Below are 57286 nucleotides of genomic sequence, written 5' to 3' on the forward strand. Positions count from 1 at the left end.
AGGCACGCCGCGAAGCGTTGGCGGAGGTGATCCGCGCGCAGCACCTGCAGCTGATCGAAGACGACCCCTACTGGCTGCTGCTGGAGGACGCCCCTGCCCCGCTCGCGCTGCTGGCACCACGGCACGCCTGCTACATCTCCACGCTCTCCAAGTGCCTCAGTCCAGGCCTGCACACCGGTTTCGTGCGCCTTCCCGAAGGCATGGACCGGCAGCCGATGCTGGATGCGCTGCGCGCGGTGAACCTGATGGCACCACCACTGATGAACGCCCTGGTGACGCAGCTGATCCTGGACGGCTCCGCCCAGGCCATGCTGACACTGGTGCAGGACGAAGCGGCCGAACGACGCTATCTGGCGCGGTCGGCGTTGTCGCCGCGGTTCCTGCAGCATTGCGCGGGCGTGCACGCCTGGTGCCGTCTTCCCGCGCACTGGACCGATGCCAGCCTCACCCACGCCGCGCGCCTGCAGGGGCTGGGCATCGCACCGTCATCGGCGTTCACGCCCGAAGGGGTGGCGATCAACGATGCGGTGCGGATCTCATTGGGTGCCGCCGCCAACCGGCAGGAACTGCACCGGGCGCTGCGCCAGCTGGATCAGCTGATGCATGTGGCGGCGGAAAGCCCCGGCTGGACGGTGTGACGCCAGTCTTTCGGCACGCTCAGCCGGAAACGGCTTTGGCCTGCTTCCAGACGGCTTCAAACTGGCTGGCGGTGATGGCGTCATCCGAATCCAGGTCCAGCCAGGACAGCGGCTGATCGGACAGCGGGAAGCGCTCATCGGCCTGCCCGGTTTTGTCGGCCCAGACCAGCACACTGCGGTAGCTCTCCACCTGCCGCACGATCACATCGCCCTGCGCCTCGAGGTAGATCGTGCCGTTGCCGATCTCGGATTCTGCGGGGTGTTTGTAGTGCTTGCGGGGCGTGCTCATGGCGGGGCGCTATCTGGCAATGAAAATGGGGCCGGGGAATATACCCTGATCCGGCCGTTCCCAGTCGGCGTTCGCCGCGCGGGAGCGGGATAGTGCCGGCCGCTGGCCGGCTTCCCGTAGACCACGCAAGTAGGCACTAGACGACCGGTCTAATCAAGCGTACAGTGGCGTCCATGAACTCGCCCACCACCTCCGCTGCCCGTGACACGATCCTCGCCACCGGCCAGCGGATCATGGGCGCCAAAGGCTTTTCCGCCGTCGGCCTCAACGAGGTCCTTTCCGCGGCAGGGGTTCCCAAGGGCTCGTTCTACCACTACTTCGCCTCGAAGGAAGCCTTCGGCGAGGCATTGCTGGAGGACTACTTCAGCGCCTATCTCGCCGATATGGACCGCATCTTCCGCCAGCCGGGCCAGACCAAGGCCGAGCAACTGGCGGCCTACTTCCGCGCCTGGCAGGACAGCCAGTCCTTCGAGGACTGCCAGGGCAAGTGCCTGGCCGTCAAGCTCGGTGCCGAAGTGGCGGACCTTTCCGAACCCATGCGGGCCGCACTCCAGCGGGGCACCACGGGGATCACCGATCGGCTGGCGCGTGCGATTGCAGCGGGTCTGGCCGACGGATCGGTGGCGACCCGGGAGCCACCCGAGGCGGTCGCCCGAAGCCTGTATCAGCTGTGGCTGGGGACCAGCATCATGGTCAAGATCGCCCGCACCAGCAGCCCGTTCGACGACGCCGTGGCGTTGACCGCCCGCCTTCTGCATACCGCCCGCTGACAAAAGCCTGTCTCACGCATGCCGGCATCGGCGTGTTTCTCTCGGCCCCATCACTAGACGACCAGTCTAATCAAGCACCCACAGGAGCATCATCCATGAAAGTCCTCATCGTTCTGACCTCGCACGACGAACTCGGCGCCACCGGCAAGAAGACCGGCTTCTGGCTGGAAGAGCTGGCCGCGCCCTACTACACCTTCAAGGATGCGGGCGCCGAGATCGTGCTGGCCTCGCCCAAGGGTGGGCGGCCGCCGCTGGATCCCAAAAGCAACGAACCGGACTTCAAGACCGACGCCACCCGCCGTTTCGAAGCAGACGCGGATGCCAACGCGCAGCTGGCCAACACCGTGCGGCTGGACAGCGTTTCGCAGGCCGAGTTCGATACCGTGTTCTATCCCGGCGGCCACGGCCCGCTGTGGGACCTCGCCGAAGACACCCACTCCATCGCGCTGATCGAAGGCTTCATCGCCGCCGGCAAGCCGGTCGCGCTGGTCTGCCATGCGCCGGGCGTGCTGCGTCACGTCACGACTGCCGAGGGTGCCCCGCTGGTGCAGGGCAAGAAGGTCACCGGCTTCACCAACACCGAAGAAGATGCCGTCGGCCTGACCGAGGTGGTGCCGTTCCTGGTCGAGGACATGCTCAAGGCCGCAGGCGGTTCCTACTCCAAGGGGCCGGACTGGGGCTCGTATGTGGTCAGCGATGGCTTGCTGATCACCGGCCAGAACCCGGCCTCGTCGGCCGAAGCGGCTGAGGTGCTGGTGAAGCGACTCGCGTCCGCCACCAAGGCCTGAGCCGCCGCGACGGCATCGGATTTCACGGTGCCCCACGCCGCCAGGGACGGCAGCAGCGGCAGAAGATGTTTCATGCACATGCGTTGTCCTCCGGGATGGCGTGGGACCGCCAACTCATGGCGTGGCAGGGAATCCAGCATCGGCCAGCGCGGCCAGGAAGGCGGCCCGCTCGCGGTCGCTCTCCACGCGTACTTCGCGCGCGGGCGGATCGGTCTCGATGCGTGCGTGTGGATCAACGCCCTGCAGGGCCTTGGTGACGGAGCGGGCGCAGCCGCCGCAGGTCATGGTGGGAAGGGTGAAACGATGCATCGGGCGACCTCGCCGTGGTGGGTGTCAGCCCACTGTCGGGGATGACAACGTGGCAAGGTCAAGGCCTTAACGCGTCCGCGCCCTTTGTGCAGGGCATGAACGCCACCGGGTCGATCAGGACTGTGGCGTGCGGGCCGCGCGCCCGCGCGAGGACACCGGCGTATCCGCACCGAACAACGGCGTTTTGCGAGGCTTGCCGGCTGATGCGGTCTCCGCCGGCGCGGAAACGGGCTGGGCCAGGCCGGCGATGATCGGGCAATCCGGCCGGTCATTGCCGTGGCAGTGCGCGGCCAGATGCTCCAGCGTCTGCACCATCGCCTGCAGCTCAGCGATCTTCGCCTTCAGCCCACCCACGTGCGACAGCGCCACCGCCTTGACGTCGGCACTGGCACGCTCGCGGTCCTGCCACAGCACCAGCAGTTCGCCGATCCGTTCGACTGAAAAACCGAGATCGCGCGCGCGGCGGATGAAGCGCAGGCTGTGTGCGTCCTGCGGGCTGTAGTGCCGGTAGCCCGCCTCCGAGCGCGCCGGCGGCGGGATCAGGCCGATCTGCTCGTAATAGCGGATCATCTTTGCCGACACGCCCGAAAACGTCGCGGCTTCACCGATATTCATCGTCCGGTCCTCATCTCACTTTCCACCATGCCGGTGCCCAGCGTATCGGCCTGCATCGGTGCATGGAAGCGCTTGAGCCGCAGCGCATTGCCGAGCACGAATACACTGGACAATGCCATCGCCGCCGCAGCGAAGATCGGCGAGAGCAGCGTGCCGTTGAACGGGTACAGCAGGCCAGCGGCCACCGGGATCAGCACCGCGTTGTAGGCGAAGGCCCAGAACAGGTTCTGCTTGATGTTGCGTATCGTCGCCTGGCTCAGGGCGATCGCGTTGGGCACGCCGCGCAGGTCGCCGGACATCAGCACCACGTCGGCCGCCTCGATCGCCACATCGGTGCCGGTGCCGATGGCCAGGCCGACATCGGCCTCGGCCAGCGCCGGTGCGTCATTGATCCCGTCACCGACGAAGGCCACCTTGGCGCCACCCGCACGGAAACGCTTGAGCGCGGCGACCTTGCCATCGGGCAGCACCTCGGCGGCCACTTCATCGATGCCCAGCTGGCGCGCGATGGCCGCCGCCGTGGCCGCGTTGTCACCGGTGATCATCGCCACCTTCAGGCCCAGCGCGTGCAGGGCCTGGATCGCCGCGGGGGTGCTTTCCTTGATCGGATCGGCCACGGCGATCACCGCCGCCAGGCGCCCATCGATGGCGGCATACAGCGGGCTCCTGCCCTGCTCGCCGAGCCGCTGCGCGGTCGGCCGGAAGGCGGTCACATCCAGACCCAGCCGGGTCATGTAGCGGTCCGCGCCGACGGCCACGGTACGGCCAGCGACATGCGCGGACACACCGAAGCCGGGCACCGCCTCGAAGCGCTCGAGGGTGGCCAGTGCGAGACCACGCGTTTTGGCGGCAGCCACGATGGCCTCGGCAATGGGATGCTCCGAGCGGGCTTCCACCGCAGCGACCAGCGCCAGCACCTCATCGGCCTGGAAACCATCGGCCGGCTCCAGGTCGGTCAGTTCGGGACGGCCCTTGGTCAGCGTACCGGTCTTGTCCAGCGCGATCACACTCACATCGCGCAGTGCCTGCAGCGCCTCGCCCTTGCGGAACAGCACGCCCAGCTCCGCCGCGCGGCCGGTGCCGACCATGATCGAGGTCGGCGTGGCCAGGCCCATCGCACAAGGGCAGGCAATGATCAGCACCGCCACCGCATTGACCAGCGCAAAGGTCAGCGCCGGTGCCGGACCGAACACCAGCCACACCAGGAAGGTCAGCGCGGCTGCAGCCATCACCGCCGGCACGAACCACATGGTGACCCGGTCGACCAGCGCCTGGATCGGCAGCTTGGAGCCCTGTGCCTGCTCGACCAGACGGATGATCTGGGCCAGCACGGTATCCCCGCCCACCTTGGTGACACGGAAACTGAAGGCACCGGTGGTGTTGAGGGTGCCCCCGACCACCTCGGCGCCCACGGCCTTGGCCACCGGTACCGGCTCGCCGGTGATCATGCTCTCATCCACATAGGACGCCCCCTCCACCACCGCGCCGTCCACCGGCACCTTCTCGCCCGGGCGGACCAGTACGACATCGCCGAGCGTGACCTCGTCCAGCGGCACCTCGACGTTCTCACCGCCACGTTGCACGCGTGCAGTCCGCGCCTGCAGCCCGACCAGGCGCTTGATCGCCTGCGAGGTACGGCCCTTCGCCCGCGCCTCGAGCGTTCGCCCGAGCAGGATCAGGGTCACGATGACGACCGCCGCTTCAAAGTAGACGTTGGCGGTGCCCGGCGGCAGCACGCCCGGGGCGAAGGTGGCGACCACCGAGTAGCCATAGGCCGCCGCGGTGCCGAGCGAGACCAGCGAGTTCATGTCCGGGGCGCCGCGCAGCAGTGCCGGCACGCCTTTGCGGAAAAAGCGCAGGCCCGGCCCGAACAGCACCAGCGTGGCCAGCGCGAACTGCAGGTACCAGCTGGTCTGCAGGCCAACGGTATGCATCACCCAGTGGTGCATGGCCGGGACAAGGTGCGAGCCCATTTCCAGGATGAACACCGGCAGGGTCAGCAGCGCCGCCAGCAACAGGGAGCGGCGCAGCGCGCGGGCGTCACCTTCGCGGCGTTCCTCCTCCTGATCACCGGCCGCAGCCGTGCTCGCGCCTGCAACGCGCGCGGTGTAGCCGGCGTTTTCCACGGCAGCCAGCAGATCGGCGACGGAGACCGTACCGGCCAGATGGCGCACCTGCGCCCGTTCCGTCGCCAGGTTGACGCTGGCCGCGATCACGCCCGGCAGCTGCGCAAGGCCGCGCTCCACGCGACCAACGCAGGACGCGCAGGTCATCCCTTCGATGCTCAGTTCGGTGGTGGCTTCGCGCACGGTGTAGCCGGCGCGTTCGATGGCACGGACCGCCGCCTGAGGATCGGGCGCCCCGATGAAGCTGAGATCGGCCCGCTCGGTGGCCAGGTTGACCGAGGCGGTCTGCACGCCGGGGACGGCGGTCAGCGCGCGCTCCACCCGGCCCACGCAGGAGGCGCAGGTCATGCCCTCGATGGGCAGGCTCAGGCGGCTGAGCGGCGCGCCGGACCGGGAAGCAACAGAAGACATGGGGCAGTCCTTGGGGTGAGGTTACCTGCCACCCTAAAGATTCCCATCATGGGAAGGTCAAGCCCCCTCTTAACGGGGACGGAGGTAATTATTAATCCCCTCCGTCCCCGTTAAGGATTATGGCTGGGCGGGCGTCCCGTCGTGAGTGACCCGCCAGATCGTGTTGGAGAGGTCATCGGCAACGATCAGTGCACCACGCGGGTCGACCGTGACACCTACCGGGCGGCCGCGCGTCTTGCCGTCCTCGCCGAAGAAACCGCTCACGAAATCGATCGGCTCGCCGGCCGGACGGCCATTGCTGAAGGGCACGAAGACGACTTTGTAGCCGACCGGCGGATTGCGGTTCCAGCTGCCGTGCTCGCCAACGAAGACGCCATCGGCAAACCGGGTGCCCATCACCGGCGACGAGAACGCCACCCCGAGTGCGGCCACATGCGAGCCCAGCGCGTAATCCGGTGCGATGGCCGAGGCGACCTTTTCCGGATTCTGCGGCATCACCCGGCGATCCACATTCTTGCCCCAGTAACTGTAGGGCCAGCCATAGAAGCCGCCCTCCTTCACCGAGGTGAGGTAATCGGGCACGAGGTTCGGGCCGATCTCATCGCGCTCGTTGACCACCGCCCACAGCGTGCCGGTGCCCGGCTGGATCGCCAGCGCAGTGGGATTGCGGATACCGGTGGCGTAATCCTTGTGCGCGCCGGTGGCCACATCGATCTGCCAGATCCGCGCGCGATCGATCTCCACCGCCATGCCGCGTTCGGTGATGTTGCTGTTGGAGCCGATACCCACGTACAGATAGCGGCCATCGGCACTGGCGGTCATCGCCTTGGTCCAGTGATGGTTGATCGCCGCGGGCAGATCGGTCAGCTTGACCGGTGCGCCGCTCGCCTTGGTCTGGCCTTCCTGGTAGTCAAAGCGCACCACCGCATCCTGGTTGGCCACGTAGATCGCATTGCCGATCATCGCCAGGCCATACGGCGCGTTGAGCTTGTCGGCAAAGACTGTTTTCAGTTCGTAGGTGCCGTCGCCATCAGCGTCGCGCAGCAGGGTCAGGCGGTTGCCGCTCTTGACTGACGTGTTGCCCTTGGCCTTGATCTTGCCGGCAATGACATCCTTCGGCTTCAGGGCAGGCGCACTGCCGCCACGACCTTCAGCGACCAGAATATCGCCGTTGGGCAGCACCAGGGTCTGCCGCGGAATGCCCAGATCGGTGGCGATCGCCGAGATGCGGTAGCCCTTCGGCACCGTCGGCAACATGTCGCCCCACTGCGCCGGCTTGGCGATGGTCATGTCCGGCATCATCCCGCGATGCGGCTTGGGCATCTCCGGGTTGCCGCCATACTGCTCCAGCTCGGGCGCCTTGCCGCTGCAGGCAGCGAGTGCGACCGCAAGCGCGGACACCGAAAGAAGGCGGAACGTCGTCTGGCGGCTCATCGCACACCGCCCACGCGCAGGCTGGACAGGCCCACCCAGGTGGCGACCAGCGCCAGCACCGTCAGGATCACCGAGAGCACCAGCCCCGCCGGCATCACTGCCCAAGCGTCGCGCGCATGGTGCAGGCAGTTGATGAAGCCCACGCCCCATATCACCGCCAGAATCACCACGTAAGCGAGGTTGCGACTGCCACGGACCAGACCAACGATCCCGCACAGCAGGGCCAGCGTGGTCATCACCATCGCACCGATCAGCAGCCAGGACGCAAAGTTGGCCCACTGGATCTCGTATGAACTCCAGTATGCGTAGTCCGCCAGCAGTGCGCCGAGGAACAGCGGCAGCACGCCGCCCAGTACAGCGGCGTGGAACGGATGGATGACCCATGATCGGGTCAGGACAACGGTCGAAGCCATGGTGGTCTCCTGGTGAGGGGGCGAATCTCTTCCGATCCTGCCACCCCCGGTGTGATGGGGGTGCCCATGGCTCACGGATCAGCACGATCCCAGTACGGCGGCGATCCGATCGCCTCGGTGAGGAAGGCCGACACTTCGCGGACCTTGCGTGAGCGCAGTCTGTTTTCCGGCGAGAGCAGCTGCAGATACACCCGTTCGGATTGCGGGGAAAACTCCCAGTCGCCGAGCAGCGTGACCATGCTGCCGCCACGCAGCATTTCCGCGTTGAACAGCCAGGTGGGGAACAGCACCACGCCACGCCCTGCAATGGCTGCCGCCAGCAGCGCTTCGGCATTGTTGCTGCGCAGGGGGCCGGTCACGTTCACCGCTTTGAACGGTACCTCCGGCGAGGAACGGAAATACCACTTCTGGATGCCGAGCTGCCCTTTGTAGACCAGGCATTGATGCTGCAGCAGATCCTCCGGCACCACCGGCGTGCCATGCGCGGCAAGGTAGGCCGGGCTGGCGGCGAGGATGTTGCGGTGGGGAGCGATGACCTTGCCGATCAGGCCCGAATCCATCAGCAGCCCGACCCGGATGATGATATCCACGCCTTCCTGGACGGGATCGATCAGCGTGTCGGTCAGGGTCAGCTCGACGATCAGCTCGGGATACCGCGCCTGCAACGTGTTGACGATGTGCGCGATGTGCAGCCGCCCCAGCGACTCGGGGGCGTTGATGCGGATCAGGCCGCGCAGCTCGGCGTCGCGGCCTTCCAGCTGCCCGACCGCGTCATCGAGCAGATCCACGGCGTCGCGCACCTGCTGGTGGAACTGCTCGCCCGCCTCGGTCAACCGCACCGCCCGGGTGCTCCGGTAGAACAGCTGGTGCCCCACGTCCTGTTCAAGCGCCGCGATGAAGCGCGACACCGATGAGGCTGGCACCCGGTACTGGCGCGCCGTGGCCAGGAAGCTGCCGGTGGCGGCGACGGTGAGGAAATAGCGGAGGGCTTTGAGCTGCATGGTGGGCGCCTTGGGAACCTGATTGCTGTTTCAGCAATAGTCATTTGCCGAATCATCGCATTGTGGCCGATATCGCACGCCCATACGATGGGGGGAACGCATGGCGGACCCGCCACGCCCCTCCCGCTCGCACCCTCAGGAACCCCCATGAGCTCCCTTTTCAATACGTTCGACCTCGCGGGCATCCCGCTGCGCAACCGCGTGGTCATGGCCCCGCTGACCCGTGCACGCGCCCCGCAGGATGCCGCCGATGAACGAACGGCGCTGTACTACGCCCAGCGTGCCACCGCCGGCCTGATCGTCAGCGAGGGCACCCCCATTTCCCGCGAGGGCCAAGGCTATCTGTTCAATCCCGGCATCTTCACGGCCGCGCAGATCGCCGGCTGGCGCCTGACCACCGATTCGGTCCATGCGCTGGGCAGCCGGATGTTCGCCCAGCTCTGGCATGTCGGTCGCGTCTCGCACCCCACCATCCAGGCCAACGATGCGCGCCCGGTCAGTGCCAGCTCGAAACTGCCGGTCGGCGCGCAGGCATTCGGCTACAACGAGCAGGGCCAACCGGCGCTGGTCGCCGCCCCGGCGCCGCGCCAGCTGGAGACCGACGAGATTCCGCGCATCGTGGCGGAGTTCGCGCAGGCGGCCGCCAATGCCATCGAAGCGGGCTTTGACGGCGTGGAAATCCACGGCGCCAACGGCTATCTGCATGAGCAGTTCATCAATCCACAGGTGAATGACCGCACCGACCAATACGGCCCGCAGTCGCTGGACAACCGCCTGCGCTTCACGCTGGAAGTGATCGACGCCGTGGTCGCGCGGATCGGCGCATCGCGTACGGCCATCCGGCTCTCGCCGTATGGCCAGTTGTTCGACATGCCGCACTACCCGGAAATCGATGCGACCTACACCGCGCTGATCCAGGCCATCGGGCAGCGCGGCCTGGCGTATGTGCACCTGATGGACCAGTCCGGCTTCAAGGTCGGCCAGAAGTCGGTCGATGGTGCCGGTGACTCGGGCTTCAGTGGCCTGTTGCGCACGCTGAAGCCGCATCTGCCCGGCACCGCGCTCATCCTCGCCGGTGGCATGACCCGCGAGCGCGCCGAGCAGCTGATCGATGCGGGCCTGATCGACCTGGCGGCCTTCGGCACTGCCTTCATCAGCAACCCGGACCTGGTGGCACGCCTGCAGCATGGCTGGCCGTTGGCCCCTGCCGATCGCGAAACGTTCTATGGCGGCGGCGCGGCCGGCTACGTCGATTACCCGGCGTACGCCCCGGCCCACGAACAGGCAGCCTCCGAGGCCGCCTGACGGAACGGGCACGCGAACGGGGGGACATTCCGTCCCCCCGTTCGTCGATCCTTCCACGCGATGGCCGCAGCCGCTACTTGCCCGTCACTGCTTCCTGCAGCTTCTCGACGGCCTGGTCGGCCGTGAACGTGTTCGGCTTCTGGATCTTGGGGAAGTCCACGAACGTCTCGTTGAATTTCGTGAGCAGCGCGATCGCCCCGTACACGATGTAGACGTGGTTGATGTACCAGTCCCAATAGGTATTGGAGGTCACATCCGCGAACTCGTACGGATCGGTGCGCAGGTTGTAGATCTTGGGAATGCGCATGACCGTGAACGGTTCGCCCCACAGCTGCATGGTGCCCTTGCAGCGCTGCTCGATGAAGGTCACCTTCCAGTTGTCGTAGCGGATGCCGAGCATGTCGCCATCATCGGAGATGTAGACGAACAGCTTGCGCGGCGACTTTTCCTCCTTGCCGGTGAGATACGGCAGCAGGCTGACGCCGTCGATGTGGTTCTTGTAGGTGCGCCCGATCGCCTTGACCCCTTTCTTGAGGTCGTTGACCACGCCCTTGTTGCCCGCCAGTTCCAGGAAGGTCGGCAGCCAGTCATGGTGCTGGACGATCTCGTTGGACACCGAACCCGGCTTGATCCTGCCCGGGTAACGCACCACCAGTGGAATCCGGAACGCGCCTTCCCAGTTGGTGTCCTTCTCACTGCGGAACGGCGTCATGCCGCCATCCGGCCACGAATTGCGGTGCGGCCCGTTGTCGGTGGAGTACACCACCAGGGTGTCTTCGGCGATGCCCAGTTCGTCGAGGTAATCGAGCAGCGAGCCCACGTTCTTGTCGTGGTCGACCATGGTGTCGTGGTACGGCGACTGCCAACGCCCGGCCTGGCCCTTGCTCTCTTCCTTGGTGTGCGTATACAGGTGCATGTGGGTGAAGTTGACCCAGACGAAGAACGGCGTGTCATCGTCACTCGCCTTCTTGATGAAGCCCTTGGCGCGCTCGGCGAAGTCGTCATCGCAGGTCAGCATGCGCTTGCGGTCCAGCGGGCCGGTGTCTTCGATCTTCTGCTTGCCTACCTTGCCCCAGCGCTTCTGGTCGGTGCTGTCATCTTTGTCGGTGGCGAAACTGTGGATCACCCCGCGCGGCTTGATGGTCTCGATGAAATCCCCGAACTCGTCCTTGGGGAAGTAGTCGTACATCTCCGGCTCTTCTTCGGCATTGAGGTGGTAGAGGTTGCCGTAGAACTCATCGAACCCATGGTTGGTGGGCAGCATGTGGTTCAGATCGCCAAGATGGTTCTTGCCGAACTGCCCGGTGGTATAGCCCTCGTTCTTCAGCAGCGCGGCAATGGTGACGATCTTCTCGTTCATCCCGACCGGCGCACCGGGAATGCCCACCTTCGACAGACCGGTACGCAGCACGCTCTGCCCGGTGATGAACGATGAGCGGCCGGCGGTACAGGACTGTTCGCCGTAGGAGTCGGTGAACAGCATGCCCTCGTTGGCCAGGCGGTCGATGTTGGGGGTCTGGTAGCCCATCAACCCGCGCGAGTAGCAGCTCAGGTTGGAGATGCCGATGTCGTCTCCCCAGATGACGAGGATGTTGGGCTTCTTTGCGGATGAACCGGGCTTCTTCTTTGCGGATGAGCTGGCCATGCACTTCTCCGACGACGGTGGTGCTCAATAGTCGGTGTGGGTCGCGATGGCGGCCAGCGTGTTTCTACTTAGATCGCATCAGTAAGTCTTCGCCTCCCCTGCTCATCCTTCCCAGCCGATGCCTTTTGGCGCACTGGAGAAACCGGCGGCCCGCAGCGCGTCCATCAGGCCATCGCGTCGGGCCGGCGCATCGTCGATCAGCTCCACGGTGAACGAGGTGCGCCGGCCCCGCCGCAGTGCGCTGGCCAGCGCCTGCGCCGCGGCAGCCGTCGTACCTGCCAGGGACACATCGTCCGCGTCGAAGAACGTCAGCAGCTGGCGCCCCCCCTGGGCCAGATACATCAGCAGCCGCCCGCCGCCGATCACCACCACGGCGCCGGCACGTCGCACCGGCCGGACCGCCGAGCCGTGCACCGGCCAGGGCACCACGGTGCCAAACGGATTGGCCGGGTCCACCGCAGACAACCCGATCGCCACCTCGGCAGCACCGGGCCGCAGGGCCTCGGCGACGCCACGCAGCCGATCCACGATCAGCCGGTCGGCGAACTGGGCCCCGCCCAGCCCGTCCACGAAGCGCCCGCGCAGCACCCGTCCCGCATCTTCCATGCCGCGATACACCTGTTGCAGCGCCGGGAAGCCGCCGGCGATCCCTTCGGCCATCGCGGCCCCGCGGGTCACGATGCCGTGCCGGTCCAGCAGCCCCTCGGCTAGCGCCACCGCGCGCGCCGTGTCACTGATCGCCTCACGCTGCAACAGCGACCAGCGCCCGGCCAGCGCGGGGGCCGCAAAGCTGGCGATCACCGCCGGCGCGCCGTCGGCCAAGGGCGTGTCGTGCATCGGGATGCCACGGACGCGTCGACCGCGCCGCGAGGCGCGCGCGACCCGCGGCCGTGGCGCGCGGCCACCGGCAATGCCACGCAGCGGCGCCCACAGATCCGTGGTCAGGTGCCCCGACCAGGCCAGGCCCCACAAGGCATCGTGCAGCTGCGCGGCGGTGATCTCCATGGGCGGGCTGCCGGCCCGCGCCCCGTGCGTGCCCACCGCAGTGACCAGCTGGCGCGCGAAGTAAGCGCCACCGTCGGCCAGCGCCTGCAGCAGCGCGTCCTGCAGCGGCGACAGCGCGGTTGCCACCGCCAACGCGGGCAGCGTTTCTGCCGCGAATTCCTGCAGGTGCAGCGAGACCAGTCCGTCCTCCTCGCCGAGCCGCCCGTGCCCGGCCCACACCACGGTGCCCGTAGCGAGCAGCTCATCGAGCATCGCCGGCGCGTAATCGACCACGCGCGCAGGCAGGATCTGCTGTTCCCACACCGACGCCGGCAGCGCCACGCCCGCCAGCAGGTCCACCACGCGCAGCACGCCGTCGATGCCCTCCAGCGCACCCGGCCCGCGGTGAGTGATGCCACGTGCAGCCTGTTCGGCATCGGCCAGCAGCCCATGCCGCTCCAGCAACAACAGGGCATAGGCGTCGCGCGTGACCGGCCGGGTCGCCTCGCGTGCCGCCTGCAGCGAGCGCACCCGCAGCCGACGGAACACCGCCTCACCCACCCATTCGTGACGGGCCAGCGGCGCCGGCTCGGCGGCCGCGCCGACGGCCTCGGCATCGCGACGCGCCACACCGAAACGACCCTTGAGCAGCTTGCCCTGCGTCTCCAGCTGCGTGAGTGCCGCATCGGCCACGGCCACGCCCACTCCGAACGCGGCCGCCACCTCGGCCGTGGTGAACGGCGCATGGGTACGCGCATATCGGCCCAGCAGCTCGCCCAGCGGGTCCGATGAGGCCTGCAGGAAGGTCTCGGGGATGCCGCGCGGAAGGGTGACCCCCAGCGCATCGCGAAGGCGCGCGGCATCTTCGATGGCCGCCCAGTGCAGGCGGCCGGCGATCTGGACCTGGATCGCACGCCGCTCGGCGGCGAGATCGTGCAGATGCCCGGCAGGATCGTCATCGACCCGCCGCAGCGCCATCGCTTCATCGGTGAGCGGGCCCAGTTCGCGCAGCAGATCGGCCGCCCCTTCCTTGCCGCGTGCCTGGCGGTCGGGCGCCAGGCGCTGCAGCTCGCTGCCCACCTGCTCCACCACGCCCGCATCCAGCAGTTCGCCCAGATCGACCTGGCCGAGCAGATCGCCCAACAGGCCGCTGTCCAGTGACAGCACCGACGCGCGTCGCTCGGCCAGCGGCACATCGGTGCCGTACATGAACTCGGCGACATAGCCGAACAGCAGGTTCGCCGCGAACGGCGACGGCACCTCGGTGGTGACATCGGCGATCGCCACGCGGCCGTCGGTGAGCCGCTGCATCAGCACGCCCAGCGCATCGAGATCGTAGACGTCCTGCAGGCATTCACGTGCGGTCTCGATCAGGATCGGGAACCCGGGGTAGCCCTGCGCGATGGCCAGCAGTTCACCGGCGCGCAGGCGCTGCTGCCACAGCGGCGAACGACGACCCGGCGTGCGCCGCGGCAGCAACAGCGCGCGTGCGGCACATTCGCGGAAGCGCGCGGCGAACAGGGCCGAGCCGCCCACGGCGCGCGTCACGTCGCTGCGCAGCCGCTCCGGCTCGAACAGGAACAGCTCCGCGCCCGGCAGGCGCCCCTCCGCGTCGGGCAGCCGCGCGATGATGCCGTCGTCGCTGGCCACCACCGCCGGATCCACGCCCCAGCGTTCGCGGATGCGCGCGGCCACCGCCAGCGCCCAGGGATCGTGTACGCGCCGCCCATAGGGGGAATGCAGCATCAGCCGCCAGTCACCGGCCTCATCGCGGCAGCGCTCCAGCACCAGCCTGCGGTCGGTGGGCAGCACGCCGGTGGCCTCACGCTGTTCGGCCAGCAGGCCGGCGATGTTGGTGATCGCGTTGTCCGCCAATCCGCAGGCCTGCAGCCGCTCCCGCAGCCCGGGCGGCATGCCCGCTTCCGCGACACCGGCATCCAGCGCGCCGATGAAGGCACCCACCGCCTCGCCCAGTTCGGCCGGGCGGCCGACGCCCTCGCCGCGCCAGAACGGCAAGCGCGCCGAGCGCCCCGGTGCGGGGGTCACCACGACCTGATCATGGGTGATCTGCTCGATCCGCCACGAGGTGGCGCCCAGGGTGATCACATCGTTGACCCGTGATTCGTGGACCATCTCCTCATCCAGTTCACCGACCCGGCGCGACCCGGCACGTTCCTCGCCTTCCGGAAGCACCACACCGAACATGCCACGGTCCGGGATGGTGCCCCCGCTGGTGACCGCCAGCTGTTTCGCGCCCGGCCGCGCGCTCAGCGCACCGGTGTCGCGGTTCCAGACCAGCCGCGGGCGGAAGCCGGCGAAATCATCGGAGGGATAGCGCCCGGCCAGCATGTCCAGGGTGGCATCGAACGCGCTGCGCGGCAGCGAACGGTACGGCGCGGCACGCCGTACGCGCGCATACCAGGCGTCCACGTCCAGTGTCTCCATCGCCGCCGCGGCCACTGTCTGCTGGGCCAGTACGTCCAGCGGGTTGCGCGGCGGATCGATCGCTTCGATCTCTCCGGCCAGCATGCGCTCCACCGCCACGGACGCATCGATCAGGTCGCGCCGCGTGCGCGGGTAGACCAGGCCGGTGGAGATGCCCCCGACCTGGTGGCTGGCCCGCCCCACCCGCTGCAGCGCGCTGGCGACCGACGGCGGCGCGGCGACCTGGATCACCAGATCGACCAGCCCCATGTCGATGCCCAGCTCCAGGCTGGAGGTGGCCACGACACAGCGCAGCTCGCCGGACTTGAGCGCCTGTTCGATCTCACGGCGCTGTTCCTTGGAGACCGAACCATGGTGCGACCGGGCGATCAGCGCGTCCGCTCCGGCGGCCCGCCCGGCGGTGCCGCCGTTGAACGACCCATAGTGCTCGGGGGCAGCCGCCGCTATCGATGCAAGCGCCGGGAGCTGGCCACGGGCGACACGGTCGGCATGCAGTTCATTCAAACGGGCAGTCAGCTTTTCGGCCACGCCCCGCGAGTTGGCGAACACGATCGTCGAACGTCGCGCCAGCACCTGGTCCAGGATGCTGGCCTCCACATGCGGCCAGATCGAGCCGACCCGGCCGGCGGACGCGGGTGCATCGGCGGCCGCAGGATGCGGCGGAATGTCGGCCATGTCCTCGACCGGCACCACGATCCGGACCTCCAGCGCCCGCTGCGACGGTGGATGAACCACGCTGACCGGCCGGTTGCCACCGAGGAACCGCGCGACCTCCTCCACCGGGCGCACCGTGGCCGAGAGCCCGATGCGCTGCGCAGGCACCTGCAACAGCGCATCCAGCCGTTCCAGACTCAACGCCAGATGGGTGCCGCGCTTGCTGCCGGCCACCGCATGGATTTCATCGATGATGACGGTATGCACCTCGCGCAACGTCTCGCGCGCCTGCGAGGTGAGCATCAGGAACAGCGATTCGGGTGTGGTGATCAGGATGTCGGGCGGACGCCGCAGCAGCCGCGCCCGCTCCGCCGGGGTGGTGTCGCCGGTCCGGATCGCGACGGACAGGGTGACCGCCGGATCGCCGCGCCGCTCGCGTTCGGCACTCACCCCCTGCAGGGGCCTCTGCAGGTTGCGCTCGACATCGGCGCCGAGCGCCTTGATCGGCGAGAGATACAGCACACGGGTGCCGCGCTTGGTGGACGTCGACGTCGCCGTCGCCGGCCGCCCACCGCCCTGCTGCTCACCGCTGCGGAACAGCTGGTCGATCGCGTGCAGGAACGCGGCCAGAGTCTTGCCCGAGCCGGTCGGCGCGATGACCAGGGTGTGCTGGCCGGCGCTGATCGCCGCCCAGGCATGGTCCTGCACTGGCGTGGGCGCAGCGAAGGCTGCCGTGAACCAATCGCGCGTGGCCGGGGTGAAGGTGGCCAGTGCGCCGGGGGCGGGGTCGTTCGAGGTGGGCATGGATCCGGATGTCGTGGGGCACTCGCCCAGCGACGGCCGCGAGCGCAATGGAACCAGACTAGGGTAAGCCGCGTCGGGCATCCGTCAATCGGCGCGGGACCGACGTGTCTCCGGTTGGCGCCGCCCGCCCCCGAGCCCCCGCCACTCGTCCCTTGATCACCGACATCCGGCCCCAGGCCAAGGCCCGCGGGCCTCTGCGGGAACACACTCGCTGGCATCAACCCCGCTACTGCCGCAGGAACGACCCTCATGAAACGACGCGATTGCCTCAAGGCCGGGCTGACCCTGCCGCTGCTGCCGATGCTGCTCAAGGCCGGCCCTGCCTTCGCAGCGACGCGTGCGAGGGTCCGGCCGGGCGCAGCAGGGTGGCCCGCTGCCGCCGAGTGGGACCGATTGTCGCGTGCCGTCGGCGGTCGGCTGTCGGTGCCGCAGTCCCCCTTCCTCGCTGATGCCGCCACCCGCACCGCGGCGCTGGAGCAGCTGCAGAATCCGTTCTTCCTCGGCGATGCGCCCGCGCTCACCCAGACCAGTGGTTACTTCGGCGCGTGGCGGTCAGTGCCGAGCGCGAAGGTGGTGGCCGCCGCCAACAGCGCCGATGTGGCCGCGGCGGTGAACTTCGCCCGCACCCACCGCCTGCGGCTGGTGGTCAAAGGCGGCGGGCACAGCTATCACGGCACCTCCTGCGCGCCGGATTCGCTGCTGGTCTGGACCCGCGCGATGAACCAGGTCGAGCTGCACGATGCTTTCGTCGCCCACAACGCCCGCGCGGGCACGGCGCCGCAGCCGGCGGTCAGCGTAGGCGCCGGGGCGATGTGGATCGATGCCTACGATGCGGTCACCACCCGCGGTGGGCGCTATGTCCAGGGCGGCGGCTGTACCTCGGTGGGCGTGACCGGCCTGGTCACCGGCGGCGGCTTCGGCAGTTTCTCCAAAGCGCATGGCACGGCCGCGGCCAGCCTGCTCGAAGCCGAAATCGTCACCTCCGACGGGCAGATCCGCACCGTCAACGCCGACAACGACCCGGACCTGTTCTGGGCCTTGAAGGGCGGCTGCGCGGCGAGTTTCGGGATCGTCACCCGGATGACGCTGCGGACCCATGACCTGCCCGATACCTTCGGCGGCGTCTCCTGCCAGATCCAGGCCAGCGACGACGCCAGCTGGCGGGCACTGGCGGTGGAGATGCTCCGCTTCTACCGCGACACGCTGTGCAACCCGCACTGGGGTGAGCAGTTCACCTTCAAGGACACGCGCCGGCTGTCGATCTCGATGGTGTTCCAGGGCCTGTCGCGCGACGCGGCCGAAGCGACCTGGACGCCGTTCCTGGACTGGATCCGCGCCCGGCCGGCCTACACCATCACCGAACCCTTGCAGGCACTGGCGATGCCGGCCAGAGACTTCTGGGACGCGGACTTTTTCCGCCAGCACGCCCCTGCCCTCATCGCCGAGGACACCCGCGACGGCGCCTCCTCCCGGCACATGCTGTGGAAGGGCGACCAGGGCCAGGTCGGCTGGTTCCTGCATGGCTACGCATCGGCCTGGTTGCCGTCGGGGCTGCTGGACGATGCGCAGCGTGAGCAGGCGGCCGCCGCGATCTGTGCGGCCGCCGATCACATGGATGTCGGCCTGCACTGCAACAAGGGCCTGTTCGGTGCGCCGGCGGCGGCGCTGGCCGCCAGCCGCGACACGGCCACCCATCCGGCGGTACTGGACGCCTTCGCGCTGGCGATCATCGGCAATGCCAGCGGGCCGGTGTATCCGGGCCTGGGGCGCACGGTGGATGAGCCCCGGGCACGGCGGGGCGCCTTGAACGTGGCGCGCGCCTACCAGGCCCTGAGCGTGGTGGCGCCCTCGGCCCCGGCCTATGTTTCAGAGAGCGACTACTTCCAGAAGGACTGGCAGCAGGCGTTCTGGGGGCCGAACTACCCCCGGCTGCAGGCCGCCAAGCGCCGCTACGATCCGCAGGGCCTGTTCGTGATCCATCACGGTGTGGGCAGTGAGGACTGGAGCGCGGACGGCTTCGAGCGCATCGGCGGCTGACGGCGCGTCGGGCAGCGTCTACGCCGCCGCCCCACCCTGGGCCTTGCCCAGCTGGGCGAGCACGCTGCGCAACGCCTGCTGCGCACGCCGGTTCTCCGCCGGCGTGCCGACGGTGATCCGCACCCAGGTGTCATACGGGGCGAACACACGGGCGATGCGCACACCCTGTTGCAGGAGCCCGGCGGCGACGGCTGCATGGGGGTGCCCGGTATCGACGAACACGAAATTGCCGGCCGCTTCGGTCGAGCGCAGGCGCAGCCCGCTCAGCACCTGCTGCCAGTGCTGCCGCTCCGCCGCCACGCTGCGCCGGACCTGGGCCACGTGGGCGGGATCGGCGAGTGCCGCCGAGGCAGCGGCCAACGACAACTGGTTCTGCGCGTGCGCGCCGCCGACGCCGCGCTGGCGCAGTGCCCCGGCGAGCGCCGCAGGCACCAGCGCATACCCGACCTGCAGCCCGGCCAGGGCATGGATCTTGCCCAGCGTGCGGAACACCACCACGTTCTGGCCCTGCCGCAGCAGGCGCACCGCGCTCAACGTGGCGGCATCCTCGCGGTAGTCGAGGTATGCCTCGTCGACGATCACCAGCGTGCGCGCCTGCGCGGCGCTCACGAAACGATCGAACTCGGCCCCGGGGCTCAGCGTGCCGGACGGGTTGTGCGGATTGACCACGAACAGCGCGCGGGTATCCGGCGCGATCGCCGCCAGCAATGCGGGCAGATCGTTCTCCAGCCGCGCGTTCAACGGCACTTCCACCGCCCGGCCGCCAAAGGGCCTGGCCGCATCCACCAGGGCGCCATACCCGGGCACGCTGTAGATGAAACCGCCCGCGCCCTGGCTCAGCGCAAGATGCTGGCCCAATGCTTCGAGCACTTCACCGACGATGACCTGTTCGGACGCGACCCCTTCCAGCGTGGCGATCTGGCTCTGCAACGCCTGCAACTGCGCGGCGCTGACATACCGCGGCGCCTCCGCCAGCGCGCGCTGTACCGCGGGCCCGACCCGAGGTGACGGGCCGTAGCTGCTTTCATTGAGGTCCAGCCGCAGCAGGTCCGTGGGGCTCCCGGCGGCCGTYACGCCTGCCGGAGCGGCCGGTGCAGCGGATCCAGCGGCCGGCGCCAGCGCGACCGCTGCGGCACTGGTCAGCCCGGCACGCAGCCAGTAGCGGCGCTGCGGATCGGCAGGCAGGTGGCCTGCAGTGGTGGAACGGGTCATTGGAAACGGGCCTCCAGGCGTGCGTAGTAGTAGGTGCCACTCCAACCGAACGGCGACAGCTCGCTGTACGGGAACACGCCAAAGGTATCCGCGCCGGAGACCTGCGGGGTGGTGGCGATGTTGCGGGTGGGATAGGTATTGAACAGATTGTTGGCGCCCAGCACCAACGTCACCGTCTCGGTCGCACGGAAGGCGATGTCCAGATCGGTGACCCAGCGCGCCTCCAGCTTCTGGATCACATCGACATTGCCAGCACTACCCGCTTCGGTCGGCAGCGTGCGGAAACGGGTCGAGCCCTGCGCAAAGGCGGCGACATTGGCCGCGCTCTGGTTGGTCGCCGCCACGCCTTCGATCTCGCCATAGCGGTGCGTGCCCAGGTGGAGGCCCCAGCGGCCGACATCCCAGCCCAGCGCGAGGGTCAGGTTGTCGCGCGGCTGGCCTTTCTCCACCCGGGTGCGCTCGGTGACATCGAACAACGGCGTGCGCACGCCGAGCGCGGTCAGCTGCGCCGGGGTCGAGGCGACATGGGTCAGCTCGGTCTTGTTGCGGTTGTACGCGATGGTCGCGGTGAGCCTGCCATGGTCCGCCAGCTCCCAACGGTAGCGCGCGGAAGCGTCCACGCCGGTGGTGCGGGTATCGGCGGCGTTGCTGAAGTAGCGCACGCTGGTCACGCCCGGTGAGCCCAGTGCGGCCAGGTAGTCACGGATCGCGGTGGACCCGGCCGCATCGACGAAGTTGCTGGAAAGAAAGATCCGGTCGTCGATGTCGATCCGGTACACATCCACCGACGCGCTCAGCCCGCCGATGCCCCAGGTGAGGCCCGCCGTGACATTGGTCGCCTGCTCCGGCTCCAGCGAGCGCGCCCCCAGGGCAAGGGCTTCCACCGTATCCACCGGTGCGGTGCGCACCAGCACGTACTCGGGCACCCCGGTCACCGCGTTGTTCAGCGTGCGGCTGCTGGTCGAACTGAAGTACTGCTGGGCCAAGGCCGGCGCATGGAAGCCGGTACTGACCGAGGCGCGCACCGCCACCCCGCCGTCGAGCTGGTAGCGCAGGGCCAGCTTGCCGTTGGTGGTACTGCCGAAATCGCTGTAGTCCTCCCAGCGCCCGGCCAGCGAGACCAGGAAGCGATCCGTCACATCGGTTTCCGCTTCGGCGTAGGCCGAGACGTTGTGACGGTGATGGTTGCCGGCGTCCGCCGGCTGGATGCCCGCGAAGCCCTGCGAGCCGATCGTCGGCACCGCGCCGGCCGAGGGGCCATCAAGCACCCGCGCCGGCCCCCAGACGTAGGAGTTCAGCTCGCCGGGCGAAATGCCGTAGGTATCGCGGCGGAACTCCGCCCCGATCGCCAGCCGCAGCGGTGCGTGCCAGCCCAGCTCGATGCTGTTGTTCGCATCCAGATTGGTGGTCCACTGCGAGGCCTCCAGCGCACCGTTGTAGAACGCGGTGGGGCTGGCCGCACCCAGCGTGGCGTTGAGCGTGTTGCGGGTGCGGTAGACCAGCTTGTTGCGGCCGTAGACGCTGCTCAGGTCCCAGTGCCAGTCGCCGAGCAGACCTTTGATGCCTGCGCCGAGCGAGGCGTTGGTGCTCTGGGTATCGACCCACGGCAGGAACCCGTCCGGGTAGATCGCGCGCACGTTCTCGACCTGGCCAGCGCGGCGCAGGGAGGCGTTGGAACTGCCCTCGCTTACCCCGTAGCCGCCGAACGCATACGCCTCCCATCCTTCCGCCCAGGCGAGCGGCTTGCGCAGGTTGCCGAACACGGTCTTTTCCACGGTGTCGGCCGAGTCGGCGAAGCGCCACAGCGCATCGCGGTCGATGCTGGCTTCGCGTGGGTCGGCCACTGCACCCGCCGCCGCGCCCCCGATCGGGGCCAGGCCGGTACCGGAGCCGAAGGTGCCCGACGGCGCCACCGGTGCACCGTTGCGGCCGATCCCGAAGTACTGCTGACGGGTATCGGGCAAGGCGCGGTTGGCGGCCTTGCGGTCACGATAGTCCCAGGTGAGGTGCAGGCCGCCGCCGTCGGCAAAGGCCACGCCGGTGTCCAGGGCGACGGCCGTGGTGCCACCACCGCCGTCGCGGGTGGTGCCGCGGCTGACCCGCCCTTCAACGCCCGCATCCTCGCGCAGCACGATGTTGATCACCCCGGCAATCGCATCGGAACCGTATTGGGCAGACGCGCCATCACGCAGCACTTCGATCCGCTCGATCGCACTCACCGGGATAGCATTGAGATCGGTCGAGACCGCGCCCTTGCCCACCGTGCCGCCGGTGTTGACCCACGCACTGGCATGCCGCCGCTTGCCGTTGACCAGCACCAGGGTCTGGTCCGGCGACAGCCCGCGCAGCGTCGCCGAGCGGATGTGGGTGTTGCCATCCGGGGTGGTCGGGTGCGGGAAATTGAACGAGGGCAACAGCGACTGCAGGATCTGGCTGATATCGGTGTAGCCGCTGCTGCGGATGTCCTGCGCGCTCAGCACATCGATCGGCACCGGCGATTCGAGCACGGTGCGGGCCTGGGTGCGGTTGCCGAGGACGATGAGCTGGTCGAGCTGGGTGACCGCCGGCGCACTTGCCACGGTCTGAGCATGGACCGGAACGGTGGTGAACAGGCTGGCAAGCACGGCGACGGACAGACGGCGACGTCGCAGCACGGTGGCGCGAGGATTCATGACAACTCCGAAGAGATCGGGCATCACGCCCGAAGAAGACGATGGAACAGCGCAGGCGGTACGTCAGCGGCGACATCGCCGTGGCAGATTCGAAGCAGGCAAGACACGTCCCCAGGTGACCCTGCGGGACATGTTGCAAACTTGTTGCAGAGCGTCAATCGGTGCGGACGCGTGCATTCGCGCCGCGGTGCGCAGGTGGGTAACGAGTGCGGGGCAAGTCACTGATTTCATTCGGCGCAGCCAACGGCGCCGCACCGATGTCCTTACTTCCGGGCATATCCAGATAGCCAACCGTGCGCGGCCGGCAGTGCCTGCACGCTGCCCGCATCTGCCCGCCTGCGCAGACATGACGATCCGCAGGTGCAGCCGCACCCGTGCAGGCGTAGCCTGCCCGCAGCCTGCCGCCAACGGAGATCGCCCTGTGATTACGACCTCGCCTGCCCGCCGTGTCCCTGTCCTGCTCGCACTGGCCATCGCAGGCGCACTGCTGCTGCCGCGAGCCGATGCACATGCGCAGGCGCCGTCCACGGTGAGCACACCGGCCACCGCCTCGTTCAACGCCCTGCTCGATGCGCAGACGATGGCTGCGATCAACGCCGATCCGGAACTGCGCACCATGCTCGGCATCAGCGACGATGCCAGCGGTGATCTGTCCGGCCAGCTGACCGACGTCTCGCTGGCCCGGCGCGAGGTCAACCGCCGCTTTCTTGTCGACAACCTGGCGCAGATCCGTGCCTGGAAAGGCGCGCCGCTGGACCCACAGCAACGCCTGAGCGACGGCCTGGCACGCTGGTTCTACCAGACCCAGATCGATCTGATGGCCGTGCCATGGGCCGCGGCGTGGTTGCCGGTCGGCGGCAGCACCTACGCGATCGACCAGTTGTTCAGCCTGCCGGTCAACCTGCCACAGTTCATGGACAACCAGCACGCGGTGACCGACGAGACCAGCGCCCGCCGCTATATTGAACGGCTGCAGGCGATGGGCACCAAGCTGGACCAGGTCCGCGCCAACGTCGACATGCAGGCCCAACAGGGCGTGGTGCCGCCGGCGGTTGCGCTGGAAGGCGCGGCCAACCAGTACCGTGCACTGCTGAAACCGGCGCCGCAGGACAGCCTGTGGGTGCTGTCGTTGCAGCGCAAGCTGGACAAGGTGCCGTCCATCCCGGCGGCCCGTCGTGCTGAACTGATCGCGCAGGCCACCGCCGCGGTGCGGGACGCGGTGAACCCGGGCTATCAACGCCTGCTCGACAACGTGCAGGCCACGTTGGCGACCCATCCCGGCAACAACGGCATGTGGGCACTGCCCGAGGGCAAGGCCTACTACGATGCCGCCCTGCGCTGGTACACCAGCACCGATCTGGATGCCGATGCCATCCACCAGATCGGCCTGCGCGAAGTGGCGCGGCTGGACACGGCGATGGATGACCGCCTGAAGCAGCTGGGCCTGCGCGAGGGCAGCGTGGCCGCCCGCATCGAAAAGCTGCGCAAGGACCCGCGCTACCTGTATGAGGACAGCGACGCTGGCCGCAGGCAGCTGATCGGCGACATCGAACAGCGCCTGCGCGCTCTCGATCCGATCCTGCCCACCTACTTCGGCCACCTGCCGACGCAGAAGCTGCTGGTGCAGCCGGTCCCTGCGCACATGCAGGCCACCTCGCCCGGCGGCTACTACTACCCACCGGCGATGGACGGCTCGCGGCCGGGCACGTTCTTCATCAACCTGGGCGACATCACCTCCAATACGCGTTGGAGCATTCCCACCCTCACCTATCACGAGGGCGCGCCGGGGCATCATTTCCAGATCTCGATCGGCCAGACCCTGACCGAGCTGCCGATGCTGCGCCGCAGCCTCAACCCGAGTGCGTTCAGCGAAGGCTGGGCGCTGTACGCCGAGCAGCTGATGGCCGAGACCGGTGTGTACCGCGACGACCCCGCCGGTGATCTGGGCCGCCTGCAGGCCGAGATGTTCCGCTCGGTGCGGCTGGTGGTCGACACCGGCCTGCATCGCAAACGATGGACGCCCGAGCAGGCCATCGCCTACATGCAGGACAAGACCGGCATGACCCCGGCGGATGTGCGTATCGAGGTCTACCGCTACCTGGTGCAGCCGGGTCAGGCCGCCTCCTACAAGATGGGCCAACTGCGGCTGCTGGAACTGCGCGAGCAGGCACGCCGGGAGCTGGGCGACCGCTTCGACATCCGTGCATTCCACGACCTGATCCTGGGCAACGGGGCCATGCCCATGACAGTGGTCAGCCAGGCCGTGGACGCCTGGATCGCCGCCGGCGGACCGGCCTCCCCCCGGACACCATGATGCCCCTGCACAGCGGCCGGCCGCTGGCCGGTGCCTGCGTATAAATACCTAGCGCGTTACCGTGTAACTCCGGTTGTCCGCCGCGTGGGCGGTGCGCAGAGTGTCAGCAGGGTCGGCCCGTCGCGCGCCCCACCGACGACACTCTGGAGACTGTCATGCCGCGCACCTCATCGGGCCTGCTGTTGGCGCTGGTCCTGGCCGGACCGCTGCTCCTGCTTCCTCCTCCGCTTGCGGCGCAGCCCGCAGCGGCCAGCGTTGATGCCCAGGCCGTAAGCGTTGATCCCCAGGCCGTACAGGCGCTCACGCGCATGGGCGCGGCCCTGCGCGCGCTGCCGCACTTCACCCTCAACGCCACCACCAGCACCGAGTATGTGCTCGACGACGGCCAGAAGATCGCCCTGCCCGGCACCGTCGCGTACCGCGTGCTGGGCCCGGACCACTTCTTCGTGGAGATACAGAGCGAGGACCAGCACCGCCAGCTGTTCTACGACGGCAAGGCGCTGACGATCTACTCGCCGCGGCTGAAGTACTACGCCACGCTGGAGGGCCTGAACAAGAGCAGCCAGGCGCTGTTGACCGAATCGGCGACGACCTATGGCATCGAGTTGCCGCTGGCCGATCTGTTCCTGTGGGGCACGCCGGCGTTTCCGACCGATCAGCTGCAGTCCGCGCTGCGCATCGGCAGCGCCCGCATCGGGGGCGAGGCCACCCAGCACTACGCCTTCCGGCAACCCGGGGTGGATTGGCAGGTCTGGATTTCCGACACGACCCACCTGCCCCGCCAGCTGGCGATCACCAGCCACAGCGATCCCGCGTTGCCCACCTACCAGGCTACGTTGAACTGGGATACGCGGCGCACGGTGACCGCCAAAGAGCTGGCGTTCGATCCCAAGGGTGCGACGAAGATCGTGTTCGTACCGGTCGCGCTGGCCGTACAGACCACTGACGGGGAGAACTGAGCATGGACCGTTCCGCTTGCCTGCGCGCCGCGCTGGCCCCGGCCCTGATGACACTGATGCTCGGCGCCGCACTGCTGCCTGCCGATGCCGGGGCGCGCCCCGGGCTGCGCGGCTTTGCCCACCCCTCGATCGCCCATGCCGGCGGCTTCGGCGGGGGTGGCATGCCCCACGGCGGCGGTGGATTCACCCCGCACCCGCCGGGGCCTGGCCCCGCCCCGCATCCCGGCCCTGGCCCGCGCCCGGAGCCGGGCCCGCATCCTGGCCCCGGTCCCGGCCCCCACCCTGCTCCGGGGCCGGGACCCGGCCCGGGACCTCATCCGCCTGGACCTGGCCCTGGCCCTGGCCCCGGGCCGCATCCGCCCGGGCCACCCCCTCCGCCGCCCCCGCCGCCGTACTGGGACCATCCCTTCTGGGATGCCGCCGCGTTCACCGCAGGCGTGGCCGTTACGTCGGCCGTGATCGGATCGATCGTCTACTCGCTGCCGGTGGACTGCAGCACGGTCGTCGTCAACGGCATCGGCTACCAGCAGTGCGACAACGCCTGGTATCAGCCGCGCTATGCGGGCACCACGGTGCAGTACATCGTCGTGGATGCGCCGCGATGAGGTGCCGGCGGCATCCGGTCTGGCTGGCGCTGCTCGCCCTGCTGGGTGCCGCGCCCCTCGCCGCGCAGCAGGCGCCGGCCGGATCGGCGTCCTCCGACGACATCGCACGCAAGCTCGCCGATCCCGGCGCGGCGCTGATCTCCGTGCCGTTCCAGTACAACTACCAGGGCTCGGTCGGGCCCGGCGGCGATGCGCACAACCAGCAGTTGAAGATCCAGCCGGTGATTCCGTTCGTCGGCGAGAACGGCAAGTTCATCCTGCGCCCGATCCTGCCGCTCAGCTGGAACCAGTTTCCGCAGGACAAGCACGGCACCGGGGACCTGTTCGTGCAGGGGTATTACATCCCCAAGACTGCAGCTGAAGCGCACGGCACCGAATTCGGCTACGGCTTCGCCGCGCTGCTGGATACCGCCTCGCACGACAGCCTCGGCACGGGAAAATACTCGCTCGGCCCGGCCTTCATCCTGGTCCACAAGACCAAGGCGTGGACCGTCGGCGCACTGGCCAATCATGTCTGGTCGGTCGGTGGCGACGGCGCCCGCGAGGACGTCAGCAGCACCAGCGTGCAGCCGTTCGTGACCCGCAATCTGCCCGATGGCTGGTCACTCAGCGTCACCTCGGAAACCAACTACAACTGGAAGGCGGCCAGCGGCGATGCCTGGACGGTGCCCCTGGGCGCCACTGTCTCCAAAGTGCTCAGGCTCGGCCATACCCCGGTCAGCATCGGTGTCGGCGGCTTCTACAACGTGGACCGGCCGCAGTACGCCAGTCGCTGGACCGGCCGGTTGATCGTGACCCTGGTCTTTCCCGAATGAGGCAGCTTCCCATGAACCGTTCTCTCCTTGCCGGCGCCGCCCTGATCCTGCTGGGCGTGGCCCCCCTCGGCTGCAGCACCTCCACGCCCACTCGCAGCGACGCACCGCCCTCCACCGAAAAGAGCGAGGCACAGAACCAGGCGCGTACCGCCACCGCCGCAGTGCTCTCGCGGCTGTATGCCGCACAGCCCGGTGCGCGCCAGGCCGTGGAGCAATCGGCGGGGTACGCGGTCTTCCGCAGCTTCGGGGTCAAGGTGTTGATTGCCGGCGGCGGCGGTGGGCATGGCGTGGCCATCGACAACCGCAGCGGGCAGGAAACCTTCATGCGCATGGTGGAGATCCAGGCCGGACTGGGCTTTGGCGCCAAGACCTTCGATCTGGTCTGGGTATTCAAGACGCCCGAGGCGTATCAGGATTTCATCACACGCGGCATCGAGATCGGCGGCCAGGCAACGTTGGCAGCGAAGGTGGACAAGGCCGGCGGTGGGCTCACCGGCGCGGTGCAGATTTCCGAGAACGTCTGGGTGTACCAGATGACCGAAAGCGGTCTGGCGGCGGAGCTGACCGTCAAAGGCACCCGCTACTACCCCGACAAGACGTTGAACTGAGCCGGCAGGCCAAGGAGTTCCCATGCATGGCCATCCGCTGGTCTGGATCGTCAGCCTGTTCGTCCTGCCCCTGGTGGCGGCGCTGGTGCTGAGCCTGTTCGTCCGCCACCGCGGCATCAGTGCCAATGCGGTGCTGGCCTGGTTCGTGATCGTCTGCTGGTGCGGCGCGCTCGGGGTGATTCTCTCGCAGGTGTGGTAACTGGTAGTGCCAGCCGCTGGCCGGCATCACAGCGATTGCCCGAGCTCGATGAAGAGCACGTTCTCGCCGCCTTCGCGGAATCCCATGCCGAAGATCAACGGGCCGACCCACGAATCAAAGCCGAGGAACACGCTGCCGTTCCAGATGCCGTCGATCAGTGACATGTCGCTGCGTCGCTGCCAGGCATTGCCGTACTCCACCGTGCCCCCGACCTGCGCCGAGCGGCCCAGCAGCTTGCCCAACTCATAGGTATAGCCGGCGAACCCGAGCGCATAGTCCTGGCCAGTCAACTGGTTGTGCTGGAACCCGGCCAGCCGCCAGCGCCCGCCGAGGCGGTAGAGGTTCTGCACCGGCGCCGTGCCCGACGCGGTCACGTGATAGCGCAGCCCAAGCTGCAGCGCATGCTTGCCAAACGATCTGGCGGCCACGGCATCCAGATCGATCTGGCCGAAGCGGGCATCTGCGCCGAGACTCGGGCTGGACTGATACGTCCCCGCCGTAACGAGATAACCATCGCGCGGGAAGTACACGCTGTCGATATCGTCCAGGGTCGCCTGCGCGATCCACGCGCCCTCGTCGAAGTTCACCCGTGGAATGGTGGGGTCGCCCACTTCCACCTCCGCATTGCCGGTATAGCGCTGCACGCCGACCGACAGCGCCAGCACATTGGACACATTGCGGAACACGGCCAGCGTCGCACCGGTACGACGCACGCGATAGCGCGCGATCTTGTCGCCGTCATCGTCGTAGAGATTGAAGCTGCGGGTCTGGAACCCGCCGCCCGCCTGGAAGGCGTAACGATCGTGCAGATCGAACGGATGATAGTACTGGCCGGTCAGCCCCGGCTCGCTGCCGATCTGCAGGGCGATACGCGCTTCGGCACCGTAGGGCGACAGCGGCGAAAACAGCAGGCCGGCGCGCAGGTTGCTTTCGTGATTGCCTTCCAGATCATTGCTCAGGCTGAGCCCGGCTTCCAGGTACACCGGTCCGTTGGGCTTGGCGTACGCGGACACCACCACGCCGGTGCGTCCGTCACGCTGCTTGACCTCATAGTTGATGCTGGCCAGCGTTCCCATGCCGTAGGCGCGCAGTACACCGGCCTGCATCGCCTCGATATCCAGCGGCGCGCCGACGTGGACCGGGAGATAGGACAGCAGCAGCGCATCGGCATAGCCGGTGTGGTTGTCGACCTCGACGAAATCGATGGTGGCCGGTGCCACCGGATGCGTCCGGCCGGCACGCTCGGCGGCCAGTCGGGTGTACTCCTGTGGCGCCTGCGCGAACGCCTGCAGCGCCGGCGCGGCCTGGTCGGCGGCGAGCTGGCCGATCCGCAACGCCTCGGGCGCCTTGTCGAAATCGCCGGTGGCCACCTTGCCGGTCAGATCGGGCGAGATCAGCAGATCCTGCGCGCCCAGACTGTCCAGTTGTGCCTGCGCGCTGCGGGTGGTCAGGAATCCGCTCAGCTGGCTGATCACATCCACCAGGCTGGCGTCGCGATCCAGCGCGCTCAAGGGCGTGCCGACGTCCACCGCTATGACCCGGTCGGCCCCCATCGCGCGTACCACATCAATCGGCACCTGGTTGGACAGGCCGCCATCAAGCAGCACGTGCCCGTCGATCACCACCGGCCGGAAGATGCCGGGCAAGGACATGCTCGCGCGCATCGCCATCGGCAGGCTGCCCTCGGCCAGCACCACCGGCATGCCGGTATTGATATCGGTGGCGACCGCCCGGAACGGGATCGGCAGGTCATCGAAGCGGCCATTGACCCGGCCGCCGCCGGTGGCGCGCTCGAACAGGGCGATCAGCTTTTCGCCCTCGGAGACGCCACCAGCCAGTGCCACCGCCTTGCCCTCGCCGCCGAGCCCGATGCCGATCGGTGCCAGCTGGGCGTAGTCGTCGGCCTTGCGTCGCAGGGAGCGCTCACGGCGTGGCAGGGTGTCGGTGAACAGGCTCAGCCATTCGGTGCTCAGCACCAGCTGCTCGATCTGTTCGGGCGTGGAGCCGGAGGCATACAGGGCGCCAACCAGCGCCCCGGCGCTGGTACCGGCGATGCAGTCCACCGGCACGTGCAGCGCCTCCAGCTGCTTGAGGATGCGCACGTGTGCGATACCGCGTGCGCCGCCGCCGCCCAGCGCCAGCCCGACCCGTGGCCGGGTGTCGCCCGGGCCGCGCACGCCGCAGTGGTCTGCCTGGCCTGCCGGAGCGACAGCAACCACCGGTTCGGCGGCCTGCAGCGGCGACAGGGCGCCACTGGCGCACAGCCACGCCACGGCGAGCGCCGAGGCGCGCGATACACGGTGCCCGGGGCGTTTCAGCGCCACGCGCTGCCGACCTGGATGTAGAACGTGTCGTCCTCCGGCCCCCACGCATAGTCCACGCCGACATGCATGCCCAGCTGGCGGGCGATCAGATAGCGCACGCCCGCGCCTTTCGACACCTGGCTGGCGCCGTCGCTGAAACTGTTGTGCCGGCCCCAGGTGCGCCCCGCACCGACGAAGCCGATCAGCGCCCAGCGCTGGGTCATGTTCCAGCGCAGCTCGCTCTCCAGCACCGCAGCCCGCGTGTCCTGGTAACGCGCCGAGCCGATGCCGCGCAGGTCGATGTAGGGCAGTCGATAGAACGGAATCTCACCGTTGGCCCAGCGGGCATCCGCGCGCCCGCCGAGCACGAAATGCTTGCCCATCGGCCAGTAACCGTAGGCGTGCCCGCGATAGCTCTGGAAACTGGCATCGCTGCCGATTCCCGGCAGATACGCGTTGCCTTCGATCATGCCAAGCCAGCCGCTGGAAGGCGTGAACGGGTTGTCGCGCGAATCGTACTCCAGCGACAGGCCCAGCCCGGAGCTGCGCTTGGACAGTTCGTGTGGCTGGAAACGATCGCGGTCGGAGGCGACATCGAAGCCGATATCCAGATCCATGTAGATCCAGGCCAGGCCGACATAGAGATCGCGGTCACCCAGGCGCCGGAAGCCCTGCTGGAACGACATCAGGCCGTCCATGTTGTAGTCGATCTTCTGCGCGGGCAGCACCGTGCCGGGCGTATAGAAGCCCAGATTGAACGACGCTTTGGCGACGCCGCCGCGGTAGCGCCAACGGTCATCGTCGAAGTGCAGCGAGGCGCCCACGCCATACGCTTCGCTGCCATTGGAGGTGCGCATCGCGCCACCGCCATAGATGTCCGGCGTGACCATCTTCGGGGTGCCGCCCTCACCTGCCGCTGCCGACGCCGGTGGCCGATGGAAGAACGCCAGCGCCACGCCGCCGCCATTGCCCACGGCGGGGTCGGTCACGATGATCGGCACCGGCAGAAAACCGCGGTGCTCCAGCAACCAGCGCGACATGTCGAACCGGCCGTCTTGCGCGTCACGGAACAGGGACGCCCGCGGCGCCGGAGCGGCCGCGGGCGCCGGCGCAGGCGATGGCGCGGCGGGCTGCTGGGCGATCGCGGCGCAGGGCGTGAGCACGCCCAACAGCGAGAGCAGGCGTACGGCATGGCCGATCGACACGGTGCACCTCGGGGATGGGAAGCCAAGTGCGCGGGCCCGGGCCGGTGGGAGGGAACAGCCCGGCGCGGGCCCACGCGGTTGAACGCATCTCAGGCCGTGCCGCAGCGATCAGCGTGCGGCGGTCGTGCCCGGCGGGAACGCCGCAAACAGCTTGTCCAGGCCGGCTTCCACCGCCGCGTTGACCTTGTCCGGCGAGGTCGGCACGGTGCCACTGGCGGTGCCGCGCCAGACCGCCTGTTTGGTCTTGGCGTCGAACATATCCACGACCAGCGTGCCGACGTCATAGGTGTGCACCGTGGTGGTGGCATTGCCCATGGCCATCCCGCCACCCCAGCCACCGCCCCGCCAGCCCCAGCCGCCCATGCCCGTCCCGGAGTAGAACGTATCCAGGGTCTGCTTCTGGCCGGTGGCGATATGCGCTGCCAGGGCGATGTCGCCGTTGGGCGCTTCGCGCAGGCCCTTGGCCTGCAAACGTGCGTTGATGCCGTCGATGATGCGTTGCTGCACCAGCGGCGAGCTTGCCTGGGGTTTCATCGCCCAGGTGTAGGTCTTGTAGGAGGCGAAACTGGCTGACGGATCGAAGTCGGTCTTGACGGTCGGTGTGGATGCACAGGCAACCAGGGAGGTCGCCAGGACGGCGATGGCAAAGGCTTTCATGACGCGAGTCTCCAAAGGCGGGATGGAAAGACGCGCTGCGGTCGCAGCCGTCCTGGGGCGGGCCGTGGTGGCCGGTGGTTACAGCCCCACGGTAGTGCACTGCCGGCCACGCGTAATGCGCATAACTACGGTAGAGAGGCGGGAAAAACTACCGAGTCAACGCGGCGGATTGATCACCACGTATTGCACGGTGGTCCCGGCATAGCGCGGCTCATACCAGACGTTGCCGCACTGCTGGTAGGCCATGCCGTTGATCACCGTGGTCACGCAGCTGGGCGGGACCGAATTGACGATCGAACCGATCACCGCCGAGGTCACGGCCACGCCCGCCGTCACCGCTGCAGCGGTGGCGAAGGGATGATCGTCCCAGTGGTTCCAGTGGTCGTCGTGGTAGTTCACATCCACATTGACGTTGCGGTTCACGTTGCGATTGACGGTGCGGTTGCTGTCGATGTTGCGGTTGATGTTGGCCCCGCGGTTCACGTTGCCGCCCCGCGGGCGCTGTACCGGGCGGTTGATGCTGGTATGGGCACTGGCGCGCGCGCCGCCGCCATGGAACCCGCTGCGCTGCGCGCTGGCCGGTGCGGACACGGCCAGCAGCAGCGCCAGCAGCATGCCCGCCGCCAGGGAGGAGGCCACGAAGAAGCGGTTGATCACGGTACGCATGTCAGTTCTCCTGCCCAGCATCGGTGACGACCACCGCGACCGGCACCAGCTTGATGCGGGCGGCATCGGCCGGCGGCGTGAACTGGAAGGCGGTCGCGGGCACGGCGCTGCGGGTGTCCCAGCGCAGGTGGGCGCGGTACTGCGGCAGCGCCGGATCATCCAGTGAGGTGATCACCAGCTTCTTCGGCAATGCGGTGGCCTTGCTGACCCACAGCTGCCAGTCCACGCCGTCCTGCTTGAACGCGTACTGCTCGATCGGCTCGCCGTCCACCGTGCCACCGCCGATGTGCAGCGCGCCACGGATGGCGGTTTTGGGCGCCTTGTCGGTGCCCCACAGGAACATGTCGGCCAGCGGCATGTCGATGCCATAGCGGGCGGCGGCATCCTCCACCAGTTCGCCCAGCGTGCTGTTCAGTCCGTCCACCTGGGCGTAGTACTTCAGGCGCGGCGAATACAGCGACAGCGCCTTGCCGTCGTAGAACAGCTGGCGCAACTGACGATCGCTGCGCAGCTCCAGGAACAGCTGGTTCGGGGCGCGCACCTTGTAGGTCACCACGCCATCCAGTTCCACCTTCTGGCCGTCTTCCAGCACGATCTCGGTGCTGGCGTCGGAGCTCAACGAGAACTGCTTGAGCGCACGCAGCGCAGCGCCCATGCGGTCCAGGGCGGCCAACGCCTCGGGATCGCGCTCGGGGGCGTCGGCCGGTGCAGCCGGGGGCGGTGCGGCAGTGGCAACACGGGTAGCGCCGTGCGCGACGGGCACCAGCGCGGCCAGCATCAGGCAGGCCGACCACGCAACCGGGGGAATGGCAGAGGACATGACCGTTACTCCATGGCACGGTAAACAGGTGGCCGCCGGCAGGCGGCCGGGATCAGAAGCCGCCGCTGATCGACAGACTCCACGGGTCGCCTTCGAAGCGGTTCTTGACGCTGAATTCGCCGACATAGCGGAACGACACATCCACATGCTCGCCGCCGGACCATTTCTTGCCGTAGGTCAGCACCGGGCCGATACCGAACGAGCGGCCTTTGAAGCCCCCCAGGCGGTCGGCGGTGTCGCCCTTGTCGTCCTGCAGCTGCTGGATCCAGCCACCGGCGGCCCCGAACCCCCAGCCACTGGCGGTGCGCTTGACCAGCAGCGCATCGGCCCGTGCGACCACGCCGTTCTTGTAGTCGGTATCGTCGTTGCGGGTGTACCAGTCGGTGGCGCCCAGCACGCTGAATTCCAGCGTGCCCTTCTGGAACAGGTGCGTGTAGCCCACGCTGGGCGAGAACGTCCAGATGTTCATGCCCGGATTGGCCAACCGGTTCGGGTCGTACTTGGCGGTGGGCGCATACACGTACACACCGAAGGAAAGGTGCTGCACCTCGCTGATGTGGAACCCGGCGATCACCGGGGCGAAGTACACGTCGAACAGGTTGGAGGCATGGTCCTTGGTCTGGAAGCGGTTGCCCAGCGGGCCTGCCAGGTTGGCGGTGACCTCGGCATCGATGTACGGCACGGTCAGCATGGAAGCGAAGTTCCAGCGCCCGGGCTTGGTCGGCCACACGTACACCCCGGTGGCAGCGGTCAGGTTCACGTCGGCCTCCAGGCCCAGCGAGATCTGCCCGGCGATGGGCGCGGGGCGGTCGCCGCTGATCTTGCCGTTGTAGCGGATGTAGCTCAGCGACCACTGCATGCCCGGCTCCGGTGGAATCACACCGGCGTACGAGGTGATCTGCATGCCGGTGATCGAGCGCCCCAGCGCGCCCTCGGTCGCCCATGCCGGCCCGGCGGACAGTGCAGCCAGCGAGCCCAGCGCGAGGGCCAGTGGCCAGCGACGCGGCAGGCGGAGAAAGGACATGGTCATGCGGTGGCCCTCCGGCACGGGTGCAGGTTCATGGATACGCACCTCACAGCGGCTCCGGCTCCGGCGCCGGCCGCGTGGCACGCTGACGTTCGCGGACATCGGCGATGTCACTCCAGGAAGTAGTTCAGGAACGTGCGGATCACCGCGATCGCGGCCAGCTGGCCGATCGCGTCCCAGCTGGTGTAGATCGACGATTCGATGATGTCCGCCGAGAGCTGCATGGTCAGCCCGGCCACCAGCCAGCGCCCGTACCCCAACCACAGGTCGCGGCGCTCGACGTTGGTCAGATGGCCGCGCAGCGCCAGCCGCACGGCCCTCACGAACACCACCACGGTGGCCATCGCGATCAGCACCAGGGCCATCGCATCGATGATCACCACCACCGGTTCGGTGATGGCGATCAGCCACGCCTTGAGAGGAAGCATCGTCGGGGCTCCGGTAGGCATCGCAGTGCGGGGGGTTCGGGTTCATCCGCGCTCCACGCAGCGGAAGCCGAGGTGGCAGGTGGAGGTATCGATCGGCTGCGCCATGCGCGCCGCAGGCCGGTAGCGCCTGCAGTAGTTCGGCGCGCACAGGTGTGAGCCTCCTTTCATCACCCGGCGCGGAACCGCGCTTCGATCGCGCGGGTCGTGGCTGCGCTCACGCAGCCCGCCGCGCGGATTGTCGATCGCGCAGCACGGCTTGCCCTGCAGCTGGTCATGCTGCTGATACCAGTCACGGGTCCATTCCCAGACGTTGCCGATCATGTCGTACAGCCCGTATCCGTTGGGCGGATAGCTGCCGACCGGTGACGTCCAGCGGTGGCCGTCCTCCTCCAGGCTCTGCCAGGGAAATTCGCCCTGCCAGGTATTGGCCTGGTGGCGGCCGCCGGGGATGAAGGTGTCGCCCCAGGCGAACTCACCACTCTGCTGGCCGCCACGCGCCGCGAATTCCCACTCGGCCTCGGTCGGCAGGTCCTTGTCCATCCACCGGGCATAGGCCAGCGCGTCGGCGAAGGTGACGTGGACCACCGGGTGATCCTCCAGGCCCTGCAGGCTGGACAGCGGACCGCGGGGATGCCGCCAGTCGGCCCCGGGAATGTAGTGCCACCAGTTGTGTGTGTTGCCCATGTCCACCGGGTGCGGCGGCTGCACGAACACCACCGAGGCCGGTTGCAGCAGCGCCGGGTCCGCACCCGGATAGTCACGCGGGTCGGCTGCCTGCTCGGCTGCGGTGACGTGGCCGGTGGCCCGGATGAAGCGGGCGAACTCCCGGTTGGTCACCGGGTAGCGATCGATCCGGAACCGCCCTACCCGCGCTTTGTGCGCCGGGCGCTCTTCGGGATAGTGATCGTTGGAGCCCATGCTGAAGACCCCGCCGGCCAGCTCGATCATGCTATCGGCCACGACACTCATGCGAACGGTGCCACGTTGAAGGTCATGCTGACGATCGCCAGCAGGCCCAGCAGCCACAGCAGGCCGGCGGTGATCAGGGTCAGCGAGATCGGGTAGTGACTCTCCCCGTGGATCAGGCCTTCGCGGATCATCTCCTCGCGCTCGGCACGCAGGCCCTGCATGTAGCGGATGTGATAGAGGATGCCGAGGGTCAGCAGAACCATGCCGAGGCCGACCAGCGCGATGCCGAAGTTGCGTGGCGCATGCGGGCGCAGGCCAACGCCGGGCACCTCCAGCATGTGGCCGAAGAACTGATAGATGGTGAAACCGAAGCCGATCAGCGACAGCGCCGTGCGGATGATCGACATCAGCGTGCGATCCGCGCTCATGCGCGTGCGCTGGAATGACATCCCGGTGCGCCGCGAGGAAAGCTCCATCGAGGTGGCATCGGCACCGCCCAGCAGCGTCTTGGCCTGCTCGATGGTGAGCGCACGCTCGGTCAGCTGCTCGCGGGGGTCCTGGGCACTCATCGGCGGGTCGTCTCGTGAGGGGGTCATTTGCGGTGCAGGAAGTAGCTGGCGATGCGGGTGATCGGGCCGCGCAGGATCAGATACGGCAGGAACCCGAGCACGACCGCGATGACGAAGGCTTCCACCGGATACTTGAAACCGCCGAACATGCGGAACTGGTAGATCACATCCATGCCGACCCCCAGCAGAAGAATCCGGGCGGTCGCGGTGACCCCTTCGCGCCAGGCGACCAGCCGGTCACCCGCAGAGCTGTGCGCCATCAACCAGGCATAGGGCGCCTTGCCCGCCTTGGCATCCTTGATGCCATCGATCAACGCCGCGATCAGTGCCATCGTCGGCTGCAGGAAGAAGCGGAAGGTCATGGGGCCATCCGCGCGATCGATCATGTCGGTCCAGAAGCGCGTCAGAATATCGATCACCAGGAGCATGGGCGGGATCCTTGCGTCAGGCCTCCAGCTTGGGCGCCGCCCGGTAGCCACACAATCGAGTTGTTACTGCAACCTCCCCAGTATTTTTACTGCGTCCAACGCGTGGAAAGGCAGCGCTATGCTCAGCGACATCGCGTCCGCTGCCCGCTGCAGCCGCGCCTTCTCTTTCTTCGCCACGGGCTGCCCCCATGCACCTGGACCAGCACCATTACTCCCTGATGCGCGGCGGACTGGTGCACCGGCTGCTGCAGGCCGCCGGCATGCTGCGCGGCACCGCCCGGCTCTCGCTGTGGATCGCCGTGGCATTGGTGGTGATCTCGCTGGCGCCGTTGGTGGTGATGACCGCGCGCGCGGGCACCCTGTGGACGCCCCCGCCGGGCATGCCGCTGCTGGGCGACTACGCAACCCTCGCCCGCGTGCTGCTGGCGATGCCTCTGCTGGTGCTTGCCGCCCCGCGCTCGGACACCTTGCTGCGCAATGCGTTCCGCCAATTGACCCGCGCCGGCCTGGTGCCACCGCAGCGACAGGAAAGATTGGCCGCACTGCTGGCGAAGGTGCGCCGCTGGCGCGATGGCTGGTTGCCTGAAGCGCTCTGTGTGGTGATCGCATGGCTGCCGCTGCTGTTCGGCACGGACAGCGTGAGCCTGCTGCCGGGCGTCGCCGACTGGCGGCTGGAGCACGGTGCATTGACGGCCGCCGGACGCTGGTACGAATGGGTCGCCGTGCCGCTGTTCCGGCTGCTGGCCTTGCTCTGGCTGTGGCGCTTCGTGCTGTGGACCGGCCTGCTCTGGCGACTGCCGCGTGTAGGACTGGCACTGCACGCAGAGCACCCGGATGGCGCTGGCGGCCTGGCGTTCCTGGGCATGGCGCAGGAACGCTTCGCGGTGCTCGCCCTGGCCGGCGGCATTCTGGTCGCCGGTGCGTGCGTCAATCATGTTCACTATCTGGGCGAGAGTCTGTATGACCTGCGCCACCTGCTGGCCGGCTATGTCATCGGTGCCACGCTCCTGCTGGTGGCGCCGCTGCTGGTCATGATGCCAAGCATGATGCGGGCCAAGCGCCATGCGCTGTACCGCTTCGATGCGCTGGGCAATCGGGCCGCGGCGCTGTTCGACCAGCGCTGGCGATCAGGGTCACGACAGGGGGCCGACGCGGATTCCCTGTTGGACCATGGCGATGCATCCGCGTTCGCTGATTTCAGCGGCGTATACAAGGGCCTGGCCAGCATGTCGGTGCTGCCGTTGAACCGCTGGAATCTGCTGTGGATCGCCCTGCACGCCATCGTGCCTCTGCTGCCGCTGGTGCTGCTGGCGATGTCGGTGGATGAGCTGGCCCGCAAGCTGCTCGGCATCCTGGTCTGACTGCCCGCGCCAGTAGCGGGATCAGCCCTTGCGCGGGCCGCGCAGCGAGCGCGAGACGAACGATTCGCCCTTCAGGGCGGCCGCCACCGCCGGCAGCAGGTCATCGCCTGCGTCGGATTTGAGCACATAGCTGCACGCTCCCAGGCCCATCGCCTGCGTGACCATCTGGGGCTCGGCATGCACCGTGATGAACACCACGCCCAGCACAGGCCGCTGCAGGCGCAGCCGGCGCGCGGCTTCCAATCCGTTCATTTCCGGCATCGCGATATCGGTGACCACCACATCCGGCAACATGCTCTGCGCCGCCTGCACCAGCGAGGCGCCATCCTGGACCAGGCCAATCACCTGGAACTGCTGGGACAGCAGGCTACGCAGCTGCCGCCCCATCGCGCATCCATCCTCGGCCAGCAACACACGGACAGCATTCATCGCACTCGCCCGCTCGATGCCTGCCACGATGATGTGGCCGGACACAGTACGGTAACAAGGGAAAAACAACCGTTGGCGGGCAAGTAAATCTACTTGCCCACCCGCAGGCGGGCGGCCTAGTGGCGGATCAGACCTTCCAACTCGGCCTTGCGCACCAGCTCCAGCGTGCCGTGTACGCCCAGTTCCTGCATGATCGCGTACTTGTGCGATTCGATCGTCCGCACCGATACCCCAAGCTCGTAAGCGATCTGCTTGGAGCGCAGGCCGCGCGCCACGTATTCCAGAATGCGCAGCTGCTTGTCGGTCAGTACATACTGGCAGCGACCCGATGCCACGATCGCGTTGGCCGCCAGTGTCGGCGTCACATACGTCTGGCCGTCCATCACCCCGTTGATCGCGCGGACCAGCTCGTCGCCGGCCGCACTTTTGAGAATATATCCCCGCGCGCCTGCCCGGATGGCCTCGGCCGCCATGCTGGATTCGTCGTGCATGGTGAGGAACACGAAGGGCGTCAGGCACCCCTCGCTGCGGGCCTGACGCATCACGTCGATGCCGCTGATACCGGGCATGCTGATGTCAGAGACGACCACGTCCGGCGATTCGCGGCGTAGCGAGTCCAGCAGTTCCTCGCCGGAGGACACCAGCACGATCGATTCGAAACAGTCCATCAGCAATCTTTCGATGCCCTGCGCCACCAGCATGTGGTCGTCAGCGACGACCACCTTGCGGAAGGGCACAGACACCGACTGCGCGCACGAAACGCTCATTGCACTGCCTCCATTGGCTTCAATCATCCCCTGATTGACCTGCCGGTGCACGGGTGCCTGATAACCAGCGCGAAGGCGCCCGCTCATGGCATCGCGGTGCAGCGGCAGCCTGCCGAACATGCGAGTCACCGCGTGATGGGGTCGTGATGCGAGGCACACTGTTTCATCCGCCCAGGGACACGCTGTTCAGCCCTGCATTCAGCGTCGCAGGGTGTCTCGCGGACATTCACCGAAGACATTTCGATACATCACGGAAAAGCGCCCGAGGTGCCCGAAGCCCAGTCGCAGCGCGATGTCGGTAACGCTGTCCTGGCAGTCCGCGTGCAGCAGCGCGCTGCGGGCCTGATTCAACCGGGCCAGTTGATGCCAATGACAGGGGCCGTGTCCGTAGGCATCACGGAACAGGCGTTCCACCTGGCGTTCGCCCACCCCCAGCGCCAGCGAGAGCGCGCGGCTGTCGAAGGGGCGATCCAGCTGCGCTTTCAGGTAGTCCTCTGCCCGGCGTACCACGGCATCGCGCTGGCGTTCGATCCAGCTCGGGTCCGCGCCTCGCGATGGCCCGGTGTCAGTCACGCTGACCGCGTCCACGAACGCCCCGAGCAGCAGGGCCGATTGCGCTGCCACCTGTTCCGGCGTGACCAGTCCCTCCCCATGGGCGGCCGCCTCCAGCGCCTTGGAAACGCCGTAGCGCAGGTTCCACGCATCGGCAGGCGCGGCAGCGCGGCTGCACCACCCGCTGCGCGGCAACCGCAGTTCGCGCCCCACTCTGGCCACGGCTTCACGCTGCAGCACGTCACGCGGGATCAGCAGCACCGCCCATTGCCAGCCACCAGGACGCGGCCGCACGTTGAGTTCGCTGTCCTCGGCGAACACCATCACCTGCCCGGCCGGGACCCAGCGTCCGTTGGCCCACATCGGCTGCTCGCAGGAGACGGCCATCGCCAGGGCGATCACGCCCTGCCCGAAGCTGCCACTGGCGAAGATCGGCAGCGAGTACGCGCCACTGTCCAGGCTGAATTCGGGAAAGACCAACCGCTGTAGACACGCGCGGAAGTGCCCGGCAGCCAGCAGGCGCTGCTCGAAGCGGGTGTCGCGCACCACCCCCAGCAACGCATCGGCGTCGAAGCCATCGACCACGAAGCGGCTGTAAGGGGCCATCGGTTCGTCCATGCCAGCTCCTGGGGCAAGTCGGAAATCGGATAGCGCGGGGGAAGACAACCTGCTTACATCGGCGCGATTGTGGGGCGGAAGCGACAGCGGAACAAGCAACGTCGCGATGTCTCCCCGCAAGCGTGAAACGCATCACATCGAGAGACGTCCGAAGGCGTATCGATCCGACGCTTCATCACGCACCGGCCGAGGTCCACGTGCCCGTCATTGCAACGGTAACGCACATCGCTCCTGTCGACAGCACCACCGACATTCCGCCGGACGACCTCGGCAACACCCCGCCCTCCACGCGCACATCACCCGGGCTTCGCAGCGCGCTCACGCAGGTGTTGCCGCTGCTGCTGGGGTGCCTGCTCGGGCAGCTGCTGCCGACCCTGGCGCAGATCCCCGGTTTCCGGCTGCATGTGCTGTGGATTCCGGGCCCCCTGCTGCTTGGCTGGTTGCTGTTCACCCCCAGGGCGCAATGGCGGACCTGCGTGCTCGCCGCCTGTGCGGGTACGGCGCTGGCCTTCGTACTGGTGCCTTTCGTGGCGCTGCCGCGGCTGCTGGCCAGCGCAGGCGAATTCGCGCTGGTCATCGCAGCGGCCTGGCTGCTGCTGCGCTGGCGCGGAGAGCGCGCACCGCTGGAGGGCTACCGCGAGATCGGCCTGTTCGTGCTTCTGGGGTGCCTTATCGTGCCCGGCTGTGTGGCCTGGTGGCAGGCGCTGTTGTTCGCCGGCGGCCCACCGGGGCTGGCGCCGGGCGCGATGTTCACGTTGATGCTGTGCAGCAGCGTCAGCTATCTGCTGATCGTCCCGGCGGTGGTCAACCTCGCGCGTGTGCTGCAGACACCGGAGCGGCGCAATGGATGGCGCTGGCGAACGCTGGCCGTCGCGCTGTGCCTGCTGGGAGTGCTGGGCCTGGCCTGGGGCGTGGACTGGCGTGATGGGGTGATCACTCCCCTGCTGGTGCTGGCACCGATTCCGCTGCTGGTGTGGGCGTTGATCGTCTTCGGTGTGACCGGTGCGTCGATCGCCATGGTGATCGTTGCCCTGCTTGGCATGCAGCTCAGCATGGAAGGCATGGGGCCGTTCGCGTTCTGGACGCCGGACCGCAACCTGATCACCGCACAGGCGTGGACCTTGGGCACCGGGTGTGCGCTGTTGTTCCTGGGCGCGCTGTCGGAGCAGAAGCTCTCCAATCACCTCAAGCTCCAGCAGGCCTATCGGCGCCTGGGCGAGGTCACCGGGCGGATGCTGGTGGTGCAGGAGGAAGAACGCACGCGCATCGCCCGCGATCTGCATGACGACGTCAACCAGTCGCTCGCGGCCATTTCCATCTGCCTGAGCGCATTGCGCAATCAGATTCCCGATGCCGAGCGCCGCAGCGTGGTGGAACTTCAGGAGCAGCTGCTGACGGTATCCAACGACATCCGCTCGATCTCCCACGAGCTGCACCCCAGCATCCTGCGCTTCACCGGGCTGGCCAGTGCGCTGGATGCGTTCTGCATCAAACGCAATGCGCGCGGCGCGTTGCGGGTGCGTTGCCGGATCGAGACGCCGCCACGGCTCAGCGACGAGCAGGAGCTGAGCCTGTTCCGGATCGTGCAGGAGGCCGTCAACAACGTGGACAAGCATGCGCGCGCCAGTACGGCCCACGTGCTGGTGGCGGTGCGTGGCGAGCAGCTGCTGTTGCGGGTCGACCATGACGGCGTCGGCATGCCTGCGCCCAGCGGGACACCGCCCGCGCCGGGCTTGGGCATGATCAGCATGGAAGAACGCGCGCGGCTGCTGGGCGGCACGCTTGAGGTGAGTGCCAGCCCGTTGGGAGGCACCCGTGTCGAAGTGCGTTTTCCGCTTGGCGACGCCGCAGTCGATCTGCCCCCCCTGCGGGCGGCACTGCATCAGTAAACATACTGGCGGCGGACACGTAGAAAGGCGGTTGTGCAGGGTGGGGCGTCCGCACACAGTAAACCGACACTTGCCCGTGGAGCGCCCCATGCACTGGAATGCCCTGCCCTCCCGCTGTCGCCATGGCGCGGCCCTGCTCGCGCTGACCTGCGCGTTGACGGCCTGCAGTACCACGCCGCCGGCATCCACGATGGCACCCACGGCGCCGCCGAGCGCTGTCGCCACGCCGGCGCCAGTACCGGAGCTGCGGCCCGGGATTCCCGCCGGCTACCTCGGGCGCGCACTGCCGGACAGCCTGGCCCTGCTGCCAGCGCCCCCGGCCAAGGGCTCGGCGGCATTCGCCAACGATCAAGCCATCCATCGGGCCGCGCAGCAGCTGCGAGGGACGCCCAGGTACACGCTGGCGACCACGGATTCGGACCTGCACTTCCCGCAGGTGGCCAACACGTTCTCCTGCGCGCTCGGGGTGCCGATCAGCCAACAGACATCGCCGGCGCTGTACCTGCTGCTGCAGCGCACGCTGGTCGATGCCGGGCTGGCCACCTATGCCGCCAAGGACCATTACAAGCGCACGCGCCCCTTCGTGTTCTACAAGGAAGGCACCTGTGCGCCGGCCGACGAGGCCTCCCTAAGGACCGACGGCTCCTATCCGTCCGGGCATACCGCCATCAGCTGGAGCTGGGCCCTGCTGTTGACCGAGCTGAGCCCGGAGCGCGCCGACGCCCTGCTCGCACGTGGTCGCGCGTTCGGTGAAAACCGCCTGATCTGCAACGCGCACTGGCAGAGCGACGTGCTCGAAGGGCGTGCGGTCGCTGCCGGCGCGGTGGCGGCCCTGCATGCCAACGCGGATTTCAACCGCGACATGGCGCTGGCGCGGGCGGAGATCCAGTCGCTGCGCAGCAACAGTGTGCAGCCCAGCAACTGCGAGGCGGAGAAAGCAGCGCTGGCCATCCCGATTCCCGGGGTCCTCTAGCGCACGGCCGTGCGTGACCCGGCGGCCCATGCCATCCTGCGCCGGCATCACCAGCGAACAGGGCCGCTGAACCCCGCACCTGGGCTGCGCCATCGCACCGTCCTGACGCCATCCTCACCTGCGCCTGACAGTTGAAAAATAGTGCGCTTGAAGTGCATCCGCCCCGCCACTCCCGCCGTAGCTGAAGGTGCGTCACACCGGCGCATCCATTTGGGAGTTTGGTCATGAAGATCCAGTTCGCAGGCCTTGTACTGATCGGCTGTCTCGCCGCCACCGCGTCCCCGCTCGTCTTCGCGCAGGCCCCTGCCCCCATGATGGGCGCGCAGCACAGCAATCCGATGGTGGGGGGCGCGGCGATGTATGCCAACAAGGACATCATCGACAACGCCGTCAATTCCAAGGATCACACCACGCTGGTCGCGGCGGTCAAAGCGGCCGGCCTGGTCGATACGCTGAAGGGCCCCGGTCCGTTCACCGTGTTCGCGCCGACCAATGCGGCCTTCTCCGCGCTGCCCAAGGGCACCGTTGAGGGACTGCTGAAGCCGGAAAAGAAGGCGGACCTGACCAAGATCCTGACCTACCACGTGGTCCCCGGCGCGGTCACCAGCACCGATCTGATGGCCAAGATCAAGCAGGGCGGTGGCAAGGCGAGCCTGACGACGGTCGAAGGTGAAGCGCTGACCGCCCGCGTCGCCGGCAAGGGCATCACCCTGACCGACAGCAAAGGCCAGGTCGCGCAGGTGACCATTGCCGATGTGAAGCAGAGCAACGGCGTGATCCACGTGATCGATAAAGTCCTGATGCCGTAACCGGCAATGGCGGCCGCAGATCGCCTGCGGCCGCCCCGGGTGGGAGGAAGAGATGACCTGGCGCGCCGTCTTCAGAACGATGACGGGGGAGACATCACGCTGTGCGGACGACGCGCCAGGTCAAGACGGTCCCTCGCCGGCGCACGGGTGCGCCGGACGGGGTATGCGCAGAGAGAGGTGAGCAGGCGGGACCGTGCGGCTTCAGCGCGGCAGTGCCCTGCCCGACAGTTCGACGCGCCGGTTCGGCGCCAGACACACGATCAGGGCCTTGCGCTGCGCCTGCTCGCACTGCACCAGCGGATCGGCCTTGCCGCGCCCTTCGGCGACGATGGCCGCCGCCGGCACCCCGCCGGCCACCAGCGCATCGCGCACGGCTTCGGCGCGCCGTTGCGACAGCACCAGGTTGTAACGGTCACTGCCGATCCGGTCCGTATAGCCGATCACCTGGATCGTCTGCACCCGGCTGGCATCGCGTACCTGCTGCAGGAGGGCATCCACGTTCCGGCGCCCCTCGGGGGTGAGCACGGCGCTGTCGAAGGCAAACATCGCGTCGGCCGCCAGCCGCAGCGGCTCGCTCGGCATCGGCGCGGGTGCCGGGGGCGCCGGGGGGCGCGGCGGATCAAGCACGGCGGCGCAGGCCTGCGGCTTCCAGTACGCCGCCTGGGCGATGCCCTTGCCATCGAAGTCGACCTTGAACTGGCAGGTGAAATAGTCCCCGCCCGGGCTGCTGCGGAAGTTGAACAGGTAGTTCCATTCACGCACGCCCCACATGCCCTCGCCGAAATGCGGGGTGCCCAGCAGGGCGTACAACTGGCGTTTGCTCATGCCACGAGCGAACAGGCGCAGGGTGTCGACATCCACGAACAGGCCCTCCTTCAACGTGGCTTTGCGGGGATCCGGGAAGCTCGCCGCGTCGGTGTCGGCGCTCGCAGTGGACGGTGTGGTGCGTTGCTCGCCGTGGCTGGCGCAGGCGCCCAGCAGCAGGGCCGCCAGGCTCAGGCCCAGTGACCGCAACAGCGGCACCTGGGTGGTGGATGTGGGCTGCATGGACATGGTGTTCCCCCTGTATGCGTTGAATACGGACCGCAGGTCCGGTGCCGGCAGCGCGCCGGCACCGGAGGCGGTCACCACTGGATGCCGGCACCTACCGCGACACCACCATCGCCGCGGCTGTTGGTCGACCCGCTGAACTTGTAGATCCAGCGCCCGCCTTCGGAGACCCCGGAGATGCCCACCGCCACGCCGGATTCGCCGTTGAAGCTGCCGGCGGCGAGCGAGGCCATGCTGCGGCCGGCCTCATAGGGTTGCGGTAGGGCGGCCACCGCCATCGCCGAGGCCACACCGGCCGACGCACGGTTGTCGGTCTTCTGCAGGTTGCGGTCGAACGAGTCCATGCGCTCGTCGGTGTAGGCCTTGGACCAGTCCAGGGTCTGGGCCATGCCACTGCGCAGCTGGTCCACGTTGACGGCATCGGTCCCGGCGGTACCCGGGGCGACGTTGCGCACCGTCGTCGGCCCCGTGGCGGTACTGCCCAGGGTCACGCTGTTGAGGTTGGTGGTGCCATTGATGTTGCTGTCATAGCGGATCGTGCCCTGCTGCGAAGCCTGCAGCTGGCGCACGTTGACTGCATCGGTGGCTTCACTGCCATCGGCGACATTGGCAATCTGCCGTTCCGCGCCGCTGCTGCCCACCGAGACCGTGTTGGCCCGGTTGGCGACCGAACCGGCACCCAGGGCGACGCTGTTGCTGCCCTGCGCATTGGCCCCGTTGCCCAGCGCCGTAGCGTTGTTGCCCGCAGCGGCGGCGCCGGCGCCACCGGCCACGGCGTTGTCGCCAGTGGCGGCCGGCGCGGCCAGGTTCTGCGTGTTGTTGACCTGGAACATGCCGGACGTACCGTTGTTGATGTTGCTGATCTGCGTGTCCGTGTAGGTCTTGGACTCGCTGATCGCGTAGTTCACGCCGCTCTGCAGCTGCCCGACATTGACCGCGTCGTAGCGTTCGGAACCGTCCGCCACGTGGGTGACCTTGCGCTCGGCACCGGTGCTGCCGACGGCCACCTCGCCCACCGAGTTGCTGGCACCGGCCTGGCCGTAGGCACCGGTGTACCCGGCCTGTGCGCCCACACTGGCCACCGAGCCGGCGCCGAGGGCGACGCTGTTGTCCGCGCTGGCGCTGGCGCCATCGCCGATCGCCGCGCTGCCGCTTCCGGTGGCGCTTGCCAGCGGCCCGATCGCGATGCTGTCGGCACCGCCCGCGGTGGCCGCGCCCTTGGTCGAGTTGACCTGCACGTACTGGCTGTTGCCGCCCGGCTGGATCTGGTCGATGCGGGTATTGAGGTTGGTCAGCGAGGTATCCACCGCCGAGAAGGCCACGGTGACGTCGCTGTAGTCGTTGGCGATGACGCTGCCGTCGGTGGCGATCGAGGAGATCCGGAAGGTCGGCGCGGTCCAGATCCCGGTGTTGCCATCGAAGTTGGTGGTGCCGCCGAAATACCCGACCAGGGCAGCGTTGGTCTGGAACAGCTGGTTGCCGTTGACCGCATCCAGGCTGCCGGCCAGCACGCGTCCGTCGGCCAGGTTGGTCAGTGCCACCGCCGCGCCGCTGGCATCGCCGGCCAGGGTGATGGTGTTGGTCGCGTTGCCACTGGCATCGGCGTCGTACTTCACTGCCAGCCGGTCCACGGTGTCGGTCTGGTCGGCGACGTTGGCCAGCGAGGTGCTGACCGCATCGAAGGCGCTGCCGACGTTGTCATAGTTGCCCGTGGTGACCTGGCCATCACTGGCCACGTTGCTGATCGTGTAGCTCGGCGCGGTGACCATGCCGTTGGCATCCAGCGCAGCGCCGCCACCGAGGTGGGTGGCCACGGCCTGGTTGGCCGCGAACAGCTGCGCGCCGTTGATCGCCTCGCTGCTGCTGGCGGTGACACTGCCGGCGGCCAGGTTGCTGAGCGTGGTCGCAGCCCCACCGTTGCCCAGCGTGGCACTGGCGTAGTTCACGCTGGCATCGGGATTGAGGTCGTAGCGCAGTGCGCCCTGTTCGGACGCCTCCAGCTGGCCCAGGTTGACTGCATCGGTGGCCTCGGTGCCCGCGGCCACGTTGACCACCTGGCGTTCTGCACCGACCGCACCGACGGACACCGTGTCCTGGCGGTCGGCCAGTGCGCCGGCGCCCACCGCGATGCTGTTGGCGGCCGTGGCCGAGGCACCCGTGCCGACCGCGATGCTGTCCAGGCCCGCGGCGGCGGCTTCCGCCCCGGTCGAGTTGATCTTCAGATAGCGGCTGCCAACACCGTTGCGGATATCGGTGATCTGCGTGTTGAGGTTCACCAGCGAGCCATCCACCGCGGAGAAGGCGTCGCTGGCATTGTCGTACACCCCCTGCGCGACTGCACCGCCGGTGGAGATCGTGGAGATCTGGAAGCTCGGTGCGGTCCACGCGCCGGTGACCGGATCGTAGCCAGTGACGCCGCCGAAGTAGTCGACAATCGCACTGTTGGTGTCGAACAGCTGGGCGCCGTTGATGGCCTCGGTGCTGGTTGCGTTGACCGCGCCGTTGGCGAGGTTGGCGATCGTGGTGGTGCCGGTGCCGCCGCCGAGGGTGACCCGGCGGAAGTCGGCGCCGCCTGCGCCATCGTCGTCATAGGTCACCGCGAGCGTGCCGACCGCATCGATCTGCGAGATCGCGCCCTGCAGCTGGGCCACGTTGACCGCGTCGGTGGCGGCGCTGCCGGCAGCCACGTTGCTGATCTGGCGCTCACCGCCGGCGAAGCCGACCGAGACTTCACCGGCCGACACCTGCTGCCCGTTCAGCCCGTAAGCACTGTAGCTGGCCTGCGCACCGCGGTTGGCGGCCGAACGGTACCCCAGCGCCACGCTGTTGGCCTGGTTGGAGGTGGCTTCCGCACCGAGGATGGTCTGGCCGTTGGCGGTGCCCGTCGCACTATCGCCGACGACCACCGAATGCCCCATGCGCGCGGCGTAATCCGCGGTCGGCACACCGGTGGGGTCGGTCGGATCATTGAGTCCGACGCCCGGGAACGCGACGTTGGCATCCTGCCGCGGCAGCTCATGCCGTGCGTTGGCACCGATGACCACTTCCTTGGAGCCGTTGGCAAAGGCGCCATCGCCGACCAGTACCTGGTAATCCTGCGCAGCGTTGACCGCCCAGCAGTCCACGCTCGCCACCAGCAGATTGACGCACGTGTTGGACCACGCCGGCGAGCCGTCGGGCAGCAGCAGGCCGAGCAGGCCATTGGGATTGCCGTTGTTGATGTTGTAGATGTAGCTGTCGGAGGTGACGCCACCGATCAGGGTCAGGTGGGAGCTGCCGCCGGTGCTCGCATTGCCCAGGCCATCGAGCAGCGTGCCGACCGGGGTCAGGTTGACCACCGGCAGGCCCAGCACGTTGGTCACCGAGTAGGTCTGCATCACGTTGGCGCTGCTGACCGACAGATTGCCATTGCGCACGTAGCCATCCCCACCCAGCAAACCCTGCGCGGTGGGGCCGACCAGCTGCGAGAGCGAACCGACCAACCCGGCGGTACCGATGACCAGGCCGGCATTGGGATCGGCCGGTGCCGGCCCTTTCGGGCTTCCCGGCGGCAGCGACGTCGGCGCCGGGAACACCGTGCCGAGGATCGGCGTGGTGATCGCACCGACCGCACCGAGCACCGGTGTGGTGATCGCCCCCACCGTGGTGCCGACGCCGTCGAGCAGGCCGCCAACGGCCCCGCCCACACCGTTCAACAACCCACCGAGCGCGTTGCCCAATCCGTTCGGCGCCAGCGCCATCGAGCTGGTCTGCACGGCACTGACGCCGGCATCCACGCGCTTGGGGTTGCGGTCGGCCGCATCGACCCGGTGGCCGACTGCATCCACCCGCACGCCGCCGGCGACGTTGCTGGCCAGCGATGCCTGCACGGCATCCGGTGCGTCGGGCGTTACCGTGGCCTCGGCAATCAATGCCGCCTTGGCCTGCACCTCGGCCGCCGCCAGGCGTGCCTGGGCGGCCGCATCGACGTTGGCCTCCAGTGCCACCTTCCGTGGTGACGGCGTCGCGGCGACCGCCACGCCCGCCGCCGCCTTCGCCTCGGCCTTGACCGGCACCCGCACCGTCGCTGGCGTCGGCGCAACCGCGGCGACCGCATCGATGTCGGCATGGGCATTCAACCTGGCACCGTTACCCGTGCCTGCCGCGATGCCCAGATCGGCCAGGGCCGCCCCCTGGGCACCCGGCGCGCCAACGCGCCTGGGCAGGTCCGCGTTCGCCTGCGCAGCGGCATGTACCTGCAGCGCCGGCCGCTGGGCCGTCGGTGTACCGAGGTTGAGATTGACCTTGGCATCCACGCTCAGCAGGGGGGCCGTGCCACGATCACGCGCCGCCGCGGCCAGCGCCACTTCGGCATCGAGCTTCACCGGCAGGGGTGCGGTGTACTTGGCGGTCAGTGCCTGCAGGTCGGTGAGGGTCTGGTTCTCGCCCGCCCATGCACTGCCCGTGCACAGTGCCAGCGACAGACCCAGCGACAGCACCGACATCGGCACCTTCAGATGCACCACCACCGGGCCAGCAGCCAGGCTGCCGCGCGCCGTGGCGATTTCGGAGACGACCACCAGGGCGTTCAGCCGGTGGCTCCACACCAATCGAAAGATACGGTTCATCAGGTATTCCCCCGTGTACGAATGCGTTGAACATCACCGGTGCCTGACGGCACGTGGATGTCATTACAGTCGAGGGGTCAAACCGCGAGCACTTCATTCCGGCAGCGCACACGTGCGTTCCGGCAAGACGAGGGGTAAAACCGGCAGGCCGATAGGCAATTTCGGCAGGTTGCCGAATACGTGCACGGCGGGCACGCAGCTGCCCACGTAACCCTCAGGCCGGGCTGCCCATCTGGGCCGGCGCACGCATCAGCGTGTCGCGCGGCAGCTCGCCGAACACGCGTCGATAGTTGTCGGCGAATCGCGACAGATCCCACAGCCCGCAGCTGAGTGCGATGGCTTTCACCGATTTGCGGCTGGAATCGGCCATCGACAACCCGCGGCAGGCTGCGCATAACCGCAGCATCGACAGATACCGGTTGGGCGAGGTGCCGAACAGATCTTCGAAGGCATACCGCAACGCGCGCTCGCTCACACCGGCTGCGTCACAGATTTCATTCATATAGATATAACGACGCAGATTGAGCCGCATGAAGTTCTCGGCACGCTGCGCGATCAGATAATGCGTGCGCCGGCCGCGGCTGCAGGTAGGGTGGTCATCGCTGCCGGCGCCCAGCAGCGCCTGGATGTGGTCATGCAGAAGGGCGTCCACCGCATCGGCCGCCAGTACACCGCCCTGCCCGGCCAAGGCCGCGTGCACATCGGCATAGCGCTGCGTCAGCCGTGCCCCTCCGCCGCTTCCCCCCGCCTGGAACAACGACAGCGCCTGCCCGGAAGGCAGGGTATTGCGCAGGCTCAACTCGGTCAGCTTGCGCTGCACACGTTGCATCGGCGCCAGCAGCAGGGTCAGGTGGGTGCCGGCGCTGAGGGTGAACTCGCTGATGCCTTCGGGCAGCACCGTCAACGCCATGCCGGCGGCCAATGGCATGCCATGGCACCAGCTGACATTCTCATCGGTGGCATGGATCAGCCCGAGCAGGCACCAGTCCTGCGGCAGCATGAAGCGGCCGCGGAAATGAAAACCGCTCACCGCGGTGCAGAACAACGCTTCGTCATGCACCTGCGATTCAATCGCGGCACGCGGGCCGTTGCCATCCAGCAGCACCATCTCCAGATCGCACACGCGCAGCACGCCGCTGAGCGAGGCCAGGTCGAATGCCCGCAGCCCGCTCTGGATCTGGTCATCCACCACACCATCTACCATGACAGTGATGCCCCCTTTCGCCTGGAACTCCGGTGCCTGCGCCGCATGGCCACCGGGTGCGCACTCCTGCGTGTCCTGCAGCGCATCCTGCTACGGCCAACCCGCCGCGGCGATGCCTGCCAGCCCGCCCACCTAAATCATTCAGTGATCGCAGCTAAATCATTCACTCCATGCGGCATCGATTTACGCGAAGCCGTGGATGCGCATTTTTGGCAAGTATGCCCGAACTGGACGGCAGGTAAACAGAATCATAATCACCGTCACAACCAAGACCGCCCTGCGTGAAATCCAGCGTTTATGCGCCTGCCAATCGTGTCAAAAAGTTGACATCACAGGGCCATCACATAATCTACACCCGCACTTCACTTTGCCGCGATTACATCAACTCCACGCAATACGCAGAAAAAGAATCGTCATTTACTCAAGTTGAAACGACGCCTGCCGATTTTGTGTATTGGATACCGCGCGGTTCGTCGAGCATCCAGATCAGGACGCCCGGTTGTACCGACACGGTGATGCTGTAACGCAGGGGGAACGCCATGGACAGCAACCTTCATTCTCAGTGCCCGCATTGCCACTGCCGCACGTCGCAGGCAATGCCCGCACTGTCCAGCGCGATCTGCCGCCAATGATGTCGATCGGGCACTGTCCGCTCGATAGCGCAGGCCTGTAAGGGCTGCACCGCGCAGGATGCGCGGTCTGGATGGCCGTCCTGGCGGAGCCAGGCAACACCATCGGTACCAGGGGCTGTATCCGCCCGTTCGGGCTCTGATTGGGAAAGGGAGAAACCGTCATGAATGCATCCGTTCGCAAGTTCCTCGTGGAAGAAGATGGCGTGACCGCGCTCGAGTACGGCCTGCTGGCCGCCGTGATCGCGGGCATTCTGGTGGCCGTCGGCAAAAAGGAAATCCAGGGTTTCTTCGAGAACCTCTTCGAGAAGCTCGGTACGGTTGTTGACGACGCGACTGCGAAAGCATCGACCTGATCGTCTGATCTGACGCCAGCGCTGTCGCCCGGCTCTCCCGCAGCGACGGCATGGCACGGATCACGTTGTCGCACGACCGATTCGGGGGACTTACCGCATGGAACTTCTTCCCCTGCTGGCACTGCTGCTGGGTGTACAGGTCGCCATCCACGACCTGTATGCCCGGCGGGTATCCAATCGTGGGTTGCTCCTGGCTGCCGGGGTGGCGCTGGCCGCGCTTGCCTGGCAGTGGCTGATGGCCGGCCGCGGCTTTCCGGGCACGCATCTGCTCGGCTTCGCGCTGGGGTTGCTGTCGCTGCTGCCGTTCTATGCCATCGGCTGGATGGGCGCCGGTGATGTGAAGTACTTCGCCGTGCTGGGCCTGCTGCTGGGCGCCGCGCCGCTGCTGCCGATCTGGATCATCGCCAGCCTGCTCGCCGGCGCACATGCGATGTGCGTGATCGTCGCGCGGCGCCTTGCACCTGCGTTGTCCCACGGCGCGTTCTCCACTGTCTCCAGCGGCCCGGTGTCGCGCCGCTTGCAACCGGTGATCGCGCAATGGCGTCACGCACGCCAAGGGCGGGTTGGCATCCCGTATGCGGCCTACCTGGCGTTCGCCAGTCTGTGGTGGGTGCTGCAGCAGCACGTCGGCGGTGCTGCATGAGCGTCGCGCTCCCAGACCGCCGTCCTGCCCGGCGCCAACGCGGCATCGCCACGCTGGAATTTGCCTTGATGCTGATGTTCGGCCTGCTGCCGTTGCTGCTGGTCACCTATTCCGGCGTCATGATCATGGCCGTGCAGCAGACACTCTCGGCGGCGTCGGCCGAGGGTGCACGTGCCGCCTTCCGCCATGCCACGCCGGGCGAACGCCGCACCGCCGCCTGCCTGGCGGCACGCCGCTCCATGCAGTGGCTGCTGACCTACGCCAAGCAGACGCCGGACTGCGCTACCGCAGGCGCCCCGCCGATCACGGTTTCCACGCCCACCCCCTGCGCGGATCTGCCCGCGGTGCAATGCATCCGTGTGGAAGTGAGCTATGACTACGGCGCCTACCCCTTCCTGCCCGGCACCGGCCGCGTCTATGGCTGGGTGATGCCCAAGCCCTTGCGCAGCACCGCCGTGTCCCAACTCGATCTCGGCGGCAACTGATGACACTCCGGAGAACCGCATGCTCAAGTTGACCCGCGTCGCCGCGATCCTGCTGATCGGCCTGGCGGTGATCCTGGCGTTCGTCGCCTTCGGCATCAGCCGTCGTGCCAGCGAGGTAGCACCGGGCACGCCCGCGAGCGTCGGCGCGCCCGCCCAACCGGCGACCTGGCCCGTGGTCGAGGCCGCCAGCGCACTGCCCGCCGGGCGGCCGATCACCGCCGAGGACCTGCGGGTCAGCGGTCATCCGCAGCGCCCCGTGGGCGCCTACACCTCGATCAACGCCCTGGTCGGCGCCGTGCCGACCCAGGACATCGCGGCCGGCACGCAGATCCAGACCGCGCAGATCGCGCAGGGTTTTTCGCTGCGCCTGAATCCCGGCGAGCGCGCACTCGCGGTGCCGGTGGACGAGCTGGTCGCCGCAGGCAACCGCATCCAGCCCGGTGATTTCGTCGATGTGTTCCTCAACCTGCGCGCGTCCGGCGGCTTGCGCGATGACGGTGACGCGCAGACCCGGCTGCTGCTGTCGCGGCTGCGTGTTCTCAGCTATGGCGCGCACGACATCCAGAGCGTTGCCAGCATGCCGAGCGATGGCAGCGCGCCCGCGCCGGACGACAGCCGGGCGCAGGACATCACCGGCGGCAGCACGTCGGCCAGCAGTTCGCGCAGCGATGGAACGACAGCGCCGGCACGCAGCGCCGTGCTCGCAGTGCCGGTCGCCGAGGCGAACCGGCTGCTGCTCGGTGCCCAGCAGGGCAAGCTGTTCCTGGCGCTGCGCAACCCGGCCGACATCGGGCTGCCGGACCAGGCGTTGTTCCCCACGCCCAGCCGCGTGCTCAACCCGCGCCGCGAGCTGTCGCCCGACGAACGGCTTGCCCTGCAGCGCCCGGAGAACGACGCCTACGCCGGCATCGACACCGACGCACTGGCCGGGCGCGGGCGCAGTGCCGCCGCGACAGTGCCACTGCCCAGCAGCGCCCCGCGCCGCGCTGCACCGCGCGCGGACCGGGGCATTGAAATCATCCGTGGTGACATTTCCTCCCATAGCGGGTCGCGTTGAGCCCATGCCGAGACAGCCCATGACCGAACGCCCCACCCTCGCGCGCCGCTTCTCCCACGCCCTGCCGCGTTGCCTGCTGGCCGGCGTGTTGATCGGCAGCCCGCTGCTGGCCAGCGCAGAGGCGGAGCTGGTGCTGCAGACCCGCGAGCAGCGCCCGTGGTCACTGCCTGCCAACCTGGAGCGGGTGGCCATCGCCGACCCCAGCGTGGCCGACGTGGTGATGCTGCGTGGCCGCGAGGCGCTGCTGGTCGGCAAGGCGGCCGGCAGCACCACCCTGCTGCTGTGGCGTAATGGCAACCGCGAGCCGGAACGGCTGCAGGTGGAAGTACGCGGCGCCGTCCAGGGTGCACTGAGCGCACAGGGCGGTGGCACCGAGCTGATCGTGCAGGACGGTCAAGGCCTGCTGCAGGGCCTGAGCCCCTCGCTGCTGGACCACCAGAACAGCGTCAAGGCGGCGGCGATGGCGGTCGGCAAAGACGGTCAGCTGGCCGATGTCTCCACCATCGCCAGTGGCGGCGTGGTCCAGGTCGAGGTGAAGATCGTCGAGTTCAACAAGTCGGTGCTGCGCCAGATCGGCATGAGCTTCGGCAACAAGAATTTCAACCGCAACAACGGCTTCTACTACGGCATCACCCGGCCGGGCGCGACCTTGCCCGGCGTGTTGCCGGCAGGCGAATCGGCCGGCCCGGACGACGTCATCATCACCAACCCGCTTTCCTCGGCGTTCGGGCTGGTGTTCAAATCCCTCACCCACGGCTGGGACGCGAACATCGACCTGCTGCAGAGCAACGGCATGGCCCGGGTGCTGGCCGAGCCGACCCTGGTCGCGTTGTCCGGGCAGAGCGCGAGCTTTCTGGCCGGAGGCGAACTGCCGATCCTGGAGCCGCAGGGCCTGGGCACCACCACGGTGACGTTCAAGCCCTTCGGCATCGGCCTGACCGTGACGCCGACCGTGCTCGGGCCGAACCGCATCGCGCTGAAAGTCGCCCCGGAAGCCAGCGATCTCAACTACGCCGCCGGCATCACCTACAACGACGTGCAGGTGCCGTCGATCACCACGCGCCGCGCGGACACCACGGTCGAGCTGGGCGACGGCGAAACCTTCGTGATCGGCGGGCTGGTCAGCAACAACGTCAGCTCCAACGTGGACAAGGTGCCGCTGCTCGGCGATCTGCCGATCATCGGCTCGTTCTTCCGCACCCTCAACTACAAGAAGGAAGAGAAGGAACTGGTCATCATCGTCACGCCACGGCTGGTGCAGCCGCTGGCCCAGGGCACCGAAGTGCCGCTGCCGGGCCAGCGCGAGGCATCGCCGAACCTGCCGGTATGGGGTGCCTGGCTGCTGAGCCCGGCCTCCTCGGACCAGCTGCCCGGCTTCTCGCGCTGAGCCCAATGCCAGGAAGCCGCCCCTCATGTCCGCCACTCTGCAACTGGTCCAACCACGGGATGCTTCGATGAAGCTCGTGCTGTTTGCACCGGACCGCGAACTCGCCACCCTGCTCTCGGCGTTGCTGCCGTCGCTGGGCGTGGTGCAGTGGCTGGACAGCGCCGCACCGGCCTCGGCGCTGGAGCCGCTGCGCGACACCGGCTGCGTGGTACTGCTGGACTATCGGCACGAGCAGGCGGCGTTCTCCACAGCGTTGACCCGGCAACTGCAGGCGCAGGCGCCAGAGCTGCCGCTGGTGGCGATCGGCTCGACCCAGGCCGACCACATGGATGGCGTCGTGGCTGCGCTGCGCGCCGGGTTGCGCGATCTGCTCGATCTGGACAGCGCGCCGCAGGAGATGGAGGCGGTGTTGCGCCGTGCTGCCTCACTCGCCGTGCAGGGCCGCAGCAGCGTTCCGGCCACGCCATCGGCACGTGCACGCATGGTCCTGTTGCTGGGCGTGCGGCCTGGCGTAGGCAGCAGCACCCTGGCGGCGCACCTGGGGGTGCTCGCCCAGCAGACTGCCACGGCCCATCGGGCTGCCGCGGCAGAGACGGCGCCCGCCGGTGCGCAGACCCTGCTGCTGGATCTGGGCCAGCCCACCGGCGATCTGACGCTGTACCTCAATGTGGACCCCACCTTCCATTTCGACGATGCGTTGCGCAATGCCGGGCGTATCGATGCGACGCTGGCACGCACCGCGCTGGCGCATCACCCCAGCGGCGTCACCCTGCTCGGCCAGCCGCCGGGCATGGAAGGCGCCACGCTTGCGGACCCGGGCATGCTGATGCAGCGCCTGCGCAGTGTCTTCCACACCGTGCTGTGCGATCTCGGCGGTGTTCCGCTGCGCCAGTTGCCGGTGTCGCTGCTCAACAGCGCCGATGAGATCTGGCTGATCGCCGACCAGGCGATCGGCACCCTGGTCTCGCTGGACCAGATGCTCCGTCATCTCACCCAGGTGGGGGCACGCGATGCCCGCGTGCAGCTGATCATCAACCGCCACGACGATGCCAGTGGACTGAGCCCGGCGCAGATCGCCACCCGCTTCGAGCTGCCCCTGTTGGCAGTGTTGCCGGATCGTCCCACACTGCGCTCCAGCGCCAGCCATGGCCGCCTGCTGCTGCAGGATGCGCCACGCGACCCGTATGTGCGTGCCCTTGCCCCGCTGTTGTCGCACCTGGATCCGACGGCCCCCGCGCCGGCCAGGGGCTGGCGGGAACACCTCGCCCTTCGCCTGAGTGGTTCCCCATGGAAGACAAAGTGACCCCGTTCCCGACTGCCACCGCCCGCGCCGACGCCGGCACCGAGGCCGAGCACGGCGTGCAGCCGTTCGAGCAGTCCGAGCAGTACCAGAAGGTGCTGATCGC

49 protein-coding genes (2 of these 49 running past the window's edge) are annotated in these 57286 nt (G+C 68.0%); 22 read left to right on the top strand and 27 right to left on the bottom strand.

Translation table 11 applies throughout. The features are described from left to right. On the top strand, nucleotides 1–638 hold the final stretch of the coding sequence (locus tag AC1DIQ_RS05925; RefSeq protein ID WP_478049633.1) for an aminotransferase-like domain-containing protein. The gene continues 727 nt to the left of window position 1, outside the view; the window shows 638 of its 1365 coding nt (coding positions 728–1365); its start codon lies off the left edge, out of view; the stop codon is at nucleotides 636–638. A 19-nt stretch (nucleotides 639–657) separates the two neighbouring features. On the opposite strand, the gene AC1DIQ_RS05930 is transcribed toward AC1DIQ_RS05925, so the two are convergent. After that, complete coding sequence (locus tag AC1DIQ_RS05930) at nucleotides 658–927, bottom strand: hypothetical protein (RefSeq protein ID WP_121036968.1); 270 nt, start codon at nucleotides 925–927, stop codon at nucleotides 658–660. A 173-nt stretch (nucleotides 928–1100) separates the two neighbouring features. On the opposite strand from AC1DIQ_RS05930, the gene AC1DIQ_RS05935 reads away from it, so the two are divergent. Together AC1DIQ_RS05935 and AC1DIQ_RS05940 are read left to right on the top strand one after the other, a co-directional pair. Next, entirely contained in the window at nucleotides 1101–1697 is a 597-nt protein-coding gene (locus AC1DIQ_RS05935; protein WP_478049634.1) for a TetR/AcrR family transcriptional regulator, read from the top strand. Nucleotides 1698–1792: 95 nt separating this feature from the next. Further along, the gene (locus AC1DIQ_RS05940) at nucleotides 1793–2485 is read left to right on the top strand and encodes a type 1 glutamine amidotransferase domain-containing protein (protein ID WP_461769921.1); all 693 of its coding nucleotides are present in this window, start codon (nucleotides 1793–1795) and stop codon (nucleotides 2483–2485) included. Nucleotides 2486–2599: 114 nt separating this feature from the next. Here the strand turns inward: AC1DIQ_RS05940 and AC1DIQ_RS05945 are convergent, their stop codons facing one another. From AC1DIQ_RS05945 to AC1DIQ_RS05970, 6 genes are all read right to left on the bottom strand, one after another. Further along, a complete protein-coding gene (locus AC1DIQ_RS05945; protein WP_070473916.1) occupies nucleotides 2600–2794 on the bottom strand; it encodes a heavy-metal-associated domain-containing protein in 195 nt (64 codons plus the stop codon). A gap of 114 nt (nucleotides 2795–2908) precedes the next feature. Next, on the bottom strand, nucleotides 2909–3409 hold the full coding sequence (gene cueR, locus AC1DIQ_RS05950) for a Cu(I)-responsive transcriptional regulator (RefSeq protein WP_478049635.1): 501 nt from the start codon (nucleotides 3407–3409) through the stop codon (nucleotides 2909–2911). Continuing rightward, nucleotides 3406–5946 carry a heavy metal translocating P-type ATPase gene (locus AC1DIQ_RS05955; RefSeq protein ID WP_478049636.1) on the bottom strand — a complete coding sequence of 847 codons (2541 nt, stop codon included), beginning with the start codon at nucleotides 5944–5946 and terminating at the stop codon, nucleotides 3406–3408. Before AC1DIQ_RS05955 ends, cueR begins: the two co-directional genes overlap by 4 nt. A 117-nt stretch (nucleotides 5947–6063) precedes the next feature. Continuing rightward, nucleotides 6064–7380, bottom strand: coding sequence for a PQQ-dependent sugar dehydrogenase (locus AC1DIQ_RS05960; protein WP_478049637.1), 1317 nt, complete (start codon nucleotides 7378–7380; stop codon nucleotides 6064–6066). Continuing rightward, on the bottom strand, nucleotides 7377–7793 hold the full coding sequence (locus AC1DIQ_RS05965) for a DUF2231 domain-containing protein (RefSeq protein ID WP_152151373.1): 417 nt from the start codon (nucleotides 7791–7793) through the stop codon (nucleotides 7377–7379). Before AC1DIQ_RS05965 ends, AC1DIQ_RS05960 begins: the two co-directional genes overlap by 4 nt. 71 nt (nucleotides 7794–7864) lie before the next feature. Next, nucleotides 7865–8794, bottom strand: coding sequence for a LysR family transcriptional regulator (locus tag AC1DIQ_RS05970; protein WP_478049638.1), 930 nt, complete (start codon nucleotides 8792–8794; stop codon nucleotides 7865–7867). Between the two features lie 147 nt (nucleotides 8795–8941). Here AC1DIQ_RS05970 and AC1DIQ_RS05975 point away from each other — a divergent pair, with 147 nt between their 5' ends. After that, entirely contained in the window at nucleotides 8942–10099 is a 1158-nt protein-coding gene (locus AC1DIQ_RS05975) for an alkene reductase (RefSeq protein WP_478049639.1), read from the top strand. A gap of 73 nt (nucleotides 10100–10172) precedes the next feature. Here AC1DIQ_RS05975 and AC1DIQ_RS05980 read toward each other — a convergent pair whose 3' ends face one another. Together AC1DIQ_RS05980 and AC1DIQ_RS05985 are read right to left on the bottom strand one after the other, a co-directional pair. After that, nucleotides 10173–11744, bottom strand: a complete 1572-nt coding sequence (locus AC1DIQ_RS05980) for an arylsulfatase (protein WP_152151367.1) — start codon at nucleotides 11742–11744, stop codon at nucleotides 10173–10175. 102 nt (nucleotides 11745–11846) lie between these two features. Then, entirely contained in the window at nucleotides 11847–16631 is a 4785-nt protein-coding gene (locus tag AC1DIQ_RS05985; RefSeq protein WP_478049640.1) for an ATP-dependent helicase, read from the bottom strand. 249 nt (nucleotides 16632–16880) lie between these two features. Here AC1DIQ_RS05985 and AC1DIQ_RS05990 point away from each other — a divergent pair, with 249 nt between their 5' ends. Continuing rightward, the gene (locus AC1DIQ_RS05990) at nucleotides 16881–18668 is read left to right on the top strand and encodes an FAD-binding oxidoreductase (protein ID WP_478049641.1); all 1788 of its coding nucleotides are present in this window, start codon (nucleotides 16881–16883) and stop codon (nucleotides 18666–18668) included. Nucleotides 18669–18686: 18 nt separating this feature from the next. On the opposite strand, the gene AC1DIQ_RS05995 is transcribed toward AC1DIQ_RS05990, so the two are convergent. Then, a complete protein-coding gene (locus AC1DIQ_RS05995) occupies nucleotides 18687–19880 on the bottom strand; it encodes a pyridoxal phosphate-dependent aminotransferase (protein ID WP_478049642.1) in 1194 nt (397 codons plus the stop codon). Continuing rightward, nucleotides 19877–22552: a TonB-dependent receptor plug domain-containing protein gene (locus AC1DIQ_RS06000; RefSeq protein ID WP_478049643.1), complete on the bottom strand. Its 2676-nt coding sequence runs from the start codon at nucleotides 22550–22552 to the stop codon at nucleotides 19877–19879. The genes AC1DIQ_RS05995 and AC1DIQ_RS06000 overlap by 4 nt, the downstream gene beginning before the upstream one ends. Nucleotides 22553–22973: 421 nt before the next feature. On the opposite strand from AC1DIQ_RS06000, the gene AC1DIQ_RS06005 reads away from it, so the two are divergent. The 6 genes from AC1DIQ_RS06005 (at nucleotide 22974) to AC1DIQ_RS06030 (ending at nucleotide 28052) form a co-directional block, all read left to right on the top strand. Continuing rightward, a complete protein-coding gene (locus AC1DIQ_RS06005; RefSeq protein ID WP_461769929.1) occupies nucleotides 22974–24866 on the top strand; it encodes a DUF885 domain-containing protein in 1893 nt (630 codons plus the stop codon). A 155-nt stretch (nucleotides 24867–25021) separates the two neighbouring features. Continuing rightward, nucleotides 25022–25825 (top strand): DUF2092 domain-containing protein, encoded by an 804-nt coding sequence (locus AC1DIQ_RS06010; protein WP_282260255.1) that lies wholly within the window; start codon nucleotides 25022–25024, stop codon nucleotides 25823–25825. A 455-nt stretch (nucleotides 25826–26280) separates the two neighbouring features. Next, complete coding sequence (locus tag AC1DIQ_RS06015) at nucleotides 26281–26430, top strand: hypothetical protein (RefSeq protein ID WP_220668926.1); 150 nt, start codon at nucleotides 26281–26283, stop codon at nucleotides 26428–26430. Then, on the top strand, nucleotides 26427–27245 hold the full coding sequence (locus AC1DIQ_RS06020; RefSeq protein WP_461769930.1) for a hypothetical protein: 819 nt from the start codon (nucleotides 26427–26429) through the stop codon (nucleotides 27243–27245). Before AC1DIQ_RS06015 ends, AC1DIQ_RS06020 begins: the two co-directional genes overlap by 4 nt. 11 nt (nucleotides 27246–27256) lie before the next feature. Then, the gene (locus AC1DIQ_RS06025; RefSeq protein ID WP_461769931.1) at nucleotides 27257–27853 is read left to right on the top strand and encodes a lipid-binding SYLF domain-containing protein; all 597 of its coding nucleotides are present in this window, start codon (nucleotides 27257–27259) and stop codon (nucleotides 27851–27853) included. A gap of 22 nt (nucleotides 27854–27875) precedes the next feature. Continuing rightward, nucleotides 27876–28052, top strand: coding sequence for a hypothetical protein (locus AC1DIQ_RS06030; protein WP_167390385.1), 177 nt, complete (start codon nucleotides 27876–27878; stop codon nucleotides 28050–28052). A gap of 26 nt (nucleotides 28053–28078) precedes the next feature. On the opposite strand, the gene AC1DIQ_RS06035 is transcribed toward AC1DIQ_RS06030, so the two are convergent. From AC1DIQ_RS06035 to AC1DIQ_RS06080, 10 genes are all read right to left on the bottom strand, one after another. After that, a complete protein-coding gene (locus tag AC1DIQ_RS06035; RefSeq protein WP_478049644.1) occupies nucleotides 28079–30376 on the bottom strand; it encodes a patatin-like phospholipase family protein in 2298 nt (765 codons plus the stop codon). Continuing rightward, the gene (locus AC1DIQ_RS06040) at nucleotides 30367–31560 is read right to left on the bottom strand and encodes a BamA/TamA family outer membrane protein (protein WP_478049645.1); all 1194 of its coding nucleotides are present in this window, start codon (nucleotides 31558–31560) and stop codon (nucleotides 30367–30369) included. Before AC1DIQ_RS06040 ends, AC1DIQ_RS06035 begins: the two co-directional genes overlap by 10 nt. A 108-nt stretch (nucleotides 31561–31668) precedes the next feature. Continuing rightward, nucleotides 31669–32217, bottom strand: coding sequence for a DUF4136 domain-containing protein (locus AC1DIQ_RS06045; RefSeq protein WP_070470735.1), 549 nt, complete (start codon nucleotides 32215–32217; stop codon nucleotides 31669–31671). 156 nt (nucleotides 32218–32373) lie between these two features. Beyond that, nucleotides 32374–32883: a hypothetical protein gene (locus AC1DIQ_RS06050; protein WP_478049646.1), complete on the bottom strand. Its 510-nt coding sequence runs from the start codon at nucleotides 32881–32883 to the stop codon at nucleotides 32374–32376. Nucleotide 32884: 1 nt separating this feature from the next. Then, on the bottom strand, nucleotides 32885–33703 hold the full coding sequence (locus tag AC1DIQ_RS06055) for a DUF2092 domain-containing protein (RefSeq protein WP_183073645.1): 819 nt from the start codon (nucleotides 33701–33703) through the stop codon (nucleotides 32885–32887). A gap of 52 nt (nucleotides 33704–33755) precedes the next feature. Beyond that, nucleotides 33756–34733: a SphA family protein gene (locus AC1DIQ_RS06060; protein ID WP_478049647.1), complete on the bottom strand. Its 978-nt coding sequence runs from the start codon at nucleotides 34731–34733 to the stop codon at nucleotides 33756–33758. A 107-nt stretch (nucleotides 34734–34840) separates the two neighbouring features. Continuing rightward, entirely contained in the window at nucleotides 34841–35158 is a 318-nt protein-coding gene (locus AC1DIQ_RS06065; RefSeq protein ID WP_478049648.1) for a DUF1622 domain-containing protein, read from the bottom strand. Between the two features lie 42 nt (nucleotides 35159–35200). Beyond that, nucleotides 35201–36127: a formylglycine-generating enzyme family protein gene (locus AC1DIQ_RS06070; RefSeq protein WP_478049649.1), complete on the bottom strand. Its 927-nt coding sequence runs from the start codon at nucleotides 36125–36127 to the stop codon at nucleotides 35201–35203. Beyond that, nucleotides 36124–36663, bottom strand: a complete 540-nt coding sequence (locus tag AC1DIQ_RS06075; RefSeq protein WP_259462080.1) for a YidH family protein — start codon at nucleotides 36661–36663, stop codon at nucleotides 36124–36126. The genes AC1DIQ_RS06070 and AC1DIQ_RS06075 overlap by 4 nt, the downstream gene beginning before the upstream one ends. Continuing rightward, the gene (locus tag AC1DIQ_RS06080) at nucleotides 36660–37064 is read right to left on the bottom strand and encodes a hypothetical protein (protein WP_121036993.1); all 405 of its coding nucleotides are present in this window, start codon (nucleotides 37062–37064) and stop codon (nucleotides 36660–36662) included. Before AC1DIQ_RS06080 ends, AC1DIQ_RS06075 begins: the two co-directional genes overlap by 4 nt. Before the next feature lie 188 nt (nucleotides 37065–37252). On the opposite strand from AC1DIQ_RS06080, the gene AC1DIQ_RS06085 reads away from it, so the two are divergent. Beyond that, nucleotides 37253–38425 (top strand): hypothetical protein, encoded by a 1173-nt coding sequence (locus AC1DIQ_RS06085; protein ID WP_121036994.1) that lies wholly within the window; start codon nucleotides 37253–37255, stop codon nucleotides 38423–38425. A 21-nt stretch (nucleotides 38426–38446) separates the two neighbouring features. Here AC1DIQ_RS06085 and AC1DIQ_RS06090 read toward each other — a convergent pair whose 3' ends face one another. The 3 genes from AC1DIQ_RS06090 to AC1DIQ_RS06100 form a co-directional block, all read right to left on the bottom strand. Further along, entirely contained in the window at nucleotides 38447–38854 is a 408-nt protein-coding gene (locus tag AC1DIQ_RS06090; protein WP_147433834.1) for a response regulator, read from the bottom strand. Between the two features lie 116 nt (nucleotides 38855–38970). Then, entirely contained in the window at nucleotides 38971–39621 is a 651-nt protein-coding gene (locus AC1DIQ_RS06095) for a response regulator (RefSeq protein ID WP_478049650.1), read from the bottom strand. A 198-nt stretch (nucleotides 39622–39819) separates the two neighbouring features. Next, nucleotides 39820–40791, bottom strand: coding sequence for a helix-turn-helix domain-containing protein (locus AC1DIQ_RS06100; protein ID WP_121036997.1), 972 nt, complete (start codon nucleotides 40789–40791; stop codon nucleotides 39820–39822). A gap of 197 nt (nucleotides 40792–40988) precedes the next feature. Here AC1DIQ_RS06100 and AC1DIQ_RS06105 point away from each other — a divergent pair, with 197 nt between their 5' ends. From AC1DIQ_RS06105 to AC1DIQ_RS06115, 3 genes are all read left to right on the top strand, one after another. Then, complete coding sequence (locus AC1DIQ_RS06105) at nucleotides 40989–42680, top strand: sensor histidine kinase (RefSeq protein ID WP_478049651.1); 1692 nt, start codon at nucleotides 40989–40991, stop codon at nucleotides 42678–42680. An 88-nt stretch (nucleotides 42681–42768) separates the two neighbouring features. Then, a complete protein-coding gene (locus tag AC1DIQ_RS06110; RefSeq protein WP_478049652.1) occupies nucleotides 42769–43653 on the top strand; it encodes an acid phosphatase in 885 nt (294 codons plus the stop codon). Between the two features lie 224 nt (nucleotides 43654–43877). Beyond that, entirely contained in the window at nucleotides 43878–44462 is a 585-nt protein-coding gene (locus AC1DIQ_RS06115; protein WP_478049653.1) for a fasciclin domain-containing protein, read from the top strand. Nucleotides 44463–44663: 201 nt separating this feature from the next. Here the strand turns inward: AC1DIQ_RS06115 and AC1DIQ_RS06120 are convergent, their stop codons facing one another. The 3 genes from AC1DIQ_RS06120 to AC1DIQ_RS06130 form a co-directional block, all read right to left on the bottom strand. Next, nucleotides 44664–45509: an OmpA family protein gene (locus tag AC1DIQ_RS06120; RefSeq protein WP_478049710.1), complete on the bottom strand. Its 846-nt coding sequence runs from the start codon at nucleotides 45507–45509 to the stop codon at nucleotides 44664–44666. A gap of 77 nt (nucleotides 45510–45586) precedes the next feature. Continuing rightward, nucleotides 45587–50119 carry a YadA-like family protein gene (locus tag AC1DIQ_RS06125; protein ID WP_478049654.1) on the bottom strand — a complete coding sequence of 1511 codons (4533 nt, stop codon included), beginning with the start codon at nucleotides 50117–50119 and terminating at the stop codon, nucleotides 45587–45589. A gap of 214 nt (nucleotides 50120–50333) precedes the next feature. Then, entirely contained in the window at nucleotides 50334–51323 is a 990-nt protein-coding gene (locus AC1DIQ_RS06130; protein ID WP_282261006.1) for a helix-turn-helix domain-containing protein, read from the bottom strand. Nucleotides 51324–52116: 793 nt separating this feature from the next. Here AC1DIQ_RS06130 and AC1DIQ_RS06135 point away from each other — a divergent pair. The 7 genes from AC1DIQ_RS06135 to AC1DIQ_RS06165 all read left to right on the top strand — a co-directional run. After that, complete coding sequence (locus tag AC1DIQ_RS06135; RefSeq protein ID WP_121037003.1) at nucleotides 52117–52308, top strand: Flp family type IVb pilin; 192 nt, start codon at nucleotides 52117–52119, stop codon at nucleotides 52306–52308. Nucleotides 52309–52405: 97 nt separating this feature from the next. Further along, nucleotides 52406–52951, top strand: coding sequence for an A24 family peptidase (locus AC1DIQ_RS06140; protein ID WP_478049655.1), 546 nt, complete (start codon nucleotides 52406–52408; stop codon nucleotides 52949–52951). Continuing rightward, nucleotides 52948–53436, top strand: coding sequence for a pilus assembly protein (locus AC1DIQ_RS06145; protein WP_478049656.1), 489 nt, complete (start codon nucleotides 52948–52950; stop codon nucleotides 53434–53436). Before AC1DIQ_RS06140 ends, AC1DIQ_RS06145 begins: the two co-directional genes overlap by 4 nt. A gap of 19 nt (nucleotides 53437–53455) precedes the next feature. Beyond that, nucleotides 53456–54493 (top strand): Flp pilus assembly protein CpaB, encoded by a 1038-nt coding sequence (cpaB, locus tag AC1DIQ_RS06150; protein WP_121037006.1) that lies wholly within the window; start codon nucleotides 53456–53458, stop codon nucleotides 54491–54493. Between the two features lie 19 nt (nucleotides 54494–54512). Then, complete coding sequence (locus AC1DIQ_RS06155) at nucleotides 54513–55880, top strand: type II and III secretion system protein family protein (protein WP_478049657.1); 1368 nt, start codon at nucleotides 54513–54515, stop codon at nucleotides 55878–55880. Nucleotides 55881–55947: 67 nt separating this feature from the next. After that, the gene (locus AC1DIQ_RS06160; protein ID WP_478049658.1) at nucleotides 55948–57183 is read left to right on the top strand and encodes a CpaE/TadZ family protein; all 1236 of its coding nucleotides are present in this window, start codon (nucleotides 55948–55950) and stop codon (nucleotides 57181–57183) included. Then, nucleotides 57168–57286, top strand: partial view of a TadA family conjugal transfer-associated ATPase gene (locus tag AC1DIQ_RS06165; RefSeq protein ID WP_313211414.1) — the beginning only. 1234 nt of this gene lie beyond the right edge of the window; the window shows 119 of its 1353 coding nt (coding positions 1–119); its start codon is at nucleotides 57168–57170; its stop codon lies beyond the right edge, outside the window. The genes AC1DIQ_RS06160 and AC1DIQ_RS06165 overlap by 16 nt, the downstream gene beginning before the upstream one ends.

The sequence above is a fragment of the Stenotrophomonas sp. 05L413 genome (assembly GCF_056397945.1).

What these genes read in the sequence shown, in the direction of transcription:
- AC1DIQ_RS05930 (WP_121036968.1), bottom strand. Translation starts at nt 927, where the DNA reads ATGAGCACGCCCCGCAAGCACTACAAACACCCCGCAGAATCCGAGATC.
- AC1DIQ_RS05935 (WP_478049634.1), top strand. Translation starts at nt 1,101, where the DNA reads ATGAACTCGCCCACCACCTCCGCTGCCCGTGACACGATCCTCGCCACC.
- AC1DIQ_RS05940 (WP_461769921.1), top strand. Translation starts at nt 1,793, where the DNA reads ATGAAAGTCCTCATCGTTCTGACCTCGCACGACGAACTCGGCGCCACC.
- AC1DIQ_RS05945 (WP_070473916.1), bottom strand. Translation starts at nt 2,794, where the DNA reads ATGCATCGTTTCACCCTTCCCACCATGACCTGCGGCGGCTGCGCCCGC.
- cueR (WP_478049635.1), bottom strand. Translation starts at nt 3,409, where the DNA reads ATGAATATCGGTGAAGCCGCGACGTTTTCGGGCGTGTCGGCAAAGATG.
- AC1DIQ_RS05955 (WP_478049636.1), bottom strand. Translation starts at nt 5,946, where the DNA reads ATGTCTTCTGTTGCTTCCCGGTCCGGCGCGCCGCTCAGCCGCCTGAGC.
- AC1DIQ_RS05960 (WP_478049637.1), bottom strand. Translation starts at nt 7,380, where the DNA reads ATGAGCCGCCAGACGACGTTCCGCCTTCTTTCGGTGTCCGCGCTTGCG.
- AC1DIQ_RS05965 (WP_152151373.1), bottom strand. Translation starts at nt 7,793, where the DNA reads ATGGCTTCGACCGTTGTCCTGACCCGATCATGGGTCATCCATCCGTTC.
- AC1DIQ_RS05970 (WP_478049638.1), bottom strand. Translation starts at nt 8,794, where the DNA reads ATGCAGCTCAAAGCCCTCCGCTATTTCCTCACCGTCGCCGCCACCGGC.
- AC1DIQ_RS05975 (WP_478049639.1), top strand. Translation starts at nt 8,942, where the DNA reads ATGAGCTCCCTTTTCAATACGTTCGACCTCGCGGGCATCCCGCTGCGC.
- AC1DIQ_RS05980 (WP_152151367.1), bottom strand. Translation starts at nt 11,744, where the DNA reads ATGGCCAGCTCATCCGCAAAGAAGAAGCCCGGTTCATCCGCAAAGAAG.
- AC1DIQ_RS05985 (WP_478049640.1), bottom strand. Translation starts at nt 16,631, where the DNA reads ATGCCCACCTCGAACGACCCCGCCCCCGGCGCACTGGCCACCTTCACC.
- AC1DIQ_RS05990 (WP_478049641.1), top strand. Translation starts at nt 16,881, where the DNA reads ATGAAACGACGCGATTGCCTCAAGGCCGGGCTGACCCTGCCGCTGCTG.
- AC1DIQ_RS06000 (WP_478049643.1), bottom strand. Translation starts at nt 22,552, where the DNA reads ATGAATCCTCGCGCCACCGTGCTGCGACGTCGCCGTCTGTCCGTCGCC.
- AC1DIQ_RS06010 (WP_282260255.1), top strand. Translation starts at nt 25,022, where the DNA reads ATGCCGCGCACCTCATCGGGCCTGCTGTTGGCGCTGGTCCTGGCCGGA.
- AC1DIQ_RS06020 (WP_461769930.1), top strand. Translation starts at nt 26,427, where the DNA reads ATGAGGTGCCGGCGGCATCCGGTCTGGCTGGCGCTGCTCGCCCTGCTG.
- AC1DIQ_RS06025 (WP_461769931.1), top strand. Translation starts at nt 27,257, where the DNA reads ATGAACCGTTCTCTCCTTGCCGGCGCCGCCCTGATCCTGCTGGGCGTG.
- AC1DIQ_RS06030 (WP_167390385.1), top strand. Translation starts at nt 27,876, where the DNA reads ATGCATGGCCATCCGCTGGTCTGGATCGTCAGCCTGTTCGTCCTGCCC.
- AC1DIQ_RS06045 (WP_070470735.1), bottom strand. Translation starts at nt 32,217, where the DNA reads ATGAAAGCCTTTGCCATCGCCGTCCTGGCGACCTCCCTGGTTGCCTGT.
- AC1DIQ_RS06050 (WP_478049646.1), bottom strand. Translation starts at nt 32,883, where the DNA reads ATGCGTACCGTGATCAACCGCTTCTTCGTGGCCTCCTCCCTGGCGGCG.
- AC1DIQ_RS06055 (WP_183073645.1), bottom strand. Translation starts at nt 33,703, where the DNA reads ATGTCCTCTGCCATTCCCCCGGTTGCGTGGTCGGCCTGCCTGATGCTG.
- AC1DIQ_RS06060 (WP_478049647.1), bottom strand. Translation starts at nt 34,733, where the DNA reads ATGACCATGTCCTTTCTCCGCCTGCCGCGTCGCTGGCCACTGGCCCTC.
- AC1DIQ_RS06065 (WP_478049648.1), bottom strand. Translation starts at nt 35,158, where the DNA reads ATGCTTCCTCTCAAGGCGTGGCTGATCGCCATCACCGAACCGGTGGTG.
- AC1DIQ_RS06070 (WP_478049649.1), bottom strand. Translation starts at nt 36,127, where the DNA reads ATGAGTGTCGTGGCCGATAGCATGATCGAGCTGGCCGGCGGGGTCTTC.
- AC1DIQ_RS06075 (WP_259462080.1), bottom strand. Translation starts at nt 36,663, where the DNA reads ATGACCCCCTCACGAGACGACCCGCCGATGAGTGCCCAGGACCCCCGC.
- AC1DIQ_RS06080 (WP_121036993.1), bottom strand. Translation starts at nt 37,064, where the DNA reads ATGCTCCTGGTGATCGATATTCTGACGCGCTTCTGGACCGACATGATC.
- AC1DIQ_RS06085 (WP_121036994.1), top strand. Translation starts at nt 37,253, where the DNA reads ATGCACCTGGACCAGCACCATTACTCCCTGATGCGCGGCGGACTGGTG.
- AC1DIQ_RS06090 (WP_147433834.1), bottom strand. Translation starts at nt 38,854, where the DNA reads ATGAATGCTGTCCGTGTGTTGCTGGCCGAGGATGGATGCGCGATGGGG.
- AC1DIQ_RS06095 (WP_478049650.1), bottom strand. Translation starts at nt 39,621, where the DNA reads ATGAGCGTTTCGTGCGCGCAGTCGGTGTCTGTGCCCTTCCGCAAGGTG.
- AC1DIQ_RS06100 (WP_121036997.1), bottom strand. Translation starts at nt 40,791, where the DNA reads ATGGACGAACCGATGGCCCCTTACAGCCGCTTCGTGGTCGATGGCTTC.
- AC1DIQ_RS06110 (WP_478049652.1), top strand. Translation starts at nt 42,769, where the DNA reads ATGCACTGGAATGCCCTGCCCTCCCGCTGTCGCCATGGCGCGGCCCTG.
- AC1DIQ_RS06115 (WP_478049653.1), top strand. Translation starts at nt 43,878, where the DNA reads ATGAAGATCCAGTTCGCAGGCCTTGTACTGATCGGCTGTCTCGCCGCC.
- AC1DIQ_RS06120 (WP_478049710.1), bottom strand. Translation starts at nt 45,509, where the DNA reads ATGCAGCCCACATCCACCACCCAGGTGCCGCTGTTGCGGTCACTGGGC.
- AC1DIQ_RS06125 (WP_478049654.1), bottom strand. Translation starts at nt 50,119, where the DNA reads ATGAACCGTATCTTTCGATTGGTGTGGAGCCACCGGCTGAACGCCCTG.
- AC1DIQ_RS06130 (WP_282261006.1), bottom strand. Translation starts at nt 51,323, where the DNA reads ATGGTAGATGGTGTGGTGGATGACCAGATCCAGAGCGGGCTGCGGGCA.
- AC1DIQ_RS06135 (WP_121037003.1), top strand. Translation starts at nt 52,117, where the DNA reads ATGAATGCATCCGTTCGCAAGTTCCTCGTGGAAGAAGATGGCGTGACC.
- AC1DIQ_RS06140 (WP_478049655.1), top strand. Translation starts at nt 52,406, where the DNA reads ATGGAACTTCTTCCCCTGCTGGCACTGCTGCTGGGTGTACAGGTCGCC.
- AC1DIQ_RS06145 (WP_478049656.1), top strand. Translation starts at nt 52,948, where the DNA reads ATGAGCGTCGCGCTCCCAGACCGCCGTCCTGCCCGGCGCCAACGCGGC.
- cpaB (WP_121037006.1), top strand. Translation starts at nt 53,456, where the DNA reads ATGCTCAAGTTGACCCGCGTCGCCGCGATCCTGCTGATCGGCCTGGCG.
- AC1DIQ_RS06155 (WP_478049657.1), top strand. Translation starts at nt 54,513, where the DNA reads ATGACCGAACGCCCCACCCTCGCGCGCCGCTTCTCCCACGCCCTGCCG.
- AC1DIQ_RS06160 (WP_478049658.1), top strand. Translation starts at nt 55,948, where the DNA reads ATGAAGCTCGTGCTGTTTGCACCGGACCGCGAACTCGCCACCCTGCTC.